The following is a 57,671-nucleotide window of genomic DNA, read 5'->3' as shown; positions in this document are numbered from 1 at the left end:
GGCGGCGGCTTTGTCGAAGGGGATAACGTTATCTGCGCCTTCGGCTTTGGCCGCGCTGCTTGTTTGAAACTCGGCGGTTTCTGCCGCGTTAGTTTTAGTCTCAGCCTCAGCGGTTTCAGCTCCATCCACGGCAGCTTCAGAGTCGCTTGTTTGCTTAGGCCTTCCGCTTTCGCTCTTGAGCTCTTCGCTTTCGCTCTTCGGTTCGCCGCTCTCTTTTTTAGGTTCTCCGAACTGGGGCATTTTGAATTTGGCGCTGTACTTGAGTACGGCGAGGTTAGACAAAATTACCCCAATCACCAGTGCGATGATGAGCCAGACTTCCAGCGATGACATGGCCTCGGCGTTCATCAGTCGACCTTGAGACGATTTTCACAGCGGCGGATATCCTCTGGGGTATCCACTTCCGGTGAGTCGAAGGCGCTGATGGCGACTTTGATCTTGTGGCCGTATTCCAGCGCGCGCAGCTGCTCGAGCTTCTCGAGATCTTCAAGCTTACCCAGCGGCAGGCTGTTGAAGGTGTGCACAAATCGGCGGGTATAGGCGTATACGCCCAGGTGCTTGTACACCGGATACTCGCTCACGTCGCGGCCAAACGGAATGCGGGCGCGGGAGAAGTAGAGCGCGTACATGTCGTTGTCGAACACCATTTTGACGTGCTTGGGATCGTCGAGCTCTTCTTTGTCGCTGATCTGGTAACCGAGGGTCGCCATCTCGAACTCGCCCGGATGGCGGGCAAAGAGTTCAATTACCTGCTCGATGGAAATAGGGTCAATCAGCGGCTGATCGCCCTGCAGGTTAATCACCAGGTCGTCATCGGCAAGCCCGAGCTGAGTGATGGCATCTTCAATGCGGTCGGTACCGGAAGCGGCTTCGGCGCCTGTCATCACCACTTTACCGCCAAAGGCTTCAACCGCCTCTTTAATGCGCACATCGTCTGTGGCCACATAAATGGCAGACAGGCCCTTGGCGAGGCCGGCACGTTCGTACACGTGCTGGATCATCGGTTTACCGTTGATGGGGGCGAGGGGCTTTCCGGGGAAACGGCTGGAGCCGTAGCGGGCCGGAATAAGCAGAGTTACGTTCATTGAGAAATCCTCTAAAGAAACAGGGCTCCCGCAGGAGCCCGGTTTTAACACTAGATGCGACGATAGAGCTTGGTCAGCATCTCATCGGTCACTTTCTCTTCCCAGCCGTCGCCGTACACGTTGTGCCACAGCGGGCCGAGGCTCTTGGCCACTTTCACCATGCGGGCAATGGTTTCATCCGGCAAGTCTTTACAGATGTCCTTTGGCAGGGTGATGTTGTGTTTGTCGAGCATGGTGCGGAACTCGGCAACGCCTTCCGGATAGAATTCTTCCAGTACGTTGAAGGCGATACAGTTGCCGATACCGTGATGGTAGCCCAGCACATAGCCCAGACCATAAGACAGGGCGTGACAGGCACCTACCTGGCTGTAGGCGATGGACATGCCGCCCATGTAAGAGGCCATCATCAGCTTGTCGTCTTTCTCTGGGTGATCATCCAGATACACTTCGCGGCACAGATCCAGGGCTTTCTCGCCGAAGGCCTTGGAGTATTCGTTAAGGTAAGTGCCTTCCAGCGATTCGATACAGTGAATGTAGCAGTCCATACCTGTGTAGAACCACTGATCTGTGTCAACGCCTGAAATCAGCTCAGAGTCCATGATGATCTGGTCAAACACGGTAAAGTCGGAGTTCAGACCCAGCTTACGCTCAGGGCCGCACAGTACCGCGGTGCGAGAGGCTTCGGCGCCGGTACCGGAAATGGTGGGGATACCAATGTGGTGCACGGCGGCTACCTTGATAAGATCCCAGCCCTGGTACTTGGCAGAGCCGCCCGGGTTGGTCAGCATCAAAGAGACAGCTTTGGCGAGATCCATGGTTGAACCGCCGCCAAGGCCAACAACGCTGACCGGCAGCTTGCTGTTGAACTGCTGCACTTCCACGGTCAGGGCATCAACCTGCTCTGTGGTTGGCTCTTCATCCACGTTTACCCAAATCAGTTTGTCCTGAGCTTTGAGTGGGATGCGGCTTTCCAGCGGCTTGCCTTTGTGAACGTCGTCCACCAGAAACACCACGAAATCATCGGCTTGTTTGCGCTCGGCCGCCAGCACTTCGTCCAGCTGGTTAAAGGCGCCGCGACCGAAGATCATCTTAGGTACAGCTTTGAAATTTCTGAATTTCATGCAAAAGACTCCCGTCAATTATTGGGCAAAGGCTTTCTTGATGTTGGCAATACGCTGCTGGATCTGCTCTTCAGTCCAGCTGAGCTTGATGAGCATGGAAATGGTGCGGCTCATGATGGCATCGGATTTTGGCACAGAAACCTGGGTGTAATCAGGCTTGTCGGCGACCAGGGTGATTGGCATGGCGGCCGGAGTGCTCAGGTTCTGGATGTGCTGCCAGTTTTTCAGGTAGTGCCAGTTGTTCACGTACCAGTAGAAACAGCCATCAACGCCATTGGCGGCCAGCGCCTTGCTGATTTCCTGGGTGCGCGCCTCTGTTGGCAGCATAAAGGACAGGAAACCGGCGTTGTCGCCTTCAGGATCGGGGATCACGCGGAAGCTCACTTCCGGGATCTCAGCCATGGCATCTTTAATCAGCTTTTTGTTTTTGCGCTGAATATCCAGAATGGTGTCAAGCTTACGCAGCTGGGCCAGACCCAGGGCGGCGTTCATTTCGCTGATGCGGAAGTTCAGGCCCATGATAGGGTGCTTCTCGGCGCCGCGATCGCTGCCGATATGGTCGTGACCGTGGTCAGAGAACATATGGCTGTGGTTGTAGATGGTTTCATCGTTGGTGATCACCGCTCCGCCTTCACCGCAGGAGATGGTTTTCACTGAGTCAAAGGAGAAACAGCCTACCTGACCGATAGTGCCGAGGCTCTGACCCTTGTAGCTGCCACCGATGGCCTGACAGGCATCTTCAAGCAGGACAATACCGTGCTCATCACAAATGGCTTTGATTTCATCCATGTGCCCCATGGAGCCACACATGTGGACAAAGTTTACCGCCTTGGTGCGTGGGGTGATGGCGGCGCGGATGCCTTCTGGCGACAGACACAGGGTCTCGTCGATTTCGGCAAATACCGGTACGGCACCGGCCATCATGATGGCTTCGATAGTGGCCACAAAGGTAAAGGGAGGCACAATCACTTCGTCACCGGCACCGATGCCAGCCGCCATCAGGGCAGTGGTCAGGGCGCAGGTACCGCTGGACAGCAGGTGGGCGTGTTTTACACCGATTTTTTCGCACAGCAGGGCTTCAAAGTCGCGGCTCTTCCAGCGGTCATTGCGCATGCCGTCGAAGTTATAACGGAAGGTAAAGCCGTGCTCCATGACATCTGCAACTTCCTGCTTCTCTTCAGGACCAAAAATTTCAAAACCGGGCATGGAAGTGATTCTCCTAAATTCTGACCATGGCGCCTAAGGCGCGATGAAAAAACCCGAAGATTATACCTGCGTTGGCAAGGTGATAGCGATAAGGCAGCGCGAAAAAATTGAAAAGGCAGCCTGCAGACTGCGCTCAAAGCCGGACCAACGCGGGCCAAGGGCGGGCAGGGCGGCTGCCCCTTTGCCCGGTATGTACACTCTGTAACGTCAGGCTCAGTCCTGTGGCTGCTGACTTAAATACAGGCCTCGGTCGACGGTCACATCCAAATCTGTCAGTAAGCCGTTGTTAATGCCGTAAATCCAGCCGTGTACCGCCACGTCCTGACCTCTGGCCCAGGCCTCGGTGATGATGGTGGTGGCGGCGACGTTGGCGACCTGCTCAATCACGTTGAGCTCACACAGGCGGTCGAAACGGGCCTTGTCATCGAGTGCTTCAAGCTCGTTCTGATGCAGGCGGTAGATGTCGCGCAGGTGCCCAAGCCAGTTATCAATCAGGCCAAGACGCTTGTTGCCCATGGCAGCGCGCACGCCGCCGCAGCCATAGTGGCCGACCACCATGATGTGCTTGACCTTCAGCACATCCACCGCGTATTGCAGCACCGACAGGCAGTTAAGATCGGTATGTATGACCATGTTGGCGATATTGCGGTGCACAAACACTTCGCCCGGCAGCAAGTCGATGATTTGATTTGATGGCACCCGACTGTCGGAGCAGCCGATCCACAGGTATTCGGGGTTCTGCTGTTTGGCCAGAGTTTCAAAAAAACCGGGGTTTTCCAGCAAGATGCGCTCTGCCCAGCGACGGTTGTTATCGAACAGGGGTTTCAGTAATTTCATCTTTTGCTTATTTGGTCGGAGTCAGGGAAGGAGACAAAGTGATTTTGGCGAAATACCGAGCCAGTCTAACAGGAAATTCTGCGGGGCTGGTCTATCCATTGCAAATCCGGCTGAAAAAGATGTGACCGGTGTTTGAAAGTCGAAATCTGTTACTGAAACAAACACTAACGAAAGCTTGCAGGCGAGGTAAAAGGAAGGGAGCAAGCTCGCCGGATAAGGCAGTTTCGGGCGGTAAGATTGAGAGTGCTGCGCCGAACTAAATTCGGCGCATTCACATCGGCGGGTTAAAAGCGGCACATTTAAATCAGCACATTTAAAGCGGCTGGAATAAAGGCGGCTGGCTTAACTGTACTGGCTTAACCCTGTGCCTATGACAGATGCTCGGCAAAAAAGCTCAGCAGCGTCTCGTTAACAAAGGCGGGCTGCTCGAGGCAGGAAATGTGGCCAGCTGCGGCAATGTGCACCAGTTTGCTGCCATCGATGGCTTCGTGCATCAGGTAGCTTTCAAGCACGCTGCGGGCCTTGTCTTCAACCCCCACCATCACCAGCACCGGCAGGGTGAGCTTTTCCACCTCATCCATGGTGTCGCGGCGGCCAAACACCAGCCGGCCCATGCGCTCGATATCGGCAATACGCTCGCCACTTAAGGACGCAAGCTTGGCAGCAAAGGCGCTTGTGAGGCGCTCATCCGGGCTTGATGAGAAAAAGAGCGGCACAATGGCGTCAATCATGGGCGCCGGAACGCTGCCCGCGGCCGTAATCACATCCAACATACCGAAGTATTTGGCGCGGGTGATTTCGGGCTCAAAGCCGATAAAGCTGTCCATCATCACCAGGGTCTTTACCCGGGCGGGCGCCTTGAGTACAAGCTCGGCGCCCCACATGGCGCCAACGCTGAGGCCAAGGATAGAAAACTTGTTGATATTGAGGGAGTCCATCAGCGCGAGCATGTCATCGGCAACAACCCGTAAGCTGTTAACCCTTGGCGGCACGCCGCCTGACTGACCGTGGCCGTGCAGATCAACCGCTATCACGCGGTAGTGTTTGGCCAGCAGCTCAAGCTGCTCGCGCCACATCAGGCTGTCCCACAGATAACTGTGGCCCAACAGCAGCACCGGGCCTGTGCCCATATCAAGGTAACTTAAATGAGTGTCGCTGAGCTCAAAGCTGCGGCGGAATGATTCAAACGAGGTCATACAGAAGGTTCCGTAACTGGGGGCGCGGCATAAAAGCGCACGTAGCGCTCCACAAGCTCATCGAGGCGCAAAAGAACTGCGGATTTAAGGGCCAGCGGCGCACGCTCAAGGTGCGTTGCCAGTGCGCTTAGGTCAAATCCCGCCATGAGCGGCTCGGCCTCGGGGGCAAAGCTTAAATGCCAGGGCTCGGGGCTGACGCCACTTTTGCCTGCCTGATAGGGCCTGAAAAACCCAAAGCGGTTGGCGTTGGCGTCAAGCCAGCAACTTAAGCCGTGGCAGGGGCCGTGGGGCTCATATTCCGGCAGCTCAAGTTTCAGGGCATCGCGGCTGATGTTGTCCGGCGCGTACACATCGATGTCGGTGCCAAGGTGATGGCGAGAGCAGCCGGGCAGCGCCGACCACAGCAAAATGGCGTCAATCAGTGCATTGTCGCTGAGGCTCTTTGCATCAAGTGGCTGGCCGTTTGCATCGAGTATTGGCCGTTTGCCTTCGGCTTTGCCATTCCAGATGGCAAGCTGGCGCTCAAAGTCGCGATAAGAGGAGGTAACGGCCATGGCAATGCCATCGGCGGCGGCCGCCTCTTTCATGGCAAGATACGCCCGGGCGGTACCGGGGCGCATTTTAAAGCCATCGGCGAGCACAAGTTCAGGCTCGCCAATGCCGTAGAGGGTGGCGGGGTTTGCAATCAGCGGCACAGCAGCTTTTCCAGAATGCGCTGGTAGCAGCCGGTGAGAAGCTCAAGATCGCTTGCCTTCACGCATTCATTCACCTTGTGGATGGTGGCATTTACCGGGCCAAGTTCAATCACCTGCGCGCCGGTTGGGGCAATAAAGCGACCATCGGAGGTGCCGCCTGTGGTTTGCGGATCGGTATGGTTGCCGGTGACTTCAAAAATCGCCTCGCGGGTCGCATCCAGCAGCGGGCCTTCGCCTGTGAGGAAAGGCAAGCCGTTGTAAACCCAATCGATGTCGTAATCGAGGCCATGGGCATCGAGAATACCCAGCACCCGGCTAATCAGGATCTCGGCTGTGACTTCGGTGGAGTAACGGAAGTTGAACATCACCTTAAGCTCGCCCGGGATCACGTTGGATGCGCCGGTGCCGCCATTGATGTTGGCAATCTGGAAACTGGTGGGTGGGAAAAACTCATTGCCCTTATCCCACTCGATGCGGGCAAGCTCGGCCAGCGCTGGTGCGGCTTTGTGAACCGGATTGTCGGCCAGATGCGGGTAGGCCACGTGGCCCTGAATACCCTTGACGGTGAGATTACCTGTAAGACTGCCACGGCGGCCGTTTTTGACCACATCACCCAGCAGATGGGTGCTCGATGGCTCGCCCACCAAGGCCCAGGTGATTTTTTCGTTGCGCGCTTCGAGGGTATCTATGACCCGCACTGTGCCATTGATAAAGGGGCCTTCTTCATCGGAGGTGATAAGAAAGGCGATAGAGCCCTGATGATCCGGATGCTCGGCCACAAAACGCTCAGCAGCCACCACCATGGCGGCGAGGGAGCCTTTCATGTCGGCGGCGCCGCGGCCGTGGATGTAACCATCGATTTCGACCGGCTCAAACGGCGGGGTGTGCCAGCGGTTAAGGTCGCCCACCGGCACCACATCGGTGTGGCCGGCAAAGCAAAACAGCGGCCCTTCGCTGCCACGGCGTGCCCACAGGTTGGTGGTGTCTTCAAATACCATGGGCTCGATGTTAAAGCCGATGGCAGCAAGGCGCCTTGCCATCAGCTCCTGACAGCCTTCATCAAGCGGCGTCACCGACGGGCGGGAAATGAGCTCCTTGGTTAAATCGATTACGTCGCTCATTGGCCAAATACCTCGGTATAGAGTTTGTCGGAAAAGCCGCAGTACACCTTGCCCTGATATTCAAGCACCGGGCGTTTGATAAGTGTCGGGGTCTCAAGCATCAGCGCGATGGCGCTGTCGCGGTCGATATTTTGCTTTTGCGCCTCGTCGAGGGCGCGAAAACTGGTGGATTTGCGGTTAAGCACGGTATCGACGCCAAGGGCATCGACCCAGGCGCTGAGGGTATCTTTACTCAGGCCATCGGCGCGAAAATCGTGGAATTGAACTTGCTGGCCGTGGCTGTCGAGCCAGTTGCGGGCCTTTTTGACCGTGTCGCAGTTTTTAATGCCATAAAGAGTCACGGCACTTACTCCCAAAGAGACAGAAAGGCCGCATTGTGGCATTTGGGCAAGTTTGCCTCAAGCACAGTGCGGCCTGTTGAAGGATTTTCAGATTTCGACGGTAAAAATAACGTCTTTGCCGGCTTCTACCCGGCCCTGGGCCTTTTCGAGGTACTTCACGTCTTCCATGTTGGCAAGCACCACAGGTGTCAGCAGGCTGTCGACCTGATCTTTAAGATAATCAAGGTCAAAGGCGATAACCGGCTCGCCGGCTTTTACCTGCTGGCCTTCTTCGGCGAGGCGTTTGAAGCCGTTGCCGCGAAGCTCCACCGTGCCCACGCCAAAGTGGACAAACAGCTCAAGCCCCTGGGGCGACTCGATACTGAAGGCGTGGTTGGTTTCAAAAATCTTGCCTATGGTGCCATCGATAGGGGCGACTATGGTGTCGCCTTCGGGGGCAATGGCGATACCGTCACCGACAATTTTCTCGGCAAAGACCACATCCGGTACTTTTTCGATGGGATAAATTTCGCCGGACACCGGCGCAATGATGGCGATGCCACCTTCAATGGTGGGCGCTCCGGAAATCAGTCGCCGAATACGGCTGAAAAATCCCATGGGTGCTTGCCTCTTTCTTCAATGGCTGCTCTTGGTGGCAGCGGATAAAACATCATACTGAAACATTTAGCTTATTTGTAGCGACTTATACAGTCTGTGAGCTCGGACAACCTGTCGGCCATCAGCGCTTGTCCCGCAAGTTGGCTGCAGCGGCGAAAATCCTGCGCACAAATCGCGGCTTTGACTTCAAGCAGGGCACCGACGTTGACACTGATTTCATCAAAGCCAAGGCCGATAAGGAGCGGCACAAGCCGTGGATCGCTGCCCATCTCACCGCACAGTGAAACCTTAACCTGCTGGCTGCGGGCACTTTGCAGCGTCATGCTGATAAGGCGCAATATGGCCGGTGACAGCGACGGATAGTCGCGGGCAAGGCAAGGGTTGCCACGGTCAGCGGCCATGGCGTACTGGGTTAAATCGTTGGTGCCTATGCTGACAAAATCCAAGAGCGGCAGCATGGCGGGCAGATTGAGCACCGCCGCCGGGGTTTCGACCACAATGCCAAGGCTCACATCGCCAAAGCCTTTTTCTTCATCGTCGAGCTCACGGCGGCACTCTTCAAGGAGTGCAAGCACCGCGTCCAGCTCTTCAACCTGATTGACCATGGGGAACATCAGCCGCACCTGGCCAAGATTGGCGGCGCGCAGCACGGCGCGAAGCTGGGTTTTGAGCAGCGCCGGATTGGCGAGGGTGTAACGTATGCCGCGCATGCCAAGGGCCGGGTTTTCTTCTTTGGCCTGACACAGGCACGGCAGCTCTTTATCGGCGCCCACATCCAGGGTGCGAATGGTCAGCACCCGACCTTCGAGGGCATGAATAGCATCGCTGTAAAGCTGATACTGGCTGCGCTCATCGGGCAGGGTGTCGGTGTGCATCAGCATAAATTCGGTGCGAAGCAAGCCAATGCCGTCGGCGCCAAGGTTGGCTACCTGCATGATGTCGTTAAGATTGCCGACGTTGGCAAGCAGGCTGATTTCATGACCATCCAGGGTCATGGCGCTCTTGTCGCGGAAGGCATCGAGCTTACGCCGCGCTTCTTCATGCTCACTGGCCCTGGCCTGCAGTAACGCGAGTTCGTCACCTGCGGGATTGCGGATAAGCACACCGGCGCCGCCATCAATCACCAGGGTATCGCCGTTTTCAATGCCAAGCTCGCTGTAGGGGGTGCTTAGCAGCGCCGGTATGCCGGCGGCGCGGGCAAGAATCGCGGTGTGGCTGGTGATGCCGCCGGACTTGAGCACTATGCCGGCCACGTTCTCGAGCGGCAGTGTGGCAAATTCGGCGGGGGTAATGTCGTCGGCAAGCAGTATGGTGGGCACTGTGAGCTTACCGGGCTCCGCACCCGGGCGGCCAAACACGGCGCGGATGAGGCGCTTGCCAAGGCTGCGTACATCCTCGGCGCGCTGGGCAAGGTACGGGTCGTCCATCGCCTCAAGCTCGCTGGCCTGGTGGGCAAACACCCGCTCGATGGAGACGCAGGCGGAAAATTGCAGCTGGGTGATGGTATCGACTATGTGATCGCGAAGGTCGCTGTCTTCAAGATACAGAAGGTCGGCTTCAACCAATGCGTGGGCCTCGCTGTGCTCATCGAGGGCTTGCAGGCTTGCGGCCAGTTGCTCCTGCAGGCGCCTGATGCCGGCATCAAGCCGCTGCACCTGCTGGGGAATGCGCCGGATAGGCAACATCCGGTAATCGAGCGGCTTATGACCCTGCCCAAGATGAAGGGCTTCACCGAAGGTGACGCCGGGCTGAATGGCTATTCCGTTAACCTGCATCTGTCTCTCCCGGACTTAACTTAAGGTGATGAGCAGCGCCGAGACTTTTTCGACGGCTTCTTCGGCCTGAGGCCCCTGGGCAAACACTCTGACACTCACGCCCTGATACAGCCCAAGGGTTTGCAGCTTGAACAGGCTCTTGGCGCTCGCCTGTTTGCCATTACATTCGACCAGCACGTCACAATCAAACGACTTGGCTTCTTTGACCAAGAGGGCCGCGGGGCGGGTATGAATGCCGTGGGGGGCGGTGATGATGACGGTTTTCTCGTACATGCTGTGCAAACTCTTTGGCAGGTCCCGCGCTCGCGGGGCAAAACGTAGCGCCTATTCTCCACAAAGGGGCTATCTGGGGCAATAGCGCATTAGGGAAGGTGCGAATAAGTCCCGTGCTTGCTCTGCGTGAGCTTACAGCGGATAGATGCAAGGCACAGTTCGCAGCGAATGGCCCAAGTCCTTCGCACCTCTTTTATTTCAAAAGCAGGTAACGCCGCAGATACCGCTGTAAGCCACGCCCTGCGGGGCTTTGATAGCAACACCATTTCGGCGTTATTCAACTTCAGCAGGCCTCGGCATGCCTTCAGTTGAATGCCTTGAACTGTCGTCGCTATCAAAGCCAGAGCTGTGCGAAGACTTGTTCGCACCTTCCTCAGGCACCTTATTCGAAGGTTTGCCTGCGAATTGCCGACGCCACTCCATCTTCACCCGGATATTCAGTCTTCGCAGGGATACTCAATCAGCTGATAACCGCTCTTTTTCAGTGCTGCCATCGCATGTGGCAGTTTGTCTTTTTTGACCAGTACATAGTCGGTATCGAAGGTGGAAATGGCAAAAATGCTGACCTGGGCGTCGGCAAGGACAGAAGAAATACGGGCGAGGATCCCTGTCATTGAAAACCCGAGCGGCCCGAGCACTTCAATGCAGCGCCAGTCAGTTTCGGCTTCGAGGCTGTCAAGCTCAAGGTGGGATGGCACCACCACAGACAACTCTTCGCGGGTTTTGCCGATAAAAAACATCGGCTCGGCAAAAATAGATGCTGGGGGCGGCGTATCTGGGCTGAAACTGTGGATGGTATAGGCCTGGCCATGTACTGCGAGTGTCTGACGCACATCGGCCTCCTGTGAGTTGCTGCCTTGGGTTAGTTTGTAGCCTAACACAAATTTTAGCCATAAAAAGAGGGACCTGCTGTCCCTCAATTCTGTGGTTGGGTTTTACGGCGTTGCTTCGAAGGCACTGAAGTGCTCAGACCCTGAAACGTGAAAGCGCCTGCGACAGGGCATCGCTTATCCCGTTAAGGTGCGCCGCCGCGTGGCGGTTGCCGTCGCTGGATTTCACCGCCAGCTGCATCTGCTCCGAAATATTGCTGATGTTACGGTTAATCTCTTCGGTGACCAGAGACTGCTCTTCGGTGGCGCTGGCAAGCTGGGTATTCATGTCGTTGATGTTACCGACCAGCTGCAAAATATCGTCCATGGCGATACCGGCGTGACGGGCGCTGGATTGCAGCGACTCCGACAGGCTCTGGTTGGCCTTGTTGGAGGCGGTGACATCGCCGATGCCGGCCTGAATTTCACTGATGATTTTATGGATTTCGTTGGTCGAGTCCTGGGTGCGGTTTGCCAGCGCCCGCACTTCGTCGGCCACCACTGCAAAGCCGCGGCCATGGGCACCGGCGCGGGCGGCTTCGATGGCGGCATTGAGTGCCAGCAGGTTGGTTTGCTCGGCGATGGCGCGAATAACATCAAGAATACTGCCAATCTGGCCCGATGCGGCGCCAAGGCGTGCTGTGGTGGACTCAGCGGCGCGCAGTTTATCCACCAATTGCTCGGTTTGGCTTAAGGTCAGGGTCATCAGCTGCTGGGTGTCCTTCGCCTGACTGGTGACTTTACCGGCTGAATCCGCCGCCTGCTGGGTGTTTTGCGCCATTTCGTGACTGGTGGCCAGCATCTGATGAATGGCGGTGGCAACGCTTTCGGTTTCGCGGTGAATGCGCTCGCCGCTGGCATTGGCGGTGGCCACAGCCTGCGTCAGCGCCCGGGCATCGTCGGCAAGCTCAGCGCCCATGGGCTTGATATCTTTGATAAGCGTACTGATTTTTTCAGCAAAGCGGTTAAAGGCGGCGGCGAGGCGGGCCACTTCGTCCTTGCCTGAGGTGTCAAGCCTTGCGCGCAAATCGCCTTCACCGTCGGCAATGTCTTCCATAGCCTCGATGGCACGTTCCAACGGCGAGGAAATAGAATGATTCAGCGCCATGAACAGGGCAAAAAGCGGGGTTGAGATCAGCATCATGATGATGAAGGTATGCCAGATGGCGGTTTTCATCGCATCGTGAATGTCGGTCACAAAGGCGCCTGTTATCACTGTCCACTGCCAGGGCGCGTAGAAACGGCCTTCGGTAAGCTGCTCGCCGGTTTTGCCGTTGTCGGCATTGCGTGCCTCGCGGGTGGTGGTGGCCTTGCCCTGGGCGCGGGCGTTATCAACCAGCGTTTGCAGCTCTCTGTCGTTTAAGCGGGTGCCTGCGGTGAGGCTGTTGCCGCCGGCGGCGATGATCTGGTTGGCGCCATCAATAACGATAAAGTAACCACCATTGCCGTAGTGGGCTTCGGCAAGCAGCTCTGCCACTTCGGCCTTGGCAGTTTCAAGGGGTAATTGCCCTTGCTGCGCCTGGCGCTGATGGGCATCGATTATCGACAGCGCCGTGTCGAGCTGACCGTCGTTTTGCTGCCACTTCTGGGTTTCCAGGTTGGTGTACTGCTCTTTGATATTAAAGGTTGCAAAGCACAGGGTTCCAACGGCGGCGAGCGCCAGCATCAGAATGAGCCGCTGCAATATGGTCAGTTTTCTTAGAATAGTAATCATCTCTTTATCCGCGTCAGGGTAGGACCGCCGAATTCTAGCGGATTGTTGCCCCCAAACCTTGTGTGGCTATGTAAATAAAATTAACTAAAGATAAAAACTGTGATCTGGCGCGCGTGTCTGAGGCGGTTGTGAACCAAGCGAAAAAACCGTATGTCACTACAATAAAATCAGTATCTTACAGTGATTGCAGTCACGCAGATCCGATGTTTATAGTGTAATCTTTGGTATTAACTTTGATTTATCATGGATTTATGCTCAAGATTAGGTAATTCATCAAACAGGCGATAGAAAGTATGAGTGCACCCCAGATTGTCAGCAGCGACGATATCCTGCTGAAGCTTTGCCATTCGGTTTCCCATGTGCTGTCGAACACCAGCGCCAGTCGCATCACCCATGCCGGCATGGTGCAGAACATTACCCGCACCCGTTTACGGCCGGATCTTGGCTGTTTTTCGATTTTTGATGGCGGTTTCAGCGGGCTGGTGGTGATTAATTTTTCAGCCGATGCGGCCGTTGAAATCTACCGTCGCTATATGCTCAACATGGGCATGCCGGAAGGGGAGCTTGCCTTTTCGCACACCTCGGATGAAGTCGGCAACGTGATGGGGGAGCTGATGAACCAGATCCTCGGCGACTTTATCGGTAAGGTGTCAAAGGAGCTGCAAACCTCCATCAGCCAAAGCCAGCCCAAGATGCTGACCATCAACAAAGAAATCAGTATCTCCATCGATGCCAATCTGGATGAGCCGGTGGCCAGAAGGGTGTCGTTTCGCACCGAAAACAACCACATTTTCTACCTTGAATACGCGATGGACAGCACCGAGTTTGTGAAAACGCCGGAGTTTGAGTTGGACGAAGAGTTTGACCCGGACTCTCTGCTGGCCACCCATGGCAGCTCGGGCACAGCGCCAGTTGCCAGCGCCGATATCAAGGGCGCGGCCCCAGCCGATGATTTGCTTGATGAGCTTGGGCTGTAACAGCAGCGCTTAAAACACGCGTTGCCAGTGCCGATGGCGGATGTGAACCGCCAATAAAGTCTCTTGCTATACAAGGAATTGCTGTTGATTTACCATGCCGTTGATTTACGATGGTGGGCGGCGCTAACCAGCCGCCAAAGGTTTCAGCCGTTATTCCAACAAGAGTCCAGCCATGCCAAGTAAAGCGACCTCCATTGATATTGCCTACCGCGCCGGGGTTTCCCAGTCCACCGTGTCCCGGGCGCTGCGTGACAGCCCGCTGGTGAGCGACGAAACCAAGGAGCGGATTAAGGCAATCGCGCGGGAGCTTAATTACAAGGTCGATAAAAACGCCAGTAACCTGCGCACTCAAAACAGCCACACCCTGGCGCTGCTGTTGTGTGAAGACCCGACCAATGATGACTCGCTCATCAATCCGTTTTTCTTATCTATGCTCGGCTCCATCACCCGCGCTACGGCGCGGCAGGGCTACGATCTGCTGGTATCGTTTCAGCAGCTCTCCAGCGACTGGCACGCCGATTATGAAGACAGCAACAAGGCCGATGGCATCATTTTGTTGGGTTATGGCGACTTTGTGGACTATGAGCACAAGCTCGAGCGGCTTTTGTCCCAGCATACCCACTTTGTGATTTGGGGCGCCGAGCACAACAAGGTGTCGGTCGCGTCGGTTGGTTGTGACAATCAGCAGGGCGGGCTGATTGCCACTGAACATCTGATTTCCCTCGGGCGGCGTGATTTTGCCTTTTTGGGGGATGCTTCAAGCCACAGCCCCGAGTTTCGTGACCGCTATCTTGGCCATGTGCGGGCGCTTAAGGATGCCGGACTTGGGATTGATAAGCGCCTTCAGGAAGATGCGATCAGCACCGAGGCGTCGGGTTTTGATGCGGCCAATCGGCTGCTCAGAAAAGGGCTTAAGTTTGATGCACTCTTCGCCGCCAGCGACTTGATTGCCGTGGGTGCCATCCGCGCCCTCAAAGAGGCAGGGCTCAGGGTTCCCGAGGATGTGGCCGTGGTCGGCTACGATGATATTCCGGTGGCAAGCTTTGCCAATCCGCCGCTTACCACCATCAAGCAAAACACCCAGCTTGCCGGCGAAATGCTGGTGGAAAGCCTGCTTAAGCTTATCAACGGTGAAAAAGTCGGGCCCAAGCTTATTCCCACCAGTCTGGTGGTGCGAAAGTCCTGTGGGATCGAGTTGTAGTCTGAGCCTGCGAGTTACGCGGCAAGAACTCAGAACAAAGCCACTCCGCCAGAATGGATTTAATGGTAACCTTATCAAACACTTATTTGCGAATTAAGTATCGCGAAATTCAATGAAAAAGGAGCCGAATGGCTCCTTTTCTTTTACCGCAGTGACTGACTTGCCGCTGCCTGAGATGTTAACCGGGCCTTATTTGGCGGCGGCTTGTTTCTGAGTCAGCGAGGCGGTTTGTTTGAATGGATAACCATCCCAGACTTTACCGTCGGTGACCGAGCGCACCAGCTTCACGTATTCGGCGTGGGTCCAGGCGAGTGGCGTTGCTGAGTTGGTGCCCTGTCCGTGCTGATAGCTGAAGCGGGTGGGGTTACCCACGCCATCCCACACCTGCTCCGGTAACATGCCGCCTTCATTGGCAAAGCTCTCCATACCAGCCACATAGGTGCCGATAAGCTGATTGCGCGCGCTGTCATCCAGGGCTTTGCCGCCGTGGGTCAGGGCCGCAAGCTCATAATGGCCGCGCTCGCCGGTGAAGAAGGGCCACACCCGTCCACGCTGATTGGCGCTGTTGCTACCGGTCTCATAGTAATTGGCGCCGCTTTGGGTATCTTCGCCATAGCCATCGTTGCCGTAGCGGCGAAATCCCGGGAAGCTCGCGCCTGCCTTGGTGGTAAAGCTGTACTTGAGCCTTAGGTTCTCATCGAGGTTTTCGCTGTCGACAAGCTTAAGGGTACTTTGCACTACCGCATCATTTGCGTCCACTACGCCGTAACGCACCAGCTCAAGGAAGCCTGCATCCAGCACCAGGCGCTGATCAAGCCCCGGGCGACCGTTGTTGTCGGCGAGTTTCGCATCGGTATCCGGCTCGCCGTTTGGCGACAGGCGCACAATATAAGGGTGAGCCGCGAGGCTGCCTGTGTGCGTCACAGTGTGTTTGCCAAGACTGGCGCCAAAACGTGTGGCCGCGGCCTCAAAGCGTTCGGCGGCCTCAATGTCGCTCGCATGACGGGCGAGGGCGGCTGCGGCATTAAGCCCGGTAATAAGTGCCGCCATGGTGGAGGGTGAATACCCTTCCTGCTCCTCCCAGCGCTCCTGCTGGGTGACAGGCGGGGTGATTTGCCGCTTGTTCCAGTCAAGGCTTACCTCGCCACCGCTCACCAGAAACTCGGCTGCGGGCTTAAGCATGCTGTGGTACCAGCTTTTCGCCTCATCTGGGCTCAGTACGCCCGCCTGCCAGAGTTTCCAGCCAAGCATGATGGGCATGGCGGTTTGGTCAAGTTGCACCGCTACCCATTCGGTTTCGCCATCGACGTGGGTCTTTTGCAAAAACCAGCCCGGTACGCCCTCATAGCCTTTAAGGTTGGGGCCGGCCTGAATTTGTTTAAGATACTCGAACGCAACTTTGGCGGTGTCGGCATCGCCCATGGCGAGAAATGCCATGGCGCACTGATAAAAATCCCGTGGCCACACGGCTTTGTAGCCTGTGCTTGGCTTGATGGCGTCGATGGTATCGCCCCAGGGGTTTGACAAAGAGGCTATCAAGGCGCCTGCGTGGGTTTTATCTTCCTGGGCCTTGAGCACCATGGCCGAAATATTAAGCAGTTTGCCGCCATCGGCGGTGTGGCCTGCCATGGTATTGAGGCTTTTAAGGGACTTAAGGTACTGACGCCAGCCGGGGGATGCGCTGTTGCCGGCAAAGTCATCGGCGAGCTTGTCAAAACCTGCGCCAAGGCTTGCTTTGGCGGTTTGGCTCGCGGCCTTAGCGGCATCGTCAACATTGCTCGCAGCGGCAAAGCCCAGCACCAGATCGAAGCTTACACTCTCGCCCTTATTCAGGGTGGCAAGCTCAGCGGTGAGGGCAACGTTACCGATATTGCTGTTGCCGATATTGCTGTTGCCTTGATTGTCACTGGCGGCATTGTCATTGCCGCCATTTGCACCAGCCGCGTTGGCAGCAGCGCCGCTGAAGGTTTGGCTGTAACCCTCAAGCGGTTTACCGGCAAGAATAGCCTCGATGCCGGCCGAGCGACCTTCAAAGCCAACCTGACGGGCAACAAAGGGCACGCTTGCCTGAATACTCATGGCGCTTTGCATGCCGCCAGCGGCCGGCGTTGCCTGGGCGGCGATAAAACCTGTGTCATCCAGATAGGCGATATCATCTGCGCCGCCGTTATCCATTTGCGGATCGGCATAAAGATAGGCAGTTAAGCCATCTGCCATGGCGCTGATGGTCACGCGCATCACCAAGGCGTCGCGGTGCGGGTCGGTGATTATCTGTTTCTCGATTCGGTACTTGCCTTCTTTGTCGCGGTTATCCAGCACCAGCGCCAACGACTCAGGGTTGCCGCTCTGGTCCGTGTGCAGATAACGCTGGCTGTGGATAGTGTCTTTGGTTTCAACATCGACAAAGTTAGTGCCCTTGACGATAAACGACAGCTCCCGCAGCTGGGCGTTATGAATAAGCCCGTACATGGTTTCGGTCAGCACGCCGTTGGCGGTGGAAAACCATACCCGGCTCATGGGATTGGCTTCGCTGCCCTGATATTTGCCATCGACATAGGGTTCATAGCTGGTGCCTATGCCGGTTTTGCCGGCGAAGGCCCAGGTGGGGGTATTGCCGGGCGCGCCCGGGGCAACATTGGCAGCATTGGCGGCTTTGCTCTCTGCTGCGCTTGGGCTCTGGGCCGTGCTTGAGCTCTGGGCAGTATCGGCAGTGGCTGCGGTGTTATCGCTGCAGCCGACGCCGGACAGCGCGGCGGCAAGGGCAAGCGCTACGGCGCTCATTTTGGTTAAAAACTCAGTAGAGGTCGGTAAAGGCACGTCTCTGTCTCCGTCGTCGGGCGAGTTATAAGGCGTTGGCGTCGCACTGTTTAAGGGTTCCGCTATCAAGGCTTCTGTTAGCACCGGGTTTAGGTCGCACTCGGTTTAGGAAGCATTTGGTTTAGGTAGCATTCGGTTTCGGTACCAGCAGAGTACAAAATGCGGCAATTATCATGGATACGCCGCCTACCATCAGGGCGTAAATCGGCTCATTGGCAAACAGGGCTTTAAGGATAAAGCCGAGCAGGGTCGCAGCCAGCAGCTGTGGGATCACAATAAAGAAATTGAAAATACCCATGTAGGTGCCCATACGTGAGGCAGGCAGGCTGGTGGACAGCATTGCATAGGGCACCGACAGAATGGATGCCCAGGCAAAGCCTACGCCTATCATCGGCAGCCACAGCAGCGCCGGGTCGGAGATGATAAAAAAGCTCATCAGCGACAGGCCGCCAAAACAAAGACTCAGCATGTGTGCCACGCGCATGCCAAAGGCCATGCACAAGAGTGGAATAACCAGCGCCGCCAGCGCGGCAAAACCGTTATAGGCAGCAAAGAGCACGCCCACCCAATCGGCACCGTCGTTATAGGCCTTCGACAGCACGTCGCTGCTGCCGTAATGGAAGGACGTGACCGCGGCGGTGGTGTAAATCCACATGGCAAACAGGGCAAACCAGGAGAAAAACTGCACCCAGGCCAGGCGTTTCATGGCAAAGGGCATATGAAAGAGGTCATCTACCACGCTGAATACCATGCCCTGACGGTAGCGTGCATCATCGTCAGCGGCGACTTTTTGCAGGGTGCTGGCGCAATAAAACTGCAGCGGGCCAAAGGCGAATACGCCAAAACCGAGAATAAACAGCTGTTTATCAAGGGCAAAGACGGCGGTAAGCGCCACGATGCCAATGCCTGCAAGGCTCCACAACATGGCGCCGCGCCGATAATCGGCAACGCTGCGGCTATGGCGGCGAAGGCTTGATGTGCTGCTGCCTTCATCAAAGGCGGCCATTTGTGCCGGGCTGTACTCGCGGCTTGAGACTATGGTCCAGCCCACGGCAAGCAGCAGTACCACGCCGCCAAGGTAAAAGGAGTAGCGCACAGTATCGGCAATCTCGCCTTCGGGCGCAGTGTTGGCAACCCCTGCAAAATTGGACAGCAAATAGGGCAGTGCCGATGCCACAACCGCGCCGATACCGATAAAAAAGCTCTGCATCGCAAAGCCTTGCGGGCGCTGCTGCGCGGGCAGTTTATCGCCGACAAAGGCGCGAAACGGCTCCATGGCGATATTGATAGAGGCATCCATCACCCACAGCATACCGGCGGCAACCCAAAGGTAAGGCGAGTTTGGCATCACAAACAGCGCCAGAGTAGTAAGCACGGCGCCAATCAAAAAATAAGGGCGGCGTCTGCCGAGGCGATTCCAGGTATTGTCAGACAAGTGACCGACAATTGGCTGCACCAAGAGGCCGGTAAGCGGGCCGGCAATCCACAGAATGGGGATATCATCAATACTGGCGCCAAGGGTTTGAAAAATACGGCTGACGTTGGCGTTTTGCAGCGCAAAACCAAACTGGATCCCAAGAAAGCCAAAGCACATATTGAAAATTTGCCAGAACGACAGCATGGGCTTGTGGGTCAGCAGCGCAGATGGCGTGGCCTGATGGATGGCGCTGTCGTAAGCGGCGGATGATGAAGGTAATGAAGTCATGGCGTTCCTGAGCGCTTACACGTCCAAGCCGAGGGCGTGTCGCTTGCGCTGTCCTGTTGTTGGCGCAGGGTGCGGGCAGTTGGCCGCGCAGTGAGCTGTGCCTGTTATTATCGGATACGGCTGATGGCCGGAAAAATCAGCGACGAGAGCCTCCCTCAGACTCTCGCCGCCCAAGACCAGACCTGATACTTCGTGGAAGCGAAGCGCAGGAAGGTACTCCAAAGCCGGAAGGTCCCTCTTTCCGTAACGACCCAGCCCCCGTAGGGGCTCATAATCAGCGCTCTCATCCTAACTGCGGCCTTTAGGGAGTGACAACTCTCTACATACGTATTCATCCCGCATCCATAACCTCTGTGTAACAGCTGATTGCGAACGTGTGGATGCGCGAAGTTCTCGCTTAGCACCTGAATTAGCATCAGTTTACGCCATTTTGATTGGTGGCGTAGCGGCAAGCTGTTACGCTGCTGTTGAGAATAACAGGAGAGCCTTATCGTGTATGTACCTGCCAATATGACCCTCGAGCGGCGAGACGCCCTTGACCTTATCCGCCGTGAAAGTTTTGCGCTGCTCGTCTCAAATGTCGGGGATTCGCTGCAGGCAAGCCATTTGCCGCTGATTTTAAGTGACTGTGAAACCAAACTCCTTGGCCATATGGCCCGCGCCAACGGCCAGTGGCAGGGGCTTGATGGCGCGGAGGTGCTGGCAATTTTTTCAGGCCCCCATGCATACATCAGCCCGCGCTGGTATCAGGGCAGCCCTGCGGTGCCAACCTGGAATTACACCGCCGTCCACGTTAAAGGGCGGCTTCGCCTGCTTGACGGAGACGCTGCATTGGCCGTGCTTGTAAAAGCAGTGAAATATTTTGAGTCAGATTCCGGGCCTGATTTATTAACTGATCCTGATGAAAAGACATTTAATAACATTGAATTGAGTTCATTAATGCCGCCTGAGTATGTGGCTAAATTAAGCGCTGCCATAGTGGCGTTCGAAATTGAAATCGAATCTATTGAAGGAAAGGCAAAGCTTGGGCAGCAACGAAAAGATGCCGATCAGCGCGGCGTCGCGACCGCGCTTGCAGACACGGCGGGCGGCGCCGCGCTGCTAGCGCAAATGAAGCGGTTGAAGCTTGGCCTTGGCGGGGAATAAGGGGGCGGCGTTCAAAACGCTTATGCCTAACCGTTTCGCTCAAAGCGTTTCGCTCAAGCGTTCGCCTCGAAAAAGCGCTTATGCTCAACGCTCTGATATCCAAAAGCGCTGATTTCCATATGCTTTGAAGTAAAAAGGTGGCTCGGTCCTATTGGACCACTACATGGTTAAGCATGCGGCCACCCTTGAGCGTAAGCTATCCATGAACCAAACCGGCGAATACGCCTTAACTGCTACTCCTTAAGCTCATATATCCGCACGCCCCAGGCGGGGAGGCTGTGTTGCTGATGAGATGCCTGCTCAGCTGCCTGCTGCGGCAACTCTGGCAGCGACAGAAGCAGTTTTGACTTAATAACACCAGCTTGTTTATCAGCCAAAGCCGCGTTTTTACCACTTGAAGCCGCTTGATGGGCATCAAAGGTGGCCTGCGTATCCGCAGGCGCCGAATCGATAACCGCTAGCGGCGAGTCAGAAAAGTTGGCTTCTATCAGATACTTCCCGCGATAAATTCGTAAGGCAGCGCAGTGTTGTTTGCTGTCTCTTTGCATATCCTGATTTTGCTTGGCTTCATTGACAACAGCCGCTTCGCAGCCACCGTTTTCAATACGGCCTAATGGCTCGGCCTTAATGCCTGGGTAGAGGGCAAGCAGTTTAAGATATGCACTGTTAAGCGCGCGCTCCTGTGGCAGGCTCGCGGCGCCAAAGTTACCGTTTGCATCCTGTTTAAGGTACCTTGCCATCGCAGGCGCCGACACATAATCGAAGATACTGGTGCGGCTTGGCTTGCCAAAACCGCCCGTTTCACTGCCATCTTCGCCAAAACGCTGGCCAAAATAGAGCATAAAGGGGCCGTCGGTGGCAAACAGCGACACCGCGAGCGCCGGCAGTGCTTTAGCGCCGTCCCCAAGAAACTCGGGGCTTGCTATGCGCTGCTCGTCATGGTTCTCCAAAAAGTGCAGCATGTGCGGCTTGATGTCGGCTATCTCATTGATGCGCTGGCTTATCTCGCCTGCCGACGCCTTACCCTGACTCACGGCTTTTAAGGTGTCGTATAGGCCAACCTTGTCGTACAGCAAATCCAGCTTGCCAAGGCCGATAAAATCGCGGTAACGCTTGGGGTCGTACACTTCGGCGATGAGGAGCGCATCGGGGCGTTTGGCCTTGATGTCACTCACAAGGTAACTCCAAAAGGGCACAGGCACCATTTCGGCCATGTCAAAGCGAAAACCATCGACGCCCATTGAAAGCCAAAAGCGGCTGATATCGCGCATTTTCACCCATGTATCCGGCACCCTGGCTTGCGTCGCCCAAAACGCCTGATGATCGCTGATAGGCTTGAAGGCAAGGCTCACCGGAAGTTTAGGAAAATGCTCGCTGCCATCCGGCGCAACGCCATAGTTGAGTTTGACGGTTTCATACCAGTCATCGGCCTTGGGCGCATGGGGCTCGCCCTTATTGTCACCATTGCCGGTCCATTTGGCGGGAAGCTCGGCAAACTTACCATCCTGCAGGCTCACAATGGCGCTTGGCATGCCTTGGCTGCCTTCACTCGCTGGCACTTCAAAGGCTTTGCCGGGAACATAATAGAAATTGTTATCGGGGGCGAAGGAGACTGAGGTGTCGTCGCCAGCACCAAAGTCAGCTACTTCATAGTCTGCAGCTTCAAAGTCCGCTACTTTAAGGTCTGCTGCGCTGAGGTCGGCAATGTGGCGGTCAGCCATGCCAAGGGGGCGTGACGGCGAGTGATAACGGCGCGCCACGTGATTGGGTACTATATCGATAATCACCTTAAGCCCCGCCTTGTGGCTGCGCGCAACCAGCGCCCTGAACTCATCAAGCCGGTCTGGCACCGACAGCGCAAGGTCGGGGTTTACGTTGTAGTAATCGCGAATGGCATAGGGGGAGCCTGCAATGCCCTTGACCACGTCGGCATCGTCTTTTTCGATGCCAAAGGCGCTGTAGTCGGTCATGCTGGCATGATGCAGCACCCCTGTGTACCACACGTGGCTGACGCCCATGGCGCGGATATCGGCAAGCACGGCATCGCTGATGTCGGCAAACTTACCTGTGCCGTTGGTATCAAGGCTGCCCCAGGGCACATTGTTTGGATTCTGATTGCCAAACACCCGCGGCAACATCTGATAAATCAATACTTCACTGTGCTCTTTGCTGTGTTTGGTGGCAGACGCTGCGGTATTCATCTGTGCTGCATTTAGCGCTGCTACGTTATGCGCTGCGCCATTGACCAGCGACAGCAGTGGAGCCGAGTTCGCTGGAGCAGACAGCAGTGGAGCCGAGAGCAGCGCGGCGCACAGGGCACTCATTCGAAGCGGCGACGAAAAAAGGGCCGCTGCTGCAGGGGCGGCAAAAAGAGAAGGCATGCTTGTCACGATTAAAACTCCAGCACTGTTACGGGGTGAGAAACGCTGAGGGTTTCTGGCAAGGTAAATTCATTACCGTCCATCGGGGCGTTTACTTTGCTGCCGGGCGGCAGAATGTCGGCAAAACGCGCCATGTTAAGTTCGGTCTTTTTAGGGTTTTTATTGAAAATAATCATCACGTTCTTGCCGCTTTGCTCGCAGGCGTGCGTGTCTGTTGCTGGTCCATCGCACGGCGCCAGCCGAAACTGCACATAGAGGCCATTTTCGGGGACAAAGTGCACCAGTCTGCCACGCTGGATGGCAGCGCTTTGGCGGCGAAAATGCAGCAGGCTGCGGATAAAGCCGTGGGCCTCCTTTGCACTTGCTGGGAGGGTGCTGATGTCCGCATCTGTCAGTGATGTTTCACTGAAAAACGGCATATTGGCGCGTACCGCGCCATCGTTTCGGCCCTCTACCGGGCTTTGCATCGCAAATTCGGTGCCGTAAAAAAGCTGCGGTACCCGATTCGAGAGCAGGACATAGGCAAGGGCAATCTTAAACCTGGCCATATCCCTGCCAAGCACGCTGTAGAGGCGGTTGGTGTCGTGATTGCCTTCAAACAGCACGAGATTTTGCGCATTGGGGTAAAGGGTGTCATTCGCGAGCGCCTCATACAGCCTGATAAACCCTGTGTCCCAGTTTTCGTCCTCGTTCAGTGCGTTTAGCAGGGTTTCGTACAGGGGAAAGTCCATCAGGCCGGGCAACTCGCTGTCGTAACCATCGCGGTTTTGCTTACCCGCCTGCCAATAGCTCACTATCGCCGGGTTATTGCTCCATTCTTCCCCAACCAGGTTAAGGCGCGGGTATTCAGTGAGCACTGCGTTGGAAAATGCCTTCAAAAACGCTTTATCGGAATAGGACCAGGTGTCGATGCGAAGGCCCGATAACCCCGCGCTCTCTATCCACCACAGCGTGTGCTGGATTAAAAAGCGCGCCATATGGGGATTGCGCTGATTAAGGTCTGGCATGGTGTCGGTAAACCAGCCGTCGCTAAAGTGGCGTTTATCCGACTCGGCGCTGTAGGGGTCTTGCACCGCCGTGCGTCTGTGGCTGGTAAAAGGCGCCTTGGGATTAAGCCAGTCGCTGAAGGGCAAGTCCTCAAGCCAGGGATGGCCTGAGCCTATGTGATTGAGCACCACATCCATCACAATCCCAAGGCCGTGTCGGCGCGCCTCGTCAGCAAGGGCTAAGTAGTCCTCGTTACTGCCAAAGCGCGGATCGATGCGGTAATGGTCGGTGATGGAATAGCCGTGATAAGAGTACTTTGGCTGGTTATTCTCAAGCAGCGGGTTTATCCAAAGCTGGGTGACACCAAGGTCAGCAAGGTAGGGCAGTCTGTTACGAATACCCTGAATATCGCCGCCATGACGGCCGTCGGGGTCGCCGGGTTTTACTGCGTCGCTAAAGCCCGCGATATTGTCGTTGGCGCTGTCGCCATTGGCAAAGCGGTCGGGGGTGATGAGATAAAGCACATCTGCGTTGTTATAGCCTTGATGCGAATGCCCGCTTTTGCGCGGTAACAGGCGGTAGCGCAGCTTATGGGTCTTATTATCAATCTGAATATTAAGGGTTATATCTCCGGGTTTGGCGTGCTCGGTATTCAGGGTTACAAAGAGGTAATTGGGGCTCTCTGCCGCTTTCACGCTTTCTAATTGCACCCCTTTCGCTTCGGTGGTGCTATCGCCAGGCAGGCTTATTTTGGCGCGGCCAATATCGGCGCCGTGGATCATAAGCTCAACAGAGGGCGTTTTCATGCCGGCCCACCAGTTGGGCGGCGAGACAGTATATGAGGGGCCTGCGCTGTCCGTAATGGCTTGGGCCTGTGCTTCATCTTGTGGCCTCTTGGCATCGTCACTGCAACCGCCGAGAAGCAGCGTGAGCAACATAAGCAACTTAAGCCGGGCTGCTCGCCGCAACGGAAAAAGTGCAAGCCCGTGGCAGCAAGCCTTGGATAGTGAGCTCTGTGGGTGATGAATTGTCATCATCTGCTTCCTTTCGCGTTAAGTGCAGCCAGATAGTCGCTGTGGCTTGGCAATGCAGCGGTTGCCTGCTGCTGAATGCGGCGAATATCGTTAAGGTAATCAGCAATCTGCCCCTCTGGCACGTTAGCTGCCAGCGCCGAGGATGCCTTCGGCAGCAGGCCCTGACCAAGAAACACCTGCTGCCATGCAAGTGCTGAAAAAAGCTCATCTGTGCGGCGAAGGAGGGTGCCGTTTTCGGCAAAAAGTGCCATACGATCGGCAAGACTTTGCGGAAGCTGGATTTGGGCGCGCTCGTGCCAGAAGGGTTCATCGCGCCGGTTAAGCACGTAGTGCAGCACAATAAAGTCGCGTATTTCTTCAAACTCCTGCTTTGACTCGGCGTTAAAGAGCGCGCGGCTGTGCTGATAGTCGTGCCCGGCGGGGAAAAAGCGCACCAGGCGCAGCAGCGCCGATTGCACCAGATGAATACTGGTGCTCTCAAGGGGCTCCAAAAAGCCGCTCGAGAGGCCAATGGAGACACAGTTGCCAACCCATTGGCGTGTGCGCCTGCCGGTTTTGAAGCGGATCCGCTTTGGCTCGCCAAGTGGCTTGCCATCAAGGCTCTTCATCAGCAGCGCCTCGGCCGCGTCATCGCTCATATGGGCGCTTGAATACACCACGCCGTTGCCGGTGCGGTGCGACAGCGGAATGCGCCAGCGCCAGCCTGCCTCAAAGGCGATGGACTGGGTGTAGGGCAATAGTGGCTCGCTGCGCTCACAGGGCACGGCGATGGCGCGGTCACAGGGCAGCAGTGCGCTGTAATCCTCAAAGCCTGCCTTGAGCGCACCTTCAACCAGCAGCGCCTGCATGCCAGTACAATCGATAAAGAAATCCGCACTTAAGGTGTCGCCGTTTTTTAAGCTGATGGAAGCTATACGCGGCTCTTGGATTTGCTCTTGGATTTGCTCTTGGATTTGTTCCTGGCTTTGCTTATCTATGGCACAAGCGTTACCTGCTTCATCGATGCACGCAAGTCCGGTCGCAGGCGTGTGCAGATTGACCTTTTCCAGATGGCCTATGATGTGCGTTACGCCCCGTGCGATGCTGTAGTCCTTCAAAAACGCGCCATAAAGCCCGGCATCAAAGTGATAAGCGTGGGTGAGACCAGAGAGCGGCGTGCCTTGGATACTGGCCATGGGCGCAAATTTATGGGCGCTGGCCGCTTTTACATTAAAAGAGTAATCCCAAAGCGTGCCTGCTTCTTTGCCGTTAAGCGTTTGATTAAGCCACAGCTGGTGAAAAGGGATAAGACCAAGATCCTTACCGATGGCACCAAAGGCGTGCATATAGCGGCTCGTTTTATCGCCCCAGCCCTGAAATTCGATACCCAGTTTGATGCTGCCCTGGGTTTGGCGTAAAAACTCGGCTTCATCAATGCCAAGTGCTTGATTAAATAACGTCAGTGGCGGAATGCTGGCTTCGCCGACACCTATGGTGCCTATGTCGGCGGATTCCACCAGAGTGATATGTAGCTGCTGTTTGAACAGCCGGCACAGGAGCGCGGCGCTCATCCAGCCGGCGCTGCCGCCACCGAGGATGATGACGGATTTTACGGCATTGGGGTTATGGGCGGTTGCCATCTAGCCTCCTTGTGCCTGATGCAGGCTTTGCCAGTGCCTTGCTTTTGCATTGTTTTTGCATGGCTCACGCATTGTTTTGCATGGCCTGAGCATGGGCTCTGAACGTCAATGCAGCATGGCGCTTGCATCCAAGCTAAAAAAAAGCCCTCGCACTGGCAAGGGCTTGTGGCTCACAGACTCATCAGAACTTGTAGTTCGCGCCCAACATAAAGTTGCGGCCGTAGTTCTGGTAGTCACGGACGAAGCGCTTGTCATCACCAAAGTAGGAGATGAACGGCTCGTTGGTGAGGTTATTCACCTGGAAGAGCACGGACAGGCCATACAGCGCGTCGATACCGCTTTCAGAGAAGTCGTAACCAATCTGCGCATCCACCACGGTTTCGGCCATGATGTTGACGTTTTCACGCTGCAGACTGATCTTGGTCACTTCACCAAGGAAATCAGAGCGGTAGCGTGAGCTGATGCGTGCTTCAAAACCACTGTTTTCATAGTACAGGGTGGCGTTGAAGGTTTTCTCAGACAGACCGGGCAGGGTGCTTGGCTCAGAATCGGCGGTTTCTTTCACTTCGCTTTCGTTGTAGGTACCGCTTAAGTACATACCAAGGCCTTCCAGCGGCTGGGCAAAGTAGCCAAAGTCCAGCTGTACTGTGGCTTCAACGCCGCGCACATAACCGCCGTTGCCGTTTTGTGGCTGGCTGATGTTACCGATTGGGTTGCCTGGAACATCGGGGAACAGTTCACCGAAGTTGAAGTCGCTGTTCTGATTGAAAACGTAGTTTTCCAGATCTTTGTAGAATGCGGCGATGGCAAAGTAACCCTGATCGGCAAAGTAGTTTTCGTAGCTGATGTCGTACTGACGGGCAAGCCAGGGGCGAAGCTCTGGGTTGCCGCCGCCACCGGTCCAGTTAACACCATCGCTTGGATTGGCGTTATAGCTGAAGTTGACGTTGGCATTCATCTTGTCCATGCGGGCGCGGGTCAGGGTACGGGCGGCCGCGAGGCGAACTACCTGATCTTCTGCCACTTCCAGCGACAGGTTCATGCTTGGCAGCCACTCAAGATAACTGTCGCCGGCGCTGATGGGGGTCTTGACCACTTTGCCATCTTCAACCGAGGCCACAGTGCCGTCGGAGCTCTGGTCGGTATCCACAGCCTGCAGGCCGAAGTTACCGGTCAGCGGCATGTCACCTATGCTGGTGTCCAGATCCAGTTTGACAAAGGCAGTGGTAACTTCTTCGTACACTTTCCAGGAGTTGGTGGCACGGCTTAAATCAACACTGTCGGCGCTGGTTTCGATGTAGTGGCCATCGTTGTAAAACGCCAGTGAGTCGTAGCTCAGCATGTCGCCCATGCCGAAGAAATCCAGCGAGGTCGGTGCCAGCAGATACTGGGATGGCACGGTTATCATGGCCGGATAGTCTTTCAGGGTCAGGTAGAAACCCTGATCCATCTTGCTCTTGTCACGCTCGGTGTAGTTCAGACCGAAGGTGATGTTGCGAATGGCGCCGGCATCAATCATATACTCGGCGGCAAGGCGCATGGATTTGATTTCATCGTCAATTTCAGGCTTGTTGATAAAGCCGTCCTGACTGTCTGGGCCAACCGGATTACCCCAGCTGAACGGGCCGCCGAGTTTAATCAGCGCCGCATCTGCATAATCGAGGTTATGGCTGAACTGATAGCGGCCATCACCATCGTAAACAAAGCCCAGGGTATCGGTGGCGCCGTTGCCATTACCACGGCCGGTGCCGCTGTAGCTTTCCATACCGATGTCGGTGCGATTGGCGCGGGAAAGGGCGATATCGGCTTCAACTGTCCAGCTGTCGTTGATTTGATACTGGTTGTTCCAGCCAACTGACAGGGCGTCGGCTTCACGGGTGTTTACGTCGTTACGCACCACCACGGCGGCATCATTGATGGTGCCTTCGGTGACCAGACCGTCGGTGGACTTGTTGGCAGTAATGCCGCTGTTACCCCAGCCGGCACCCCATTGGCCCGGAATTTCGATACCGCGCAGCAGCTGCTGGTCATCAAACTTGGAGTAGTAGAGGTCGAGCAGACTGTGGAACTTGTCGTTTGGCTGGTATTCAAGCACGGCCAGTACGCCGTCACGCTGAAGCTCGCTTGAACGGACAAAGGGCTTGGCACCACCCAGTACCTTGGGATTGTTGGCATTGTAATCCAGCTCTGGGTAACCCCAGGCCTGCCAGCGCTCTTCCTGGTTGGGCGAGCTCATACGGGCATAGCCCACCGCCACACCCAGGGTGTCGTCAAGGAACTGATCTACATAAGAGAAGTTGAAGCGATAGCCCTTGTCGGTGCTGTCGCTGTTAAGGGCACCCAAATCGTTGTATTCACCACGGGCACCCACCACAAAGGTTTGCTGGCCATGGGCGAGGGGACGAATGGTTTGCATGTCTACGGTGCCGCCGATTGACTGGGTCATCAGGGTCGCATCGGGGGTTTTGTATACCACCACCTGATTCAGGAGCTCAGACGGATACTGGTCAAACTCCACACCGCGATTATCGTTCACTGTGGCCTGCTCGCGGCCGTTTAAGGTCGCGGTGGTAAAGTCAGGACCAAGGCCGCGGATAGAAATCACGTTGGCGCGGCCGTCGAGACGCTGGGCGGCAACGCCGGGCAGGCGGGCCAGAGACTCGGCAATACTCACGTCAGGTAGTTTGCCGATGTCTTCGGCAGAAATGGCTTCCACCACAGAAGAGTTGGCCATCTTGGTGGCCTGTGATTCCTGCAGCGAGCGGCGAATACCGGTTACCTGAATGACTTCAATGGCTTGGTCTTCAGCTTTTGCGTCCTGGCTCTTTACGGCTTCGTCGGCGCTCTTGGCAGTAACGGCTTCTTCAGCGCCGTGGCTGTACATGCTCACACCTGCGGCAAAAAGCGCCAGGGTCAGCACACTTGGTTTAAATCGCATCATTCATCTTTCCCCTTTGTGTCGCCGGTCTGTGGGTGCCAGCGAGCCTTAAGTGTTGGGACAACAGTCTTTGTTTATTAATGTAATTGGGCATGCGAGCACTTAACTGACTGCATAAGAGCTGTTTTTATGACCAACATGTTGCGCAACGGTGACGATACTACTCCCGCGCCATTTGCCTTCACAACCGGGTGCATACGTATTCAAAAGCGCTGTCGGTGGGCTAACCCAGGCAAGAACCACCAATTGCAACAAAAAAAGAACAAACCAAATGATTTATAACGCATTGAAATTATAGACTTAAAACTCACGATGTGTGCTGTAAGCTAAGTGATTGATTTTTGCATACGTATGCAGGTCTATTGCTGCCGCTTTTGCTTGTCACGTATTCTGCATCCAGCAAAGAAACCACACCCAGTACGCTTACCTGTCGGCAACATTTGGCCAACAGCGGCCGCTGGCCGGGGCCAAAGGCCCGGATACAGAACAGCAAAAACAGCTAAAACAGCAAAAAATAGGGGCGAGAATGAACACGATACCCTGGTGGCGCGGCGCTGCCATTTACCAGATCTATCCGCGCAGCCTGCAGGACACCAACGGCGATGGCATTGGCGATCTGAAAGGGATCATCCAGCGACTGGACTACATTGCCAGCCTCAATGTCGACGCCATCTGGATCTCGCCGTTTTTCCGCTCCCCGATGAAAGACTTCGGTTACGACATCAGCGACTATTTGGATGTTGACCCCATGTTCGGCACCATGGCCGATTTTGATGAACTGATAGCCAAGGCCCATCAGCTCGGGCTTAAGGTGATTATCGATCAGGTGCTCAGTCACACCTCCGATGAACACGCCTGGTTTGCCGAGAGCCGCCAGAGCCGCGATAACCCCAAGGCCGACTGGTATGTATGGGCCGATCCCCGCGAAGATGGCACGGCGCCCAATAACTGGCTGGCCATTTTCGGTGGCTGCGCCTGGGAGTGGGAGCCAAGGCGCCAGCAGTACTATCTGCATAACTTTTTGAAAAGTCAGCCCGATCTTAACTTTCACTGCGAGGACGTCCGCAAGGCCGTGCTCGATAACGTCGAGTTTTGGCTGAAAAAGGGCGTCGATGGTTTCCGTCTCGATGCCATCACTTTTTGTTTCCACGATGAAAAGCTTCGCGACAATCCGGCCAAACCTGCCGACAAACGCGCCGGCCGTGGTTTTTCTGAAGATAACCCATACGCCTATCAGTACCACTGGTACAACAACGAGCGCCCCGAGACCCTGGGCTTTATCGAGGAGCTGCGCGCGCTGATTGACCGCTACCCGGGCACTGTGACCTTAGGCGAAGTCTCAAGCGAAGACTCCCTCGCCACCATGGCCGAGTACACCAAAGGCGATAATCGCCTGCACATGGCCTACAGCTTTGAGCTTTTGACCAAAGATTACAGCGCTGCCTACATCCGCAGCACAGTGGAGGCGCTGGAAAACGCCATCGGCAGCGGCTGGCCTTGCTGGGCGATTGGCAATCACGATGTGGAGCGGGTGCTTAGCCGCTGGGGACAGGGTAAAGGCAGTACCCAAATGGCCAAGATGTTATCGGCGCTGCTTGGCTGTCTGCGCGGCAGTTTGTGCGTTTATCAGGGTGAAGAGCTGGGGCTTACTGAAGCTGACATCCCCTACGAAGCGCTGCAGGACCCATTCGGCATCACCTTCTGGCCTAACTTTAAAGGCCGCGATGGCTGTCGCACCCCAATGCCGTGGCAAAGCGGTGATAGCGCGATGGGCTTTGGCAGCGATACCCCCTGGCTGCCGCTGCCGGATGCCCATCGCCCCCTCAGTGTCGATGTGCAGGAAGCGAACAGGGATTCGGTGCTGAATCAGTTTCGCCGTTTTATGGCCTGGCGCAGCACTCAGCCGGCATTGGTGTCGGGTGGAATCAAGTTTATTGATGTCAATGAGCCTGTGCTGGCGTTTGTTCGTGAGCATGGTGCTGAAAAACTGCTTTGTGTGTTCAATCTTTCTGATGTTAATCAGAAGTGCCGGTTTGCTGAGGCAGAATCTGCCAGCATACTCGAGGGGCACGGGCTTGGCGGCGGCTTGCTTAAAAGCGGCGGCGAGATTGCCCTTGAACCCCACGGCGCGCTGCTGCTAAAGCTTGGCTGATAATCAAGGCACGACGCCACGCGGCTGAAGAGGACGGCCAAGCAGCTAAAAAGAATGGCCAAGCGGCTAAAAAGTAAGCCAATCGGTTAAAAAGAGTGCCGCTTGGCTTATCTGCTACCGTTTAGCAGGGCAAAGTAAGCAAATGATTGAGCCCTCGGCTCAAGACGGATTGAGGCGCGGATTAAGTCGGAGCGGATTAATTTGGTTCAAAATCTGCGCAGAAATAAGGCAGTATCCATAACGCTGTGGATATAAAACGCAGCGGATATAAAGCAGTTTCTATCACAACACCGCTAAAACAACTTAGCCCGTTTACATCAAGAGCAACAAGGGCAACAAGAACAACAAGAGCAACAAAAGCAACCTGCAAGGAGAACAGCATGGCTTCCGGTGTACCTATGACGGCGTCAAAGTCGTCCACAAACCAAACTGCAGTGGGGCAGAGTCAACCTCAGTATCTGTTTGCCCTGACATCCCTCACCACCTTGTTTTTTATGTGGGGCTTTATCACTTGCCTCAACGACATCCTTATTCCGCATTTAAAAGCGGTATTCAGTTTAAGTTACGCCCAGGCGATGCTGATTCAGTTTTGCTTTTTCGGCGCTTACTTTCTGGTGTCGGTGCCGGCGGGCGTGCTGGTGAAACGCTTAGGCTATCAAAAGGGCATAGTGGTGGGGCTTTTGACCGCCGCCCTTGGCTGCGCGCTGTTTTACCCGGCGGCGGCTTATGCGACTTACGGTCTCTTTCTTGGCGCGCTGTTTGTGCTGGCAAGTGGCATCACAGTGCTGCAGGTGGCGGCCAATCCCTACGTAACAGCCCTTGGGCCGGTAGAAACCGCCTCAAGCCGCTTGACCCTGACCCAGGCCTTTAACTCCCTTGGTACCACACTCGCGCCATCCTTTGGGGCACTGCTGATTTTGTCGGTGGCGGTGGGCGCCTCGGCCGAAGCCGAAGCCGAGGCGGTGAAACTGCCGTATCTGCTCCTTTGCGGCATGTTGATTGTGCTCGCGGTGGTGTTTTCGCTGATAAAACTCCCGCACGTCAATGAACATGAGCAGCAGGACGACGCAGCAGTGATTGAAGGCAAAAGCGCCCTCAGTCACCGCCATCTGGTGCTTGGCGCCATCGGCATTTTTGTCTACGTTGGCGGCGAAGTGGCCATCGGCAGCTTTTTGGTGAACTTTTTAGGTCAGGCCCATGTGGCGGGGCTCGAAGAAGCCGACGCCGCCCATTACATCGCCTTTTATTGGGGCGGCGCCATGGTGGGACGTTTTATCGGCGCGGCCGTGATGCAAAAAGTAGCCGCCGGCAAGGTGCTTGGCTTTAACGCGCTGATGGCAGCGCTGCTGGTGGTGGTCGCCATGATGAGTGAAGGCGCCGTGGCGATGTGGGCGATTCTGGCGGTGGGGCTTTTTAACTCCATTATGTTCCCGACCATTTTCAGTCTGGCGCTGAAAAACTTAGGGCCTGCTACTGCCCAGGGCAGCGGTATTTTGTGCCTCGCGATTGTAGGCGGCGCCATAGTGCCGCTGCTGCAGGGTGTGGTTGCCGATGTGGCGGGACTGACGATTTCCTTTGTGCTGCCGGTGCTTTGCTATGCCTATATCCTTTTTTATGGTCTTAAGGGCTCGTCTGTCGCGGCCGACAACGTTGCCGAGAACGTTGTTGCCAGATAATGCGGCGGGCTAAGGTGGCGGGCTAAGGTGACGAATAAAGCGACCGCCCTTATCCACGAAACCTGCTTACGCCGATGATAAAAGCGCGCCTTTTGAGGCGCGTTTTTGTTTGCCGCGCGTAAGCGAGCTTTGCCAACAGGCGCTGCATTGGCGCAATTGTTTCTCGCTTTCCTTGCCTGTGTGGGCGATACCTCCTATGATCTCGCGGTTTTTTCATTCTTGGACGCTGTTATGCTGCAATCACCCTTGTCGTTCTCCCAGGCTGAGCTGGTTATTGGGATCCTGAATATGGTGCTCAATGAAGGCTCGCCGCTGGACAGAGCCTATTCGCGCCACTTTTCCGGCCTCAAACTGCCCGGAGAAGAGTTGGCACGCATTACCACAGTCACGGGTGAGCTTATCCGGCGTCTGAACCTTTTTTGCCATCTTGCTGACACTGAGCCTGCGCGCCTCGAACGTGAAGGTACCCGGCTTATCAACGCCTGGCACATGTTCCATGGCCTGGCGCTGCCCAAAATCCGCTACTCGCTCACCATTGAAGATGAGGTATTTGCGGCGCGCCTTGATGAGGCCAAAGCCAATCCGCTGCTGTGGGATGGCTGCCCCGAGTGGCTTGATGCCCTCGGCATGCGGGAGCTCGGTGAAAGCTGGCCTGCCGAGCGTGCGGCGCTTAGCCTTGAGCCCAAGCGTTATATCCGCACCAACGCGCTTAAGTGTGACCGAGATGCGCTTGCGGCGCGCCTCGAAGGCGAGGGCGTGACCACAGTGGCTGTCGATGAAGTTAACAGTGCGCTTGAGGTCACCTCTGATTCGGCCCTCTTTCGGACTCAATCTTTTGCCGATGGCTGGTTTGAGCAGCAGGACGCCGGCTCACAAAAGGTAGCAGCGGCCCTTGATGTGAAACCCGGGATGCGGGTGATTGATGCCTGCGCCGGTGCCGGCGGTAAAACCCTGCACCTTGCGGCCATGATGGCGGGCAAGGGCAGGTTGCTTGCCATGGACGTGGAGCAGTGGAAACTCGATAACCTCAAGGAGCGTGCCCGCCGCGCCGGTGCCCATAACGTCGAGACCCGGCTTATCACAGGCTCCAAGACCATCAAGCGTCTAAAGCTTTCTGCCGACAGAGTGCTGCTGGATGTGCCATGCTCCGGCCTTGGGGTGCTTAAGCGCAATCCGGATGCCAAGTGGCGCGATACCGAAGAGCGTCTGCCGGTGCTGATGGAGCTGCAGGCCCACATTCTTGGCAGTTACAGCCGCATGGTGAAAGTAGGAGGTATACTGGTGTATGCGACCTGCTCCATTATGCCCTGTGAAAATCGCGGTCAGGTCGATGCATTTTTAGCGGCTAACCCCAATTTCCGCTTGCTGGAAGATGACAATATCACCCCGGCGGGCAGTGGCTTTGATGGTTTTTATCTGGCGCGCCTGGAGCGCATCGCCGAGTAACGCCATCAGACCAAGGTATGGTTGCCAATACTGTTTGCTGATTGTATACAGGGACGACATCGCCACCGAAGGAGTGACGGATGAGCAAAGAGTGGGAAGGACGCGGATTTGAAGTGTCCGGTTATGGCGGCATTCTGGCCATGGTGCTGGAGCACAGGCCATTGCCGGCTATCCTGCGGGCGCTTACCGAGCTGATTGAAGCTCAGACCCAGGGCGTTGCCGCATCCATTCTGCTGCTCAGTGAAGATGGCAAGCGGCTGCTGACCGGCGCCGCGCCAAACCTGCCGGCCGAATTCAACCGCATTGTTCATGGGGTAGAAATCGGCCTTGGGGTGGGCTCCTGTGGCAGCGCGGCCTTTCTTGGCGAGCGGGTGGTGGTGGACGATATCGCCACCCATCCCTATTGGTTGCCCTACAACGCAATTCCCCTGGCCCATGGCCTTAAATCCTGCTGGTCTGAACCTATCAAAGACAGCGCCGGTAAGGTTATCGGCACCTTTGCCCTGTATCACGACCGGATAAAACTGCCCGGCGATAATGAGCTTGCGCTTATCTCCCAGGCCGGCAAGCTTGCGGCGCTCGCAATTGAGCGCAGCCGCGATCAGCGTTATCAGCAGCTGGTGGCGCGGATTTTCAACAATATGCCGATGGCACTTGCGATTACCGACGACAAGTGGCAAATCCTCTATAAAAACCCCGCGTTCAAGGCCTGGTTCAGCGCCGAACTCAGCAGCTTCGATCCGGCGCTGATATTCGATGATTGCCCTGACGACGCCTTGGCCGAGCTTATTGAACAACTCGGCCGTGGCCGCAGTTTTAATGGCGAGTGCGTGGTATCCCAGCGTGGTCAGCAGCGCCATCTGGATATTCTGGTCACGCCGGTGGCCGATCCCCAGGGCAACGGTGCCATGTACGGCTGGCTGATGAATGACACCACTGAGCGGCGACTTGCCGCTGATGTGATTGAATATCAAGCCAATTACGACTCGCTTACCGGCCTTGCCAATCGGTTTTTGCTGGCCTCATCCCTTGAGCGGGCCTGTGAAAGCGCGGCGCCTTATTGGCTGCTGCTGATGGATCTTGACCGCTTTAAACAAATCAACGACAGCTTTGGCCACCATGTTGGCGATGCCGTTCTGCGTCTTGCGGCCGCAAGGTTACAGGCGCAGCTGCCCGAAGGGGCGCTGCTTTCAAGGGTCGGCGGCGATGAGTTTGCGCTGTACCTACCCGTTTATGATGCTGATAAAGTGCAGGCTAACGGGCAGGATGACTGCGAGATAAGCTTCGCCGAGTCCTTGTCTTCAACCCTCGTCAAGGCGATGTCACAGCCTTTTGATATTGAGGGGCGGCGCATTCACAGCGGCATCAGTCTCGGCGCGGTGCGCTTTCCCGACGATGGCACAACCCCCGACAGCCTGTTTCTTGCCGCCGATCAGGCCATGTACAACGCCAAGGGTAGCGGCCGCAATACCTGGCGCCGTTTCACCCCTGCCATGGCCAAAGGTGCGGCGCGCACCGCAACCTTAACCTCGGCGCTCAAGGATGCGCTGGCAAACGATGCGCTGCAGCTGGTGTATCAGCCGATAGTGGATTTGAACAGCGAGCGGATAGTGGCCGCCGAAGCGCTGCTGCGCTGGGAGCACATGGGGGAAGCGATTTCACCCCAGGAGTTTATTCCGCTTGCTGAAAGCGCCGGTTTGATCGGCGCCGTGGGCGAGTGGGTAAGGCAAAAGGCGCTTAAGCTTATCGGGGCACTCTGCGCCGCCAAAACCCCGATAAAGCTCTCGGTCAATGTGTCGAGTTTTGAGCTTCTTAGCGCCTCGCAGCAGCAATCCTTCTGTGGAGGCTTGCTTGCGGAAGATGCCGCGGCGCTGCCCTGGCTTATTCTTGAAATTACTGAGTCGCTGCTGCTTGAAACCAATCCGTCACTGAACGAGACGCTGGCCGCGCTTCGCTGCCGCGGGATTTGGATTGCCATCGATGATTTCGGCACCGGTTACTCATCCCTTGCCTATCTAATTCATTTCCCGCTGGATTGCGTCAAACTCGACAAGTCGTTTATGGCTACCGTGGGCTTGCCCGGCAAGGGCGAGGCACTGACGGAAGCCATCATCAAAATGAGCGCCGCGATGGAGCTGTGCGTTGTTGCAGAAGGGGTTGAGCACGAGGGCCAAGTCGCGTTTTTGCGCCGCCATCAGGTGTCAAAGGCTCAGGGCTTTTTACTGCACCGGCCCATGACTGAAGATGCGCTGCGCGCACTGCTTAGCGCTCAGGGCTAAGCAGCATTCCTGCTTTTAGCTACTGCTGCCAGTTCGCTCCAGTTCAATGAGTTCGATTAGTTCGGCTCGCCCTGAAGGGTGGCGATGATACGCCGCTCACCGCCGCGATCGCGATGCTCACCAAGGTAAATGCCCTGCCAGGTGCCAAGGGCAAGCTCCCCCTGACTTATCGGCAGCATCAGGCTGGTGCCAAGCAGGCTTGATTTAAGATGAGCGGGCATATCGTCCGGGCCTTCATAATCGTGGCGATACCAGGGCTCGTTCTCCTGCACTGTGGCATTGAAAAAGGATTCAAAGTCCTGGCGCACAGTCGGATCGGCATTCTCATTCACAGTGAGCGAGGCTGAGGTATGTTGCAGCAGCAAGTGCAGCAGGCCCACCCGGATGTTGGCAAGCTCAGGCAGCGCCCGTTCAATGTCGGCGGTGATGATGTGAAAGCCCCGCGGCTTAGGCGGTAGAATTAGCTGTTTTTGCAACCACATAGGTCCTCCTTTGATGGCTTGGGGCAGTGTAGGGAAGGGATGTCGTGCTTGCAAGCTGCGACAGACGCCGCTTTCGGGTAAAATAGCGCTATTACTGCTGTTAAGGAGTCTGCCATGGCCAAAGCCTGCGCCCGCCATATTCTGGTCAAAACCCGCGAAGAAGCGGAAAAACTCAAAGCCCGCATCGACAAGGGCGAAGATTTTGGCAAGCTTGCCAAGCAATATTCCATTTGCCCATCCAAGCGTCGTAGTGGCGATTTGGGTGAGTTCGGTCCAGGCCAGATGGTGAAAGCCTTTGATGATGTGGTGTTTAAAAAGCCGGTACTGGAAGTCCATGGCCCGGTGAAAACCCGCTTTGGCTTTCATCTTATCCAGACCATCTACCGCAACTAAGCTGCTTTTACTGCCTTGGCCGCCGCGACACTGGACGATCCCGATTACTTTTTGCGCCACTTTGAGCTGCTGTGCGCGGCGCTCGGCCGCTATCGGGATTTGCTAAGTGACGCGGAGCTTAGGCTTATTGAAAGTGGCACGCTGCAACTCGGTCCAAGGCGCTTGCTGATACGGCTCCTGACCCGCCGCGGCCCCTTGTTTCGCATCAGCAAACTTCGCATAAGCAAACTTAGCATCAGCAAGCCCAGTTATGCCGATATTGACGATATCGGCAATGCCATCGAGACCCTTGCCCGCGCCGGGTTTATCCGCCTCGGGAGCGGGCTTGATAGTACACAAATTGGCAGCGCCTTTGAACGTGACAGCGCCGATGGCTATTCCATTAATGATGCCGCCAAAGACGCCGAGCTTGCCAGTCACTGCACAAGGCTTCTTACAAAAGATGAGCTTTTTTCGCTGATAGCAGAGTTATCGGCAACGACTGTCGTTAAGTCGCTCTCCAAGCAGGCGCTGTGCATGCTTGCTGACGAGGAGCGCCTTTGGCCCGCTATCTGGCAGGCGATACGCCATGATGTGCTTTTGCTCGATGCGGCAGCGCCGTTTCGTACCTTGAAATTGCTGTATTTTGGCAACAGCTGGCAGGATTTCAGTGAGTTTGTGGTGGCTGAGCTTGGGCACCGACGCTACGAAAATTACCCGCTCGATAAAAATAACCGCCGCTTTGACAGCCGCGCCGACATTGAGCTTGCACTTGGCTTAAGCGAGATAAGCGAAATCCTGTTGCAGGCATCAGAGCTTGAGGATGCCGCGCTTATCGCGCTCGGTGAGCGCCTTGAAATACTCGATGCCGGGTATCAAAAAGCGCAGGATGCAAATAAGGTATTGCTGTCACTCTGTGCCGGGAACGCCTTGCAGAGCGAGAATGCACCAAGTCTGCAGCCAAAAAGCCCACAGCAAGGCAAGTCAGAGCAAGGCAAGTCAGAGCAAGAAAGCCCGCAGCAAGAAAACTCAGCGACAGAGAGCCTGGCGCGGCACGGGCGAAGTCGCCGGCTTTGGCGGCTTAAATCCCAGCTTGGGCGCGAGTGTGAGCGGCGCGGACTGCATCAAAGGGCGCTTGCACTTTACGAGGGCATCAAGATGGCGCCGGCCCGTGAGCGCTATGCCCGCTGTCTGGATGCCCTTGGCCGACACGATGAAGCCTTTGCGGCTGCGATGGCGCTTTTTGAGTCGCCGCTTTGCGATGAGGAGTACCGCACAAGTCTTGCCATGTTGCCGCGCCTTGCCAAAAAAGCAGGAGAGCAGTTTCAAAAGCCAGCGGTTTTTATGCCCCGCGCCAGCCGGATAGCGCTGCAATTAACACGCCCTGTTAACGCTGAAACCGACACTGGATCTGGTTCTGGTTCTGGTTCGGGCACAGTTCCCGGCTCTCTGCGGCCTATCAAGCTTGAAGCACCGCCTAAGGCTGATGCGCCCCTTAAGGTCGAAGCCCCCCTTAAGGTTGAGCAAATCAGCTGCAACCATTTCAAAAGCCTTGGTTTTGATGCCTTTCATCTTGAAAACGACTTTTGCTGCGGCCTTTTTGGTCTGGCGCTGTGGGATATCATCTTCGCGCCGGTGAAAGGGGCGTTTGATCACCCGTTTCAAACTGCGCCCACCGACATGTACCGCAGCGAGTTTGCTGAGCGGCGCGCTGAGCTTATCTCGCAGCGCCTCGGAAGCCTTGCCAATGGCGACCTTGAAGTGCTCGATGCCCATTTTTGCCAAAAACGTGGTCTTGCCAACGACTGGGTAAACTGGCAGCTGTGGGATGAGGCGCTTTGGCAGCGGCTGCGCCCGTACCTTGATGGCAAGTGGCTTGTATCCCTTATCCGCCATATGCTTGGCAGCCTTAAAGAGCGGCGAAGCGGTTTTGCCGATCTGCTGCTTATCAAGGACAACACACTCAAGTTTGTGGAAGTTAAAGGCCCGGGTGACCGGCTTGCCGCCCATCAAACCGATTGGCTCAAATGGCTGACTGACAGCGGCATGGATGCCAGTGTGCTTTATGTTGAAGATGCCGTGGAGGCTTCAAAAACAGCGAATACCTGAAAAGAAAAGGCGGCAGTGCCTGGCGCTTGAAACCGTCATCTCAATGAGTTGCGATGCTTTTGTTTTCCTTATCTTTGTGGCTTTCCTTGTTTTCTTTTTTCTCTTGGTTCACTCGTTGCTCTTGGCTCACCTGGTTCTCCTGGTGCAGCAGGGTGACAGGGCTTTCTGCAACGCACACGCAGTCACGGCCGGCGTTTTTGGCGCGGTACAGGGCAATGTCGGCGCGTTTAAGCCAGTGGACGGCACTCTCTTCACCGTATCGTGCGGCAAGGCCCATAGAGCAGGTGAGCGGCGCGGCTTTGCCTGCCATGTCCGGCCGAATAATCTGCATCAGGCCTTGGCGCAGGTGCTCGCAGGTCGTCCTGGCATCATCAATATCGCGAAAGATAAGTAAAAACTCCTCACCGCCATAGCGATACGCCTGGGCGGTATTGGGCAGCAGGCCCTGGATAAGCGCGCCAACCTCCTTTAATACTCTGTCGCCCTCCAGATGCCCGGCCACATCGTTTATCCGCTTGAAATGGTCGATATCCACCAGCAAGAGCGCAGCGCCAGGGGCTTCGGGCAGCGCCTCAAGATCGCTGTTGAGCTTTTTGCGGTTATAAAGCCCAGTGAGCGGATCGGTAATCGCAAGGTGCATCAGATTGCTGTGCTGGCTTGAGATGATATAGGCAAAAATGGCGCCGAAAATCACGCAGTTCACCCCAGCCACGCCAAAGCGGACAATCAAATCCATCGGTTCGGTTTGTGCGCCGCACGCCAGTGACAGCGCGCCAAACAGCATCGACAGCACAAAGGCCTCGGTCAGCGGGAACAAAAAGAAATAAATAAAAATGGTGGGAAATACAAAAATAAGCCCGCCATAGCCAATTTCGAGGCTGGTGGCGGCAATGCCAATCGACACCATCAGCAGGGTCACGCGGCGGTTAACATGGCTTGAAATACCATTAAGCTCTTTTAAAAACGACAGCGTCAGCGGCAGCAGCGACAGGCTGTAAATTGCCACCAGCGCCCAGTCGCCCAGATACAGGCGATACGCACAGTAACTGAGCAGGGTTATCATGGCGACCACGTGAAACAGCAAGGCTGCGGGTTTGGGGATGTGGCTGATGCGATGCAAGATGACGTCACCCGTAACTTTAACTTAACCGTTACTATACAAAAGTGTGATGTCAAAAGCTGCAGTTTTCAGTACAAAGTTCTGTAGTTTGGTTGGGCTCTGGATAATGTGTCTGTTAAGTGCTGCTTAAGTGCTGCTTAGGCGATGCGTAAGTGATTTAGGCCCCATGCTCGCAGCTATTAAGCTCGAGTTGGAGCAGCAGCATCTCTTCGCCGCCGGTGACCTGGGTAAAGGGGCTGTGGCAGCACGGGCAGAGCACACTGAGGCCGTTGGCCTCACCCTCAAAGCCGCACTCGTTGCAGCTTAGCATCAAGGGCTCTATCTCCATCTCAAGCACGGCCTCGCGGCACATACCTTCGAGTTTAAAGGTGTCGAACGCGGTGGCAAGCAGGCTTGGCTCAACGCCAGAAAGCGCGCCAAGGCGGATTTTCACCCGGCTGATGGCGCTTGCCTGCTGGCTTTGGGCGTGGCTCTCGCAGCTCTCTATCAGAGCCTGCACTATGGAGAATTCGTGCATCAGCAAATCCTTGGCAACAGCTCACCGGCGGGCAGATCGAGATAACGGCTGCTGCCCCAGGGGGTATTCAGGACCACCTTGCCGGCGGGGCCTGTGAGTCCTTCTACAACTTCACCGACTACCTCACCAACAATGGCCGCCTGCTCGCAGTGGCCAAAGCGCTTAAGTACTTCAAGGGCGCCTTCAGCCTGCGCCTTTGGCAATGCCAGCACAAAGGTGCCTTCGTTGGCCAAATCCAGCGGCTCAAAGCCATAAAGCTCGCAAAGGCCGCGCACTTCATCGGATACAGGCACTGCCGCTTCATCAAGCTGAATGTTAACGCCGGAAGCTGCCGCCCACTCGTTCAGCACAGCGCTGAGGCCGCCGCGGGTGGCATCGCGCATGGCATGAATCTCAAAAGGGTGCACCAGTAATTGCTCGACAGCGCCCCACAAGGTCGCGCAGTCGCTCTCAAGGCGGGATTCAAGCTCAAGGCCTTCGCGGGCCATCAGGATTGCGGCGCCATGGCGACCTATGTCGCCGGAGACAATAATGGCATCGCCGCTTTTAAGTGCCTTTGCCGAAATGCCCGGGCGGATGATGCGGCCAACGCCGCTGGTGTTCAAAAAGAGCCCATCGGCGCAGCCCTTTGGAACCACCTTGGTGTCGCCGCAAACGATTTTGGCGCCGCTTTTTTTAAGCTCTTCGGCCATGCTGTGCACTATGGTTTTTAAGTCATCGAGAGCAAAGCCTTCCTCGATAATGACCCCAAGGCTTAAATACTGTGGTTCTGCACCCATCATGGCCAAATCGTTCACAGTGCCGGCGATGGCGAGCTTGCCGATGTCGCCACCGGCAAAAAACAGTGGTGATACGGTAAAGGAGTCGGTGGTAAAGGCGGTGGGGCCGCACAGATTCAGCAGCGCGGCGTCTTCTTCGTTTCGAAGGATGGCATTATCAAAGGCATTAAAAAACAGCTCGCGAATAAGCTTGTTCATTTCAAGGCCGCCGCCACCGTGAGCGAGTTGTATGTGCTTGACTGACATCGGTAATTCCTTCTTGCGCCTGCTGCTCAGGCCGTTTCCGTTAAGCCCTGATAGCGGTAATAGGCGTTGCAGGCGCCTTCCGAGCTCACCATACAGCTGCCAAGGGGCGTTTGTGGAGTGCAGCCCCGGCCAAACACTTTGCAATCCATGGGGTTGGCAAGACCCCGGAGTATATCGCCGCACTGGCAGGCTTTGTGGTCATCGATTTGCTGCACCGGCAAACGTCCGGCAAAGGCTTTTTCGGCGTCGCGGTGGGCAAAACTGTCTTTGAGTTTCAGTGCCGAGCGGGGGATGGGGCCAAGGCCGCGCCAGCGAAAGCTGTCCCGCACCTCAAGATACTCATCCACCAGCGCCTGAGCGGCGAGGTTGCCTTCTTCGGTGACTGCGCGGCTGTACTGGATATCAACTTGCGCCTCTGCCGAAGCGTCAGCGCGAAGTTTAAGTTGAATAAGCCTCAGGATGGACTCCATCACATCCACCGGCTCAAACCCGCTCACCACCACAGGGGTGCCATGCACCCTGGCGGCGCGCCGATAAATTTTGGCGCCGCTTATCACGCTCACGTGGGCCGGGCCAATAAAGGCATTGACCTTGGTGGCAGGCTCGGCCATCACCGCATCGATGGCGGGCGGCACCAACACATGGTTGATATGAAAGAGTAAATTATCGAGACCCCGCGCTTCGGCCTCTTTGATAAGCACAGCAGTCATCGGGGTGGAGGTTTCAAAACCTATGGCAAAAAACACCACCTGTTTATCCGGATTATCCCGGGCGATGGCAAGGGCATCGAGTGGGTCGTACAGGGGGCGCACATCGGCGCCATTGGCGCGGGCATGGGCAAGGCTGCCTTTGGAGCCCGGCACCCGTATCATGTCGCCGAGGGTCAGCAGAATCACGCCATCGAAACTGGCAAGGGCAATGGCCTGATCGATACGCTCTTTTGGCATCACGCAGACCGGGCAACCCGGGCCGTGGATAAAGCGCACATTTTCAGGCATCAGCCCCAGCAGGCCATATTTCATGATGGTGTGGGTATGGCCGCCGCACACTTCCATGATGTACAAAGGCTCACTGAGCTTTTGGGCCGCTTGATTGATGCTGGATGCCAGCGCCCTGATGGTGGCGGCGTCCCTGAAACCTGCATAAAGGGTCTTTAATGGCAGTGAGTCAGTTTCATTGGTGGTTGAATTACTGCCTGGATCAGACATGATTTTCAGCCTCCAGTTTGGCGGCTATTTCCCTATAAAGCTTGAGACTCTCCAGTGCATCTTCTTTATCAATTTTATTCATCGCAAAGCCGATATGGATAAGCACATAATCGCCAATCTGGATATCTTCGCTGAGAAGATGACGGCTCACTTTACGGCGAACGCCGAGGGTATCGACCGTTATAGCCTGCTCATCCGGGTGCAGGGCAACCACTTCAGAAGGGACTGAGAGGCACATCAGCATTCCTCCGCGGTATGGGTTGAAGCTGCTGAATATGTGGAAGATGCTGATAATGGCGCGGTTTTCACGGCATCAAACCGCGCCTGATGATCGGCCTGAAGCCAGTTGGCAAATTCCTGCATGCCGCGGCCATCTTTTACCGAGATTTCAATCACTGGGCTGTGGGGGTTAAGCGCCATCAGTGCCGCTTTGGCATCTTCAACGGAAAAATCGAAATAGGGCGCCAGATCGCACTTGGTAATAAGCACCAGATCGGCGCGGCGGAACATTACCGGATACTTGGCGATTTTGTCATCGCCTTCGGGGATGGACAGCAGCACTACGCTGCGGTGGGTGCCCACATCGTAACTGGCCGGGCAGACCAGATTACCGACGTTTTCAACAAAGGCGATGCTGCCTTCTTTCTGGTTTAAGCGATGCAGGGCACCGTGCACCATAAAGGCATCGAGGTGGCAGGCGCTGCCGGTTTGGATTTGAATCGCGTCTATACCTTTGGCAATCAGGCGGTCGGCGTCTTTGGAGGTTTCCAGATCCCCTTCAATCACGCCATAGGGGATGGAGGTGTATTCAGAAAGGTGCTCGAGCAGGGTAGTTTTGCCGCTGCCGGGGCTACTCATCAGATTAAAGGCGCTTATCCTGCTCGCTTCAAAATGGCGCCGATTATGGGCTGCTTCCACATCGTTTTTATCAAGAATTTTATGGATAACCGACAAGGTTTTGGCATCGCTCAGCTGCGGGTTTGTGCTGAGGTCTTCATGAGAACTAGTGCTTAGCGCCCCATGGGGCGCCTTGGCGGCGTGTGTATGTTGGGAGGCTTGCATACCGAAGCGTGGCAAAGAGCAGCCGCAGTCCTGGCACATGGTAGGGATCTCCTGTTGGTATTTCTGACAATTTTGCTACTAACTGTTAACCGCCGGTTTGACCTGCATCAGCATTTAGTGAGGGCGGATCAAACTGGCGCAGCTTTCAGGCAAAAATGTGAGCGCCGTACCAAAGTTGCCCAAGGGCAATGCCGCCATCGTTCACCGGCACCTCTCCCCAGGGCAGCACAGTATGGCCTGCGTTGATAAGCTTTTCATAAGTCACATTGGCAAGGGTGCGGCTTTGAAACACGCCGCCGGTGAGCACGATTGGCAGCTTGGGGAATCGTTTGGCGGTATCGGCGATAGCCAGGGCAATGGTGTCGATAAAAGCGGCGGCGAGGGTGTCGCGAGCCGAGGCGAATTCTGCCGCATCTGTGTTGCTTCGGGTCAGTTCAGTCAGCTCGTGCAACATGGCATTCATGAGCGCCGCGCCATTCCAGTGAGTTAGGTTTTTGCTGACGCCAGTCTCTAAGTCAATCTCTACGCCACTCTCTAAGCAAGAGTCTGCATTCGAGCCTGCATTCGACGACAAAAAGGCTGCAAACAGCCGCTGTGTCACTTGGTCCTTGTTTGCTTGAGCCCTTGCTGTTGAATCCGCGATTGTTGAAGCCGTGTTTGTTGAAGCAGCGATTGTTGAAACCGTGCTTGTTGAAAAAGTATTTGTTTGCGCTTCGTTTAGGTTAACCGAATTAGCATTGGCCCGCGCGGCGGCAGCTTCCAGCAGCATACCGGCCTGGCCTTCAAACTGAATCTGATTGCAAAGCCCAAGCAGGGCCGCGACGGCATCAAAAAGCCGCCCCATGGAGGAGCTTTTCAGAACATGGCTACGGGCAGCAACCTTGATGTGATTGCCAAGGGCCGCAGGAGAGAGGTGCGATAAGCACCCAAGGCTTGAGAGTGTCTCGGCGCTCACACTATCGTGCAAAAGCGCTATCACCAGGCGCCAGGGCTCGTGGCTTGCTTTATCGCCCCCTGGCAGCGCAAAGGGCATCAGGCCGCCGAGGCGCTTATAGTCGGTGGCGGTGCAGAGCATGACTTCGCCGCCCCACAGGCTGCCATCATCCCCAAGGCCGGTGCCATCAAAACTGAACCCAAGTACCGGGCCAGTGGTGTTATTCACCGCCATGACCGAGAGCACATGGGCGAAGTGGTGCTGCACTGTGACAAGTTCCCGCGCCTGCACGCCGGTCGCTGTCTCATGCGCCTCAATGGTGTCAGCACTGCCGACATAGCCTCTGGCAGCATAGTCTCTGGCAACATAGTTTCTGGCGAAGCGGCTCGGTGCGTAGTCTGGGTGACTATCGGCAATCACGCTTGTCGGATTAACGTCATAGAGCCTTTTAAAGCTTTGCAGGGTGCGAATGAAGTAGTCTTCGGCCTCGATACTGAAGAGATCGCCAATATGGGGGCTTAAAAACAGGTTATGCCCCACGCCAAAGCCCAACGTGTTTTTTTGCTGCGGGCCGACCGCCATCAGTTGCTGTGACAGCGCCGCGTGTGAGTGCAGCGCCATGGGGGCGTAGCCCCGCGCCATGCGGATAACCTGCAACTGCCCCGCGCACCACTGCACCACGCTATCGTCACAGCCTGAGACAATAGGGCGGTTATGGTCGAGGATATAATCCACTACGCCCGAAAGTTTGCTATGAATATCAGATGCTTCAATAATAATCGGCTCGCCGCTGCGATTGGCACTGGTGGCCACAATCGGTCTGCGAAGAGCGTCTAAAAGCAGCGCATGCAGTGGGGTATAGGGCAAAAATAACCCGATGCGGTCTATTCCCGGCGCAACCGCCTCGGCCAAGGCGGGCGCTACTGCTTTTGCCAAACTGGGTTGCGCTGTGTCTGAAAGCGCCTCGCCAAGATTTGATGTCGGACGAGTGGCCTTTCGCATCACCACAATCGGCCGTTCGCGGGATTCGAGCAGTTGCCATTCTTCCTCTGAGCCCAACGCGAGTGTCTTGGCCATATCCAGGTCGTTTACCATCACTGCCAGCGGCTTGGCCGGACGTACTTTGCGCTCTCTTAAGCGCTCAACCGCGGCCTCGTTGGTGGCATCACACACCAGATGAAAGCCGCCCAGGCCCTTGATGGCAAAGATGGCCCCTTCTTTAATCAAACGTACACACTCATCCATGCAGACATCATTTTGGCTGCTGATAAGGGCGCCGTCGGGTGTGGTGAGGCTAAGACCCGGGCCACAGCGTGGGCAGCTTACCGGCTGGGCGTGATAGCGCCTGTCCAGCGGGTTTTTATACTCGGCTTCGCACTCGGGGCACATGGCGAACTGGGCCATGGAGGTGTGCTTTCTGTCGTAGGGCAAGGCCTTTATCAGAGTGTAGCGCGGGCCGCAGTTGGTGCAATTGGTGAAGGGGTAGCGATAGTGGCGATCGTCGGGATTGTTGATATCCGCCAGACACTCGGGGCACATGCTCTTATCGGGGGACACCACCACCTGCGCCTCGCCGCCTGCCTTACTTTGCTCAATAACAAAGTGGTTTTCATCGAGATCCAATGCATCGTCGGCGAGGATCTCGAAGGCATCGATGCGGGCCAGTGGTGGCGGCGAGGCCCTTAAGCTGGCGATAAAGTCATCGAGCCGGTACTGAGGCCCTTTAAGGCGGATAAACACCCCATCGGCATCGTTGCGTATGCTGCCGCCAAGCCCCAGTTCATGGGCGAGACGAAACACATGGGGGCGAAACCCCACCCCCTGCACTATGCCGGTAATTTGCAGTGCTATGCCGACACTCATTCCCACTCCTTAGCTGGCTGTTGATGCTGGTTCATTGACTGGCATCGGCACTCTGTGCCTCGCGCCCCAGCGCGCCAAAACGCCTTGGTGTCTGGGTGAGCAGGGCGCCGATGGCGAAGATGGCGCCATCGAGATCCCGCTCGGGATTGGTCTCGATAGGGAAGTTCTTTCCCAAACGCAGCCACAGCCGTTTTGCCAGAACCGGATTGGCAAGCTCACTGCCGCTGACATACACACTGCGAATGCCGACATTCAGATCCAGATGTTCAATCCAGTTGGCAAGATAGTCGGCCAGCGAGTCCATCATGGCAAAGGCGAGCTTGGGCTTGTCTTCATCCCCGGCGAGACGAAAACTCATCAGGGTGCCGAGGGTCTTGCACCAGTTAATCGAGCGCAGCGCCTCACCCCGGATCAGCGGATAGTCGATACGGGGAGCGGTTTGACCACGGAATTTCTGTGCCTCACTGATGAGGACGTCACTCAAAAAGGCCACTGAGGGTTTTTCCCGCCCAAGGCCGAGGCCGAGGATGCAGGCACCCATGGCCCACAGCCCCTGCAGGTTGCCGCGCTCCATGGTGGGCGAAAAGCTGATATCCAGCATGGCAAGGCACTCCTGGGGGAAGCTTGCCTTGAATTTTTCAAGCACGGTGCGCTGGGGGCTCTCCATCAGCAGTCGATAGATGTCGTAACCGTTGTCCGGCAGCGGTGTTTGGCTGAAGAACACTTCCTCTTTGCCCTGACCATCCACAGTGGCTATCTCCAGTGGGCCGGCGGTGCCAAGGTAAAGGCTGGCGTGGTGGGCGAGCGCTTTGCCGCTCTTGCCGGTGAGGCCCTTGAGTGAGAGCAGTGCAGGCCCTTTCACCGAGCCTGATGCAGAGTGCTGGTCTTTTCTTAACGACACAGATTGCCCATGGGCCTGAGCGATAACGCCGTTGCTGCTGGCAATGTTGTGCGCCAGCGTTACTCCGGGCGCTAACACCGTGTATTGGGTCGCGCCAGCTGAAGTTAAGGCTTCGCTGATACAGTGCCAGCGACCATCGATGGCGCACAGCTCCGGGGTGCTGTCTGTGTCCTGAATAAAGAGATAATCGATGCCTTTAACGCGCAGCAGCTCACACAGCACCAGCTCGGCGCGGCTCGCAGCAAAACGCACCCGATAACTGGGAGCACAGAGACTGCCATGTTCGGGGATGGGCATCAGCCTGAGTCTGGGTTTTTCGATGCTGGAGAGCGCCAGTACGTCGGCCTCAGAGGCTAGCAAATGACCCGGCAGGCTGTTTGGGTTACACACAAGCAGCGTATCACGCTGGGCGCTGCCCTTAAGGCTGTAGCGCCTGGACTCAAGCGTAGTGGCATCAAGTGTTGTGGTATCGCCACCGATGACGGCTTTGGCCAATACCTTGAGTTCATCCAGCGTCGGCGCTTTTGCGTGCCTTGCCTGAGTCTGCTCGCCGCTATGGTTGAATTGTTCGCCATGGCAATGGGGGCAGACTAAATCCAGTTTGCCAAACTCAGGGCTTTGGTTGTCGCCAAAACGCGGGTAACAGTGACCGCAAAAGGCAAGCTTTGGCGTATCGATGGTATGCGCACTGTCGATTTGGGGCGGCAGCGGCTTATTTGCCTCATCATCAGCAGCACAAACGCGGGCACCCAGCAAAAAACACGACAGCGGAAATGCCTGAGCCAGACTATCGGCAAAGGCACCAAGCTCAGTCTGCTCGCCATGGGCGTGCAGCCAATAACGGTAGCCGCGCTCAAGCTTGCTCGCTCCGGCGTCGAGTGCCAGTGCCTGATATTGGCTATCTGTAATCAGGCTCTGCAGGGTTGCCTGGTAAAAGGGCACCTGCCGCGAGGTATCGAATTCGAATCGAACCGGTTTCACCCCTTGATGGGTATCCAGCGGTTTTACGTCTGGGACTGTATCAGCAGGAGTCGTGGTTATGGCAGACATGGCGTATTGGCCTCACGGTAAATGGCGTCCTGGAACAGGCTTTCTATGGTGTTGTCAGCCACCCTTTGGCTGTTAAAACCAAGGCTGCTCAGGTGGGCAAGCAGCGCTTTTTCCATCACGGGAATGGCGGCGAGTAAGTCCTGAGTCAGTCCAATATGCATAGGCTCGAGCACTGTGGGAGTAACGCCGAGCACAAAGGTTTTGGGCCTGTCCCCAAGCATTTCCATCATGGTGAGGGTTTGCAGCATTTCCACTTCATGGGCGCTGCCTTGCCAGTCGATTTCGGCAGGGGCGGCATCAAAATCAAAGAAATAGACTTCCCCCGGCATCACGCCCGGGGCGTTGACTGTGTCGCAAACAATAAGATGGTCGTATTTGGCAATGATGGGAGTAAGGCCCTGAGCCAGGGTGCCGCCATCAAGAATATCAAGGGAATGCTGTGGGTGAGTAAAACGATAATTTTCAGCGAGATAATTGGCGAAATGCACGCCCACGCCTTCGTCGGCGAACAGGATATTGCCTATTCCGAGTAGCAGGACTTTCATCCTTTCTCCTCCAGTAGCCCGTCAGTGGGCGTCACCAAATGCGGTGTGTACAAGTAGGGTACAGAAACAGCGCCATGCTTATCCTCCCTGGATTAGGCATGGCGCAAGCGGCATCAATGCTTATGGTAGTCGTAGCCGGAGACGATGGAGTCTACCGAGTTGTGTTTGAAGCGAATACCTGTCCACACAGCCATATAAACGTGGATAACCACAAACACAATGAATACCCAGGTAAAGTAGTGATGCCACAGCCGCACTTCGGCGAGGCCACCCATCCAGGCAGTGAGGGTGCTTGCCGTGCCCCACAGCATGCCGCCCATGCCTTCATGGTAAACATTGGCATAAAGTATCAGCCCTGTGATGCAGATTGCGCCGGCAATTACCGAAATCGCAAAGTAGGTCACAAATTGCAGCGGCCCGTACACACCCGCCTTATTGAGTTTACCCATCCAGAGGTAGGACTTAAGTTGGGTTATCCAACTGTTGATGCTTAGCACATCGCGCATGGAGCGCCGCTCGATGTCGTGCTTACTGAAGAAAAACAGATAAGCGCGGGCGAGGGTGACGGCGCACAGCACAAAGCCGAACACCAGATGGCCGAAGCGTACCCAGCCCTGCACCAGTACATCGGTGGAATCGGGCGCGACCAAAAACGGCCAGGCGAGGTAGAAGCCGGTCACCACCAGCACCAAAATCGCCAGCGCTCTTAACCAGTGGAAGATGCGGATGGCGGCGGTGAAGATAAAGGTCCGCTCATATTCATCACCATGTTGCTGGCCAGTGTGATGTGCCGCTGTGCTGCCGCCCCCCAGGGGCGTCTTGACTTGCGTGTTCATACTGCCTCCGTTTCTTTAATACCCTGAAGCGCCATTGGGTGACACCTTGAACTCAGACAGGCTCGCGCCCTTGAAGTCCATCACGTGTACCGAGCATGCCATGCAGGGGTCGAAGGAGTGGATGATGCGAATTACTTCCAGCGGCTTGGCAGGATCTTCAAGCTTGAGGCCAATCAGCGAGGCTTCATAGGGGCCAATCTTGCCGTTGGCATCCTTGGGACCGGCGTTCCAGGTGGTAGGCACCACCGCCTGATAGTTCTCAACCTTACCGCCTTTGATGCGGATCCAGTGACTGAGCATACCGCGCGGCGCCTCAATCATCGCATGACCCACATACTCCTTGGCTGGGTCGATTTCGGGCTTCACGTAAGTGGCTTCATCGGACTGAATGTTGGTTAAAAGCGCATCGAAGGTACGCAGGCCTTCATCGGCCACAATCACGGTTTGCAGCATGCGTGCGGCAGTGCGCCCGAGGGTGGTAAAGAGCGCCTCTACCGGCAGACCTGTGCGGGCGAGCAGAGCATTTACCGCATCCACAACCACCTTGTTGCCACGGGCGTAGCTTACCAAGAGGCTTGAGAGTGGGCCTACTTCCACAGGCTCTCCGTTGTAACGAGGGGATTTCACCCAGGAGTACTTGCCATCACCATCCAGAGTCGGCAGCTTGCCGTAAACTGTGTCGCGCTCCACAAAGCCGGTGTAGTTTGGCACTGTGGTGCCATCGTAGGGGTGCTGCGCCTTGTCGGCACTGTACCAGGCGTGGGTTACGTCCTCGGCAATCAAATCCGGATTAATGTCGCTGACACCGGCCAGATCGCCATTCATTATCACGCCGCCATTGAACATGTACTCGCCGCCGGAGAGCACAAAATCGTCGGTGGCGAGGAAGTTTTTCACATTCACGCCGCCAAGTACCGAAGGTTCAGTGCCAAAGGCTTCGGCCGCCATGACTATATCGGCCTGATAGGCACGCTTGATAAAGTCGGTGACATAAGCATGTTTTTGCTTCCACTCCTGCAAGCGGGCAGGGCTTAACATGTCACGTACCGAGGTTACGCCGCCCACCACCAAAGACTGTGGGTGAGGCTGCTTGCCACCGAAAATGGCCAGCATCTCGGCCGCAACCCGCTGCACTTCCAGCGCTTTTAAGTAGTGAGACAGGGCAATCAGGTTTTGCTCGGGGGTGAACTTATAGGTGCCATTACCCCAGTAGGCGTTGGCGAAGGGGCCGAGCTGGCCTTTTTCCACAAAGCCTTTTACCCGCTCCTGTACAGCGCGAAGCTCGCCTTCACCGGCGGCAATTGGCTTATCAGTGTATTTGAGCGCCACCTGAGCCGCCTTGGCAGGGTCAGCACTGAGCGCAGAGACCACATCGACCCAGTCGAGGCCGTGGAGGTGATAGAAGTGCACTATATGGTCGTGCATATAGAGCGAGGTTTGCATTAATGAGCGCAGGTACTTTGCGTTCAGTGGAATTTTCACCCCGAGGGCGTTTTCCACCGCTTCGGTACCGCAGCGATAGTGGGAATAGGTACAGACGCCGCAAATACGCTGCACAATCAGCCCCACGTCCATGGGGGTACGGCCCTTGAGAATAACCTCGATGCCGCGCCACAGAGTGGAAGAGGACCAGGCGTTCTGAATGACATTGTTCTCATCTACCTCGACCTCGATGCGCAAGTGGCCCTCGATGCGGGTGATGGGGTCGATAACAACACGTTGGCTCATGATTTAGTCCTCTTTGGCCTGGGCAAATACACTGGCAACGGCGTGGGCGCCGATGCCGACCACGGTGGCACCGAGAATGACGGCGCCTATGGTGTCGGCGGTGGCATCAAGCCCATGCAACAGTTGTCTGCCGAGTGGTTTCTCAAAGTCGGCCATGTCGTCCCAGAAGTTGGGCTCGGAGCAGCCCATACAGCCGTGACCGGCGAGCACCGGCCAGCTGGTGTGGTGGTTAAAACGCTCGGTGGGGCAGTTGTTGTAGGTGTAAGGCCCTTTACAGCCCACCTTGTAGAGGCAGTAGCCCTCTTTGGCACCGTGATCGCCAAATTCTTCAACAAATTCACCGGCATCGAAGCGGCCTCGGCGTTCACAATTATCGTGTACCCGAGCGCCGTATGCCCATTTTGGACGGTTGAACATATCAAGCGCCGGCAGTTTGCCGAACATGATGAAGTACATCAGGGTGCCGACAATGTTTTTCTCGCTGGGCGGACAGCCACCGAGGTTAATCACCGGCTTACTGACCACTTCGTGTATGCCCTTGGCGCCTGTGGGGTTGGGGTAGGCGGCCTGCACACCACCGAAGGAGGCGCAGGTACCCACAGATACAATGGCGGCCGCGCCTTCGGCGGCATGCTTGATGATTTCAAGCCCGGTGTGGCCCTTACAACCCACAGTTAAGAAGGCGCCGTTATTGGCGGTGGGGACGGCACCTTCGACGGCAAGCAGGTAGTTGCCTTTGTAGGTTTCCAGCGCGTGCTCGAGGTTTTCCTCGGCCTGCCAGCCGGCGGCGGCCATCAGGGTCTCGTGATATTCGAGGCTGATATGGTCGAAAATCAGGGTATCCAGGTTTGGGGTATCGGCACGCACCAGGGATTCAGAGCAGCCGGTACATTCGGCCATGTGCAGCCAAATGAGCGGCACGCGATCGGCCAGTTCGGCGGCTTCCGCCACCAGATTTGAGAACGGCAGAGGCAGCGCCAGCATGGCGGTAACCGAGGCGCTCCATTTCATAAAATCACGACGGGTAATGCCATGTTGAGCCATCTTGTCAAAGAGGGTCTCCTCGTGGCGCCTTGGCAGGGAACGCAGGGTTTCAAGCCGCTGCTTTCCTTGCTCGTAGAGGGCTGCATGTGTATCCATGGTGATGACCTTTTCTTGTTTTACGTTGTAAACATGCCTTTCGCATGCACGACATTTCAGGAAAAGTGTAGAAAGGGGGGCTGGTCATCATATTGATACACGTCAAGCTTTTACCTGACGTGTGCCCATACAAAGGTCTTACATATCTGCAACATGAGCTGGCTCAAACTTTTGTTGGTGAGGTGGGTCAGAATGTCGCAGGTGTTGGTTTTTACATCGTCCAGCTGTTGGCAGCATATCTCGCATCAGGCGCAAGTACAGCCGCAGCGCTTAAGGCAAGGCATGAGCTGCAGAGCTTATGCCGCGAACTAAACGTTGCTCGGTGATTAAGCGTCGCCAGAGGATAAGTGCCGCCAGAAGATAAGGTTAAGAGATAGCTTAAAAACTTCCCTGATAGTTAATAAATCCTTAAGCTTATGAAAAGACAATTCTGTGCCAATTAGTGAGACCGCAAGAGCACACGCCAGAGAGCCAACCATGAATTTTGCTACATTTTTTGCGCCGCAGTCCCGAATGCAACTGGTCTCCCTGGCCGTGGTGACTTTGCTTATGATGGGGTTTGCCACTCACGCTGTTGCCGCGCCGAGCCTTGAGCATCAGGTGGTGGATGCTGAGGGTAAGGTGTTAAACCTCAGCGATTATCGCGGCAAGGTGGTGTACGTGGATTTTTGGGCCTCCTGGTGCGGCCCGTGCCGAAAATCCTTCCCCTGGATGAATGAGATGCACAGTCGCTACAAGGATAAGGGGCTGGTGGTGCTCGCCATTAATCTTGATACCGACAAAGACGATGCCACAGCGTTCCTTAATGATCTGAAGCCTCAGTTTGTGATTGGCTATGACAGCGAAGGCGAGGTGGCCAGACGTTTTGATTTGCAGGGCATGCCATCAAGCTTTGTGTTTGATAAAACCGGAAAACTCGTTAAAAGCCATGTGGGCTTTTTTACCGAGCGGGCAAGCGAGTATGAAGCTGAGCTTGTAACCTTGCTGGAGCAGCCTCAATGAAGTTCAGAACAATAATCTTTTTCCCAGCGGTGTTGCTACTCCTTGGCGGCTGCACCACACTGCAGCCATGGGAGAAGGGCGAGTTTGCCCGCGAGGATATGCAGCTTGGCGCAGAAGCGACGGACCTTGCCCTCGACGACCATGTGTATTTCAGTAAAGAAGGCGCCAGCGGCGGCAGAGGCTTTGGCGGAGGCGGCTGCGGATGCAACTGATGCCAGCCTCACTGTCTCCAGCCTCACAGCCTAACGAGCCCGTAAATCATGTTGCGGATGAAGTGAATCCGCGTCTTACACAAGCAAAGCCGGATGACTATGTCTCTTCGTCAACTGCTTCAACTTCTTCAACTTCTTCAACTTTTTCAACTTCTTCAACTTCTTCAACTTCGCCTGCGCCGCACAGGCACGGCATTACAGCCGCCATCTGCCTCTCAAGCCTTGCCATGATAAGTTTTGACGCGTCAGCGACCGAAACACCTGCAGTTGGCGCCGCTGATGCGGTAAATGATGCGTTAATTCAAGTGCCTGATAGCGATGATGGCAGTCTGCTCGCACGTCTGATTGATGGCTGGGCAATCGATGCCGCGCTGCTTTGGTATCGTGAAGATGCACGGGTTCAGGCCATCGAAGGCGTGGTATCGGGCACCAAGGCCTTATCCGACAGTGAATCCATTAACGCCAAAATTGTGCTCGACAGCTTGTCCGGCGCATCGGCCTCAGGTGCGGTAGCGCAGCAAAGTGCTCAGACCTTCACCCGCCCTTCGGGCAAGGGCGAATATCAGGTGGCGGCGGGTGACACGCCGCTCGATGACACCTTTCAGGATACGCGGCTGTCGCTCTCTGGCGGCTGGCAGAAGACGCTGGATACCGCGACCAAAGTTAACGCCGGTGTCTATGGCTCAAAAGAGTTTGATTATCTGTCGCTTGGCGTGAATGGCGGTATTGAGTGGGGCTTTTTTAAAGACAACACCACCTTAAGCCTCTCAGGCGCCCTGGGCTACGATCTGTTTGATGCCGTGGGCGGCAGACCCGTGCCCTTAAGCGCTATGGCGATTCGTAAAGACTTTGCCGATGAAGAAGCCTTCTGGCAGGCGTTTGATTCAAGCCGTGAGCGCGGTGTCGGCGATAAACGCATTGGCGAGTTGATGCTCGGCGTCACCCAAATCCTTACCAAATCCACCCTGGTGCAATTCAATTACGGCCTTGGTTATTCAAGCGGTTATCTTAATGATCCTTATAAGCTGGTGTCGGTTTTGGATAGTGGCGGCAACGCAAGTCACTACCTTTATGAGTCGCGGCCGGACAGTCGTCTTAAACAAAGCGCATTCGTGCTCGGCAAAACGGCATTCAGGCAAGGCGTGGCCGAGTATTCCTACCGTTTTACTCTTGATGACTGGGGGCTTGATTCCCACACCCTTGAAGGCCGATATCGCCATTATTTTGCCGGCAAAATGGGGCCTTACGTGCAGCTCCATCTGCGGGCGTATCGCCAACAGGGCGTGGATTTCTTTACCCCGTATCTGTTGCAGGGCGAGCCGGTAGCACCGCACATCAGCGCCGATTATCGCATCGGCGATATGGATACCTGGACCTTGGGCCTTAAAACTGGCTGGCGCCTCAAAGACGGTGATGAGATTGCTCTAAGGCTTGAGTATTACCGCCAGCTGCCAAGTGGTGAGGCATCAAGCCTTGATGGTCTTCAGGGGCTTGATTTGTACCCAGAGCTTAATGCCGCCATGCTGCAGCTTAACTATTCCTGGAACTAATAGTCGTGGAACTAATAGTCTTGGAACTGAGAGATCCGTGGAATTGAGAGATGATTGAAACATTAACCCAGTCGATTCGGCCTTTGGATCCACATCGGGTTCGCTTTCAGGCCATGGCGAGCGACTGTGAACTGCTGTTTATCGGTGTGAGTGATCTACAAGCCAAGGCTCTTGCTGAGCTTGCAGAACTGGCCATCACAGAGGTTAAGCGCATCGAAGCCAAATACAGCCGTTATTTGCCAGGCAGTGAGCTTAACCGCATCAACGGCCTTGCAGGCAACGACATTTGCATTGATGCCGAAACCGCGGGGCTGCTTCAGTTTGCTGCCGACGGTTACCGGCTATCAGGTGGGCTTTTTGACATTACTGTGGCGCCGCTACAACGCCTGTGGGGCTTTGGCCTGAATGAAAAGTGGCTCCCCACAAATGCCGACGTTCAAGCTACCCTTGAACACATCGGCTTTGAGAGGCTGCGCTTTTACAAAGACAAAGGCAGTTGGCGACTCTTTTTACCCGCAGGTATGAGCCTCGATTTTGGCGGTATCGCCAAGGAGTATGCCGCTGACAGGGCGCTGCTGTTGATGGAGCGCCATGCTAAATCACTCGGGTTTGATGTTGCTGTGCTGGTAAACCTTGGCGGTGATATCGCCGCGAGTCGCTACCCCTGGCAGATTGGCGTTGAAGGTATTAATCCTGTAAATAAGGCGTTGGAGCGGCGCGAAAACGCGGCTGGGCTTATTGGATTTCCAGGTGGCGGCCTTGCCACCAGCGGCGACATCAAGCGTTTTTTGCTGGTGGACGGTAAACGCATAGGTCATATTCTGTCG

45 protein-coding genes and 1 pseudogene (1 of these 46 cut by a window edge) are annotated in these 57,671 nt (G+C 55.8%); 13 read left to right on the top strand and 33 right to left on the bottom strand.

Translation table 11 applies throughout. The features are described 5' to 3' along the window. Positions 1 to 212: 212 nt before the first annotated feature. The 14 genes and pseudogenes from KJI95_RS19710 to KJI95_RS16170 form a co-directional block, all read right to left on the bottom strand. Positions 213 to 333 (bottom strand): annotated as a pseudogene (locus KJI95_RS19710) (DUF2897 family protein); the annotation flags it as partial. Positions 334 to 347: 14 nt separating this feature from the next. After that, on the bottom strand, positions 348 to 1,085 hold the full coding sequence (gene kdsB, locus KJI95_RS16230; RefSeq protein ID WP_214508231.1) for an 8-amino-3,8-dideoxy-manno-octulosonate cytidylyltransferase KdsB: 738 nt from the start codon (positions 1,083 to 1,085) through the stop codon (positions 348 to 350). 50 nt (positions 1,086 to 1,135) lie between these two features. Beyond that, on the bottom strand, positions 1,136 to 2,206 hold the full coding sequence (gene kdnB, locus KJI95_RS16225) for a 3-deoxy-alpha-D-manno-octulosonate 8-oxidase KdnB (RefSeq protein WP_214508230.1): 1,071 nt from the start codon (positions 2,204 to 2,206) through the stop codon (positions 1,136 to 1,138). Positions 2,207 to 2,224: 18 nt separating this feature from the next. Then, positions 2,225 to 3,412 carry an 8-amino-3,8-dideoxy-alpha-D-manno-octulosonate transaminase KdnA gene (kdnA, locus tag KJI95_RS16220; RefSeq protein ID WP_214508229.1) on the bottom strand — a complete coding sequence of 396 codons (1,188 nt, stop codon included), beginning with the start codon at positions 3,410 to 3,412 and terminating at the stop codon, positions 2,225 to 2,227. A gap of 213 nt (positions 3,413 to 3,625) precedes the next feature. Further along, positions 3,626 to 4,249, bottom strand: coding sequence for a carbonate dehydratase (can, locus tag KJI95_RS16215; protein ID WP_214508228.1), 624 nt, complete (start codon positions 4,247 to 4,249; stop codon positions 3,626 to 3,628). Between the two features lie 368 nt (positions 4,250 to 4,617). Beyond that, positions 4,618 to 5,445 (bottom strand): alpha/beta fold hydrolase, encoded by an 828-nt coding sequence (locus KJI95_RS16210; protein ID WP_214508227.1) that lies wholly within the window; start codon positions 5,443 to 5,445, stop codon positions 4,618 to 4,620. Beyond that, a complete protein-coding gene (locus KJI95_RS16205; protein ID WP_349356753.1) occupies positions 5,442 to 6,140 on the bottom strand; it encodes a M15 family metallopeptidase in 699 nt (232 codons plus the stop codon). The genes KJI95_RS16210 and KJI95_RS16205 overlap by 4 nt, the downstream gene beginning before the upstream one ends. Next, positions 6,131 to 7,261 (bottom strand): succinyl-diaminopimelate desuccinylase, encoded by a 1,131-nt coding sequence (gene dapE / locus KJI95_RS16200; protein ID WP_214508226.1) that lies wholly within the window; start codon positions 7,259 to 7,261, stop codon positions 6,131 to 6,133. Before dapE ends, KJI95_RS16205 begins: the two co-directional genes overlap by 10 nt. Continuing rightward, a complete protein-coding gene (locus tag KJI95_RS16195) occupies positions 7,258 to 7,602 on the bottom strand; it encodes an ArsC family reductase (protein ID WP_349356752.1) in 345 nt (114 codons plus the stop codon). Before KJI95_RS16195 ends, dapE begins: the two co-directional genes overlap by 4 nt. A gap of 87 nt (positions 7,603 to 7,689) precedes the next feature. Further along, on the bottom strand, positions 7,690 to 8,199 hold the full coding sequence (gene crr, locus KJI95_RS16190; RefSeq protein ID WP_214508224.1) for a PTS glucose transporter subunit IIA: 510 nt from the start codon (positions 8,197 to 8,199) through the stop codon (positions 7,690 to 7,692). Positions 8,200 to 8,270: 71 nt separating this feature from the next. Further along, positions 8,271 to 9,974 carry a phosphoenolpyruvate--protein phosphotransferase gene (ptsP, locus tag KJI95_RS16185; protein WP_214508223.1) on the bottom strand — a complete coding sequence of 568 codons (1,704 nt, stop codon included), beginning with the start codon at positions 9,972 to 9,974 and terminating at the stop codon, positions 8,271 to 8,273. Positions 9,975 to 9,989: 15 nt separating this feature from the next. Then, positions 9,990 to 10,247 carry an HPr family phosphocarrier protein gene (locus KJI95_RS16180; protein WP_214508222.1) on the bottom strand — a complete coding sequence of 86 codons (258 nt, stop codon included), beginning with the start codon at positions 10,245 to 10,247 and terminating at the stop codon, positions 9,990 to 9,992. 437 nt (positions 10,248 to 10,684) lie between these two features. After that, complete coding sequence (locus tag KJI95_RS16175; protein WP_214508221.1) at positions 10,685 to 11,080, bottom strand: ACT domain-containing protein; 396 nt, start codon at positions 11,078 to 11,080, stop codon at positions 10,685 to 10,687. A 133-nt stretch (positions 11,081 to 11,213) separates the two neighbouring features. Continuing rightward, on the bottom strand, positions 11,214 to 12,830 hold the full coding sequence (locus KJI95_RS16170) for a methyl-accepting chemotaxis protein (RefSeq protein WP_214508220.1): 1,617 nt from the start codon (positions 12,828 to 12,830) through the stop codon (positions 11,214 to 11,216). Between the two features lie 293 nt (positions 12,831 to 13,123). Here KJI95_RS16170 and KJI95_RS16165 point away from each other — a divergent pair, with 293 nt between their 5' ends. Together KJI95_RS16165 and KJI95_RS16160 are read left to right on the top strand one after the other, a co-directional pair. Then, positions 13,124 to 13,807, top strand: coding sequence for a DUF3334 family protein (locus KJI95_RS16165; protein ID WP_214508219.1), 684 nt, complete (start codon positions 13,124 to 13,126; stop codon positions 13,805 to 13,807). Between the two features lie 172 nt (positions 13,808 to 13,979). Further along, on the top strand, positions 13,980 to 15,008 hold the full coding sequence (locus tag KJI95_RS16160; RefSeq protein ID WP_214508218.1) for a LacI family DNA-binding transcriptional regulator: 1,029 nt from the start codon (positions 13,980 to 13,982) through the stop codon (positions 15,006 to 15,008). Positions 15,009 to 15,197: 189 nt separating this feature from the next. Here the strand turns inward: KJI95_RS16160 and KJI95_RS16155 are convergent, their stop codons facing one another. Together KJI95_RS16155 and KJI95_RS16150 are read right to left on the bottom strand one after the other, a co-directional pair. Continuing rightward, positions 15,198 to 17,789, bottom strand: a complete 2,592-nt coding sequence (locus tag KJI95_RS16155) for a glycoside hydrolase family 15 protein (protein ID WP_214508264.1) — start codon at positions 17,787 to 17,789, stop codon at positions 15,198 to 15,200. 157 nt (positions 17,790 to 17,946) lie between these two features. Continuing rightward, positions 17,947 to 19,446, bottom strand: coding sequence for an MFS transporter (locus tag KJI95_RS16150; RefSeq protein WP_250885899.1), 1,500 nt, complete (start codon positions 19,444 to 19,446; stop codon positions 17,947 to 17,949). Between the two features lie 576 nt (positions 19,447 to 20,022). Between KJI95_RS16150 and KJI95_RS16145 the strand changes: the two genes are divergently transcribed. Beyond that, entirely contained in the window at positions 20,023 to 20,676 is a 654-nt protein-coding gene (locus KJI95_RS16145; RefSeq protein ID WP_214508216.1) for an FMN-binding negative transcriptional regulator, read from the top strand. Positions 20,677 to 20,909: 233 nt separating this feature from the next. Here KJI95_RS16145 and KJI95_RS16140 read toward each other — a convergent pair whose 3' ends face one another. The 4 genes from KJI95_RS16140 to KJI95_RS16125 form a co-directional block, all read right to left on the bottom strand. Then, a complete protein-coding gene (locus KJI95_RS16140; protein ID WP_250885888.1) occupies positions 20,910 to 23,000 on the bottom strand; it encodes an alpha-amylase family protein in 2,091 nt (696 codons plus the stop codon). A 68-nt stretch (positions 23,001 to 23,068) separates the two neighbouring features. Beyond that, a complete protein-coding gene (locus KJI95_RS16135; RefSeq protein ID WP_284730717.1) occupies positions 23,069 to 24,982 on the bottom strand; it encodes a glycoside hydrolase family 13 protein in 1,914 nt (637 codons plus the stop codon). Between the two features lie 95 nt (positions 24,983 to 25,077). After that, complete coding sequence (locus KJI95_RS16130; RefSeq protein ID WP_214508214.1) at positions 25,078 to 26,697, bottom strand: tryptophan halogenase family protein; 1,620 nt, start codon at positions 26,695 to 26,697, stop codon at positions 25,078 to 25,080. A gap of 181 nt (positions 26,698 to 26,878) precedes the next feature. Continuing rightward, positions 26,879 to 29,638, bottom strand: a complete 2,760-nt coding sequence (locus KJI95_RS16125) for a TonB-dependent receptor (RefSeq protein WP_214508213.1) — start codon at positions 29,636 to 29,638, stop codon at positions 26,879 to 26,881. Between the two features lie 523 nt (positions 29,639 to 30,161). Between KJI95_RS16125 and KJI95_RS16120 the strand changes: the two genes are divergently transcribed. The 4 genes from KJI95_RS16120 (at position 30,162) to KJI95_RS16105 (ending at position 37,188) form a co-directional block, all read left to right on the top strand. Beyond that, positions 30,162 to 31,787: an alpha-glucosidase family protein gene (locus KJI95_RS16120; RefSeq protein WP_214508212.1), complete on the top strand. Its 1,626-nt coding sequence runs from the start codon at positions 30,162 to 30,164 to the stop codon at positions 31,785 to 31,787. A gap of 398 nt (positions 31,788 to 32,185) precedes the next feature. Next, entirely contained in the window at positions 32,186 to 33,463 is a 1,278-nt protein-coding gene (locus KJI95_RS16115; RefSeq protein WP_432653813.1) for a sugar MFS transporter, read from the top strand. 231 nt (positions 33,464 to 33,694) lie between these two features. Beyond that, positions 33,695 to 34,909: an RsmB/NOP family class I SAM-dependent RNA methyltransferase gene (locus KJI95_RS16110; protein ID WP_214508210.1), complete on the top strand. Its 1,215-nt coding sequence runs from the start codon at positions 33,695 to 33,697 to the stop codon at positions 34,907 to 34,909. A gap of 80 nt (positions 34,910 to 34,989) precedes the next feature. Next, entirely contained in the window at positions 34,990 to 37,188 is a 2,199-nt protein-coding gene (locus KJI95_RS16105; protein WP_214508209.1) for a bifunctional diguanylate cyclase/phosphodiesterase, read from the top strand. Positions 37,189 to 37,244: 56 nt separating this feature from the next. Here the strand turns inward: KJI95_RS16105 and KJI95_RS16100 are convergent, their stop codons facing one another. Beyond that, positions 37,245 to 37,670 carry a secondary thiamine-phosphate synthase enzyme YjbQ gene (locus tag KJI95_RS16100; protein WP_214508208.1) on the bottom strand — a complete coding sequence of 142 codons (426 nt, stop codon included), beginning with the start codon at positions 37,668 to 37,670 and terminating at the stop codon, positions 37,245 to 37,247. 114 nt (positions 37,671 to 37,784) lie between these two features. Between KJI95_RS16100 and KJI95_RS16095 the strand changes: the two genes are divergently transcribed. Together KJI95_RS16095 and KJI95_RS16090 are read left to right on the top strand one after the other, a co-directional pair. Then, positions 37,785 to 38,063 (top strand): peptidylprolyl isomerase, encoded by a 279-nt coding sequence (locus tag KJI95_RS16095; protein ID WP_214508207.1) that lies wholly within the window; start codon positions 37,785 to 37,787, stop codon positions 38,061 to 38,063. Positions 38,064 to 38,078: 15 nt separating this feature from the next. Beyond that, entirely contained in the window at positions 38,079 to 40,151 is a 2,073-nt protein-coding gene (locus KJI95_RS16090; protein ID WP_214508206.1) for a VRR-NUC domain-containing protein, read from the top strand. 40 nt (positions 40,152 to 40,191) lie between these two features. Here KJI95_RS16090 and KJI95_RS16085 read toward each other — a convergent pair whose 3' ends face one another. The 12 genes from KJI95_RS16085 to hyaA form a co-directional block, all read right to left on the bottom strand. Beyond that, positions 40,192 to 41,271 (bottom strand): GGDEF domain-containing protein, encoded by a 1,080-nt coding sequence (locus KJI95_RS16085; RefSeq protein WP_214508205.1) that lies wholly within the window; start codon positions 41,269 to 41,271, stop codon positions 40,192 to 40,194. Between the two features lie 157 nt (positions 41,272 to 41,428). Continuing rightward, positions 41,429 to 41,788, bottom strand: coding sequence for a hydrogenase maturation nickel metallochaperone HypA (gene hypA / locus KJI95_RS16080; RefSeq protein WP_214508204.1), 360 nt, complete (start codon positions 41,786 to 41,788; stop codon positions 41,429 to 41,431). Then, on the bottom strand, positions 41,788 to 42,813 hold the full coding sequence (gene hypE, locus KJI95_RS16075) for a hydrogenase expression/formation protein HypE (RefSeq protein WP_214508203.1): 1,026 nt from the start codon (positions 42,811 to 42,813) through the stop codon (positions 41,788 to 41,790). Before hypE ends, hypA begins: the two co-directional genes overlap by 1 nt. Before the next feature lie 26 nt (positions 42,814 to 42,839). Further along, positions 42,840 to 44,021: a hydrogenase formation protein HypD gene (gene hypD, locus KJI95_RS16070; protein WP_214508202.1), complete on the bottom strand. Its 1,182-nt coding sequence runs from the start codon at positions 44,019 to 44,021 to the stop codon at positions 42,840 to 42,842. Then, a complete protein-coding gene (locus tag KJI95_RS16065; protein WP_214508201.1) occupies positions 44,014 to 44,259 on the bottom strand; it encodes a HypC/HybG/HupF family hydrogenase formation chaperone in 246 nt (81 codons plus the stop codon). Before KJI95_RS16065 ends, hypD begins: the two co-directional genes overlap by 8 nt. Next, the gene (gene hypB / locus KJI95_RS16060) at positions 44,259 to 45,122 is read right to left on the bottom strand and encodes a hydrogenase nickel incorporation protein HypB (protein ID WP_214508200.1); all 864 of its coding nucleotides are present in this window, start codon (positions 45,120 to 45,122) and stop codon (positions 44,259 to 44,261) included. The genes KJI95_RS16065 and hypB overlap by 1 nt, the downstream gene beginning before the upstream one ends. A gap of 106 nt (positions 45,123 to 45,228) precedes the next feature. Beyond that, positions 45,229 to 47,880, bottom strand: coding sequence for a carbamoyltransferase HypF (gene hypF / locus KJI95_RS16055; RefSeq protein WP_214508199.1), 2,652 nt, complete (start codon positions 47,878 to 47,880; stop codon positions 45,229 to 45,231). Between the two features lie 31 nt (positions 47,881 to 47,911). After that, the gene (locus KJI95_RS16050) at positions 47,912 to 49,831 is read right to left on the bottom strand and encodes a NiFe hydrogenase (protein ID WP_214508198.1); all 1,920 of its coding nucleotides are present in this window, start codon (positions 49,829 to 49,831) and stop codon (positions 47,912 to 47,914) included. Further along, a complete protein-coding gene (locus KJI95_RS16045; RefSeq protein WP_214508197.1) occupies positions 49,819 to 50,376 on the bottom strand; it encodes a HyaD/HybD family hydrogenase maturation endopeptidase in 558 nt (185 codons plus the stop codon). Before KJI95_RS16045 ends, KJI95_RS16050 begins: the two co-directional genes overlap by 13 nt. A gap of 113 nt (positions 50,377 to 50,489) precedes the next feature. Continuing rightward, on the bottom strand, positions 50,490 to 51,212 hold the full coding sequence (cybH, locus tag KJI95_RS16040; RefSeq protein ID WP_250885886.1) for a Ni/Fe-hydrogenase, b-type cytochrome subunit: 723 nt from the start codon (positions 51,210 to 51,212) through the stop codon (positions 50,490 to 50,492). A 15-nt stretch (positions 51,213 to 51,227) separates the two neighbouring features. Continuing rightward, the gene (gene hyaB / locus KJI95_RS16035; RefSeq protein WP_214508196.1) at positions 51,228 to 52,940 is read right to left on the bottom strand and encodes a nickel-dependent hydrogenase large subunit; all 1,713 of its coding nucleotides are present in this window, start codon (positions 52,938 to 52,940) and stop codon (positions 51,228 to 51,230) included. Between the two features lie 3 nt (positions 52,941 to 52,943). Further along, positions 52,944 to 54,080: a nickel-dependent hydrogenase small subunit gene (hyaA, locus tag KJI95_RS16030; protein WP_214508195.1), complete on the bottom strand. Its 1,137-nt coding sequence runs from the start codon at positions 54,078 to 54,080 to the stop codon at positions 52,944 to 52,946. A gap of 513 nt (positions 54,081 to 54,593) precedes the next feature. Here hyaA and KJI95_RS16025 point away from each other — a divergent pair. The 4 genes from KJI95_RS16025 to KJI95_RS16010 all read left to right on the top strand — a co-directional run. Beyond that, entirely contained in the window at positions 54,594 to 55,082 is a 489-nt protein-coding gene (locus KJI95_RS16025) for a TlpA disulfide reductase family protein (protein ID WP_432653811.1), read from the top strand. Next, on the top strand, positions 55,079 to 55,294 hold the full coding sequence (locus KJI95_RS16020; protein WP_214508194.1) for a DUF4266 domain-containing protein: 216 nt from the start codon (positions 55,079 to 55,081) through the stop codon (positions 55,292 to 55,294). The genes KJI95_RS16025 and KJI95_RS16020 overlap by 4 nt, the downstream gene beginning before the upstream one ends. Before the next feature lie 227 nt (positions 55,295 to 55,521). Next, complete coding sequence (locus KJI95_RS16015) at positions 55,522 to 56,844, top strand: DUF3570 domain-containing protein (RefSeq protein WP_214508193.1); 1,323 nt, start codon at positions 55,522 to 55,524, stop codon at positions 56,842 to 56,844. Between the two features lie 50 nt (positions 56,845 to 56,894). Further along, a protein-coding gene (locus tag KJI95_RS16010) for an FAD:protein FMN transferase (RefSeq protein WP_214508192.1) crosses the window boundary here: on the top strand, positions 56,895 to 57,671 show its 5' portion. It continues 180 nt past the right edge of the window; 777 of the gene's 957 nt are visible here — the first part of the coding sequence; the start codon lies at positions 56,895 to 56,897; the stop codon falls past the right edge of the window.

The organism is Shewanella jiangmenensis (assembly GCF_018596335.1).
Classification (GTDB): domain Bacteria; phylum Pseudomonadota; class Gammaproteobacteria; order Enterobacterales; family Shewanellaceae; genus Shewanella; species Shewanella jiangmenensis.
Note: the sequence above shows the minus strand (reverse complement) of the source record. Positions and strands in the feature narration are given on the sequence as shown.

Bases quoted from the DNA above. Each gene is read 5' to 3' on its own strand.
- can (WP_214508228.1), bottom strand. From the start codon at position 4,249: ATGAAATTACTGAAACCCCTGTTCGATAACAACCGTCGCTGGGCAGAG.
- KJI95_RS16130 (WP_214508214.1), bottom strand. From the start codon at position 26,697: ATGGCAACCGCCCATAACCCCAATGCCGTAAAATCCGTCATCATCCTC.
- KJI95_RS16150 (WP_250885899.1), bottom strand. From the start codon at position 19,446: ATGCTGTCGTTCTGGCAAATTTTCAATATGTGCTTTGGCTTTCTTGGG.
- ptsP (WP_214508223.1), bottom strand. From the start codon at position 9,974: ATGCAGGTTAACGGAATAGCCATTCAGCCCGGCGTCACCTTCGGTGAA.
- hypD (WP_214508202.1), bottom strand. From the start codon at position 44,021: ATGTCTGATCCAGGCAGTAATTCAACCACCAATGAAACTGACTCACTG.
- KJI95_RS16025 (WP_432653811.1), top strand. From the start codon at position 54,594: ATGCAACTGGTCTCCCTGGCCGTGGTGACTTTGCTTATGATGGGGTTT.
- hypA (WP_214508204.1), bottom strand. From the start codon at position 41,788: ATGCACGAATTCTCCATAGTGCAGGCTCTGATAGAGAGCTGCGAGAGC.
- KJI95_RS16020 (WP_214508194.1), top strand. From the start codon at position 55,079: ATGAAGTTCAGAACAATAATCTTTTTCCCAGCGGTGTTGCTACTCCTT.
- KJI95_RS16095 (WP_214508207.1), top strand. From the start codon at position 37,785: ATGGCCAAAGCCTGCGCCCGCCATATTCTGGTCAAAACCCGCGAAGAA.
- KJI95_RS16170 (WP_214508220.1), bottom strand. From the start codon at position 12,830: ATGATTACTATTCTAAGAAAACTGACCATATTGCAGCGGCTCATTCTG.
- KJI95_RS16120 (WP_214508212.1), top strand. From the start codon at position 30,162: ATGAACACGATACCCTGGTGGCGCGGCGCTGCCATTTACCAGATCTAT.
- crr (WP_214508224.1), bottom strand. From the start codon at position 8,199: ATGGGATTTTTCAGCCGTATTCGGCGACTGATTTCCGGAGCGCCCACC.
- kdnB (WP_214508230.1), bottom strand. From the start codon at position 2,206: ATGAAATTCAGAAATTTCAAAGCTGTACCTAAGATGATCTTCGGTCGC.
- KJI95_RS16140 (WP_250885888.1), bottom strand. From the start codon at position 23,000: ATGAGTGCCCTGTGCGCCGCGCTGCTCTCGGCTCCACTGCTGTCTGCT.
- KJI95_RS16045 (WP_214508197.1), bottom strand. From the start codon at position 50,376: ATGAAAGTCCTGCTACTCGGAATAGGCAATATCCTGTTCGCCGACGAA.
- kdnA (WP_214508229.1), bottom strand. From the start codon at position 3,412: ATGCCCGGTTTTGAAATTTTTGGTCCTGAAGAGAAGCAGGAAGTTGCA.
- KJI95_RS16100 (WP_214508208.1), bottom strand. From the start codon at position 37,670: ATGTGGTTGCAAAAACAGCTAATTCTACCGCCTAAGCCGCGGGGCTTT.
- cybH (WP_250885886.1), bottom strand. From the start codon at position 51,212: ATGAACACGCAAGTCAAGACGCCCCTGGGGGGCGGCAGCACAGCGGCA.
- hypB (WP_214508200.1), bottom strand. From the start codon at position 45,122: ATGTGCCAGGACTGCGGCTGCTCTTTGCCACGCTTCGGTATGCAAGCC.
- KJI95_RS16105 (WP_214508209.1), top strand. From the start codon at position 34,990: ATGAGCAAAGAGTGGGAAGGACGCGGATTTGAAGTGTCCGGTTATGGC.
- KJI95_RS16065 (WP_214508201.1), bottom strand. From the start codon at position 44,259: ATGTGCCTCTCAGTCCCTTCTGAAGTGGTTGCCCTGCACCCGGATGAG.
- KJI95_RS16050 (WP_214508198.1), bottom strand. From the start codon at position 49,831: ATGTCTGCCATAACCACGACTCCTGCTGATACAGTCCCAGACGTAAAA.
- KJI95_RS16180 (WP_214508222.1), bottom strand. From the start codon at position 10,247: ATGTACGAGAAAACCGTCATCATCACCGCCCCCCACGGCATTCATACC.
- KJI95_RS16110 (WP_214508210.1), top strand. From the start codon at position 33,695: ATGCTGCAATCACCCTTGTCGTTCTCCCAGGCTGAGCTGGTTATTGGG.
- hypE (WP_214508203.1), bottom strand. From the start codon at position 42,813: ATGTCAGTCAAGCACATACAACTCGCTCACGGTGGCGGCGGCCTTGAA.
- KJI95_RS16160 (WP_214508218.1), top strand. From the start codon at position 13,980: ATGCCAAGTAAAGCGACCTCCATTGATATTGCCTACCGCGCCGGGGTT.
- dapE (WP_214508226.1), bottom strand. From the start codon at position 7,261: ATGAGCGACGTAATCGATTTAACCAAGGAGCTCATTTCCCGCCCGTCG.
- KJI95_RS16155 (WP_214508264.1), bottom strand. From the start codon at position 17,789: ATGAGCGCCGTAGCGCTTGCCCTTGCCGCCGCGCTGTCCGGCGTCGGC.
- KJI95_RS16210 (WP_214508227.1), bottom strand. From the start codon at position 5,445: ATGACCTCGTTTGAATCATTCCGCCGCAGCTTTGAGCTCAGCGACACT.
- KJI95_RS16115 (WP_432653813.1), top strand. From the start codon at position 32,186: ATGACGGCGTCAAAGTCGTCCACAAACCAAACTGCAGTGGGGCAGAGT.
- KJI95_RS16165 (WP_214508219.1), top strand. From the start codon at position 13,124: ATGAGTGCACCCCAGATTGTCAGCAGCGACGATATCCTGCTGAAGCTT.
- KJI95_RS16135 (WP_284730717.1), bottom strand. From the start codon at position 24,982: ATGTTGCTCACGCTGCTTCTCGGCGGTTGCAGTGACGATGCCAAGAGG.
- kdsB (WP_214508231.1), bottom strand. From the start codon at position 1,085: ATGAACGTAACTCTGCTTATTCCGGCCCGCTACGGCTCCAGCCGTTTC.
- KJI95_RS16125 (WP_214508213.1), bottom strand. From the start codon at position 29,638: ATGATGCGATTTAAACCAAGTGTGCTGACCCTGGCGCTTTTTGCCGCA.
- hyaA (WP_214508195.1), bottom strand. From the start codon at position 54,080: ATGGATACACATGCAGCCCTCTACGAGCAAGGAAAGCAGCGGCTTGAA.
- hyaB (WP_214508196.1), bottom strand. From the start codon at position 52,940: ATGAGCCAACGTGTTGTTATCGACCCCATCACCCGCATCGAGGGCCAC.
- hypF (WP_214508199.1), bottom strand. From the start codon at position 47,880: ATGAGTGTCGGCATAGCACTGCAAATTACCGGCATAGTGCAGGGGGTG.
- KJI95_RS16015 (WP_214508193.1), top strand. From the start codon at position 55,522: ATGATAAGTTTTGACGCGTCAGCGACCGAAACACCTGCAGTTGGCGCC.